The organism is Streptomyces vulcanius, assembly GCF_042653945.1.
Classification (GTDB): domain Bacteria; phylum Actinomycetota; class Actinomycetes; order Streptomycetales; family Streptomycetaceae; genus Streptomyces; species Streptomyces mangrovi.
The window spans coordinates 1-56,228 of sequence record NZ_JBHSFK010000036.1 but is presented as its reverse complement, the minus strand read 5'-3'; the positions used below and the strand labels follow the sequence as shown (position 1 = coordinate 56,228).

Annotated in this window: 50 protein-coding genes, 4 tRNA genes, 1 other RNA gene and 3 pseudogenes (1 of these 58 running past the window's edge); 34 read left to right on the top strand and 24 right to left on the bottom strand. The window is 71.2% G+C overall.

Translation table 11 applies throughout. The features are described from left to right. From ACFPIH_RS40585 to ffs, 4 genes are all read right to left on the bottom strand, one after another. Positions 1-413, bottom strand: the start of a protein-coding gene (locus tag ACFPIH_RS40585; protein ID WP_381171376.1) for a hypothetical protein. 2,017 nt of this gene lie to the left of the window's left edge; only the first 413 of its 2,430 coding nucleotides appear in the window; the start codon lies at positions 411-413; the stop codon falls past the left edge of the window. A 310-nt stretch (positions 414-723) separates the two neighbouring features. Continuing rightward, complete coding sequence (purD, locus tag ACFPIH_RS40580) at positions 724-1,977, bottom strand: phosphoribosylamine--glycine ligase (protein ID WP_381171374.1); 1,254 nt, start codon at positions 1,975-1,977, stop codon at positions 724-726. Positions 1,978-2,088: 111 nt separating this feature from the next. Continuing rightward, positions 2,089-4,401, bottom strand: a complete 2,313-nt coding sequence (locus ACFPIH_RS40575) for a DNA polymerase III subunit gamma and tau (protein ID WP_381171372.1) — start codon at positions 4,399-4,401, stop codon at positions 2,089-2,091. A gap of 53 nt (positions 4,402-4,454) precedes the next feature. Further along, positions 4,455-4,553: signal recognition particle sRNA small type (gene ffs / locus ACFPIH_RS40570), an RNA gene on the bottom strand. Positions 4,554-4,625: 72 nt separating this feature from the next. Between ffs and ACFPIH_RS40565 the strand changes: the two genes are divergently transcribed. Further along, positions 4,626-4,713 (top strand) — tRNA-Ser (locus ACFPIH_RS40565). A gap of 262 nt (positions 4,714-4,975) precedes the next feature. Beyond that, positions 4,976-5,497 carry a hypothetical protein gene (locus tag ACFPIH_RS40560; protein WP_381171370.1) on the top strand — a complete coding sequence of 174 codons (522 nt, stop codon included), beginning with the start codon at positions 4,976-4,978 and terminating at the stop codon, positions 5,495-5,497. A 122-nt stretch (positions 5,498-5,619) separates the two neighbouring features. Here the strand turns inward: ACFPIH_RS40560 and ACFPIH_RS40555 are convergent, their stop codons facing one another. Then, positions 5,620-6,402, bottom strand: a complete 783-nt coding sequence (locus ACFPIH_RS40555) for a class I SAM-dependent methyltransferase (RefSeq protein WP_381171368.1) — start codon at positions 6,400-6,402, stop codon at positions 5,620-5,622. Between the two features lie 238 nt (positions 6,403-6,640). On the opposite strand from ACFPIH_RS40555, the gene ACFPIH_RS40550 reads away from it, so the two are divergent. Beyond that, on the top strand, positions 6,641-7,915 hold the full coding sequence (locus tag ACFPIH_RS40550; RefSeq protein ID WP_381171366.1) for a sensor histidine kinase: 1,275 nt from the start codon (positions 6,641-6,643) through the stop codon (positions 7,913-7,915). Beyond that, positions 7,912-8,580, top strand: a complete 669-nt coding sequence (locus ACFPIH_RS40545) for a response regulator (RefSeq protein WP_381171364.1) — start codon at positions 7,912-7,914, stop codon at positions 8,578-8,580. Before ACFPIH_RS40550 ends, ACFPIH_RS40545 begins: the two co-directional genes overlap by 4 nt. A gap of 266 nt (positions 8,581-8,846) precedes the next feature. Here ACFPIH_RS40545 and ACFPIH_RS40540 read toward each other — a convergent pair whose 3' ends face one another. After that, a complete protein-coding gene (locus ACFPIH_RS40540) occupies positions 8,847-9,770 on the bottom strand; it encodes an SDR family oxidoreductase (protein WP_381171362.1) in 924 nt (307 codons plus the stop codon). A gap of 90 nt (positions 9,771-9,860) precedes the next feature. Between ACFPIH_RS40540 and ACFPIH_RS40535 the strand changes: the two genes are divergently transcribed. Next, positions 9,861-10,427, top strand: a complete 567-nt coding sequence (locus ACFPIH_RS40535; RefSeq protein ID WP_381171360.1) for a TetR/AcrR family transcriptional regulator — start codon at positions 9,861-9,863, stop codon at positions 10,425-10,427. 34 nt (positions 10,428-10,461) lie between these two features. Further along, positions 10,462-11,370 carry a phosphorothioated DNA-binding restriction endonuclease gene (locus tag ACFPIH_RS40530; protein WP_381171486.1) on the top strand — a complete coding sequence of 303 codons (909 nt, stop codon included), beginning with the start codon at positions 10,462-10,464 and terminating at the stop codon, positions 11,368-11,370. A gap of 63 nt (positions 11,371-11,433) precedes the next feature. Here the strand turns inward: ACFPIH_RS40530 and ACFPIH_RS40525 are convergent, their stop codons facing one another. From ACFPIH_RS40525 to ACFPIH_RS40515, 3 genes and pseudogenes are all read right to left on the bottom strand, one after another. Beyond that, positions 11,434-13,350, bottom strand: a complete 1,917-nt coding sequence (locus ACFPIH_RS40525) for a copper resistance CopC/CopD family protein (protein ID WP_381171484.1) — start codon at positions 13,348-13,350, stop codon at positions 11,434-11,436. Positions 13,351-13,629: 279 nt separating this feature from the next. Next, positions 13,630-14,034: pseudogene (locus tag ACFPIH_RS40520) on the bottom strand (GNAT family N-acetyltransferase); the annotation flags it as partial. Continuing rightward, positions 14,021-15,170: pseudogene (locus ACFPIH_RS40515) on the bottom strand (penicillin acylase family protein); the annotation flags it as partial. The pseudogenes ACFPIH_RS40520 and ACFPIH_RS40515, both read right to left, overlap by 14 nt. A 108-nt stretch (positions 15,171-15,278) precedes the next feature. Between ACFPIH_RS40515 and ACFPIH_RS40510 the strand changes: the two are divergent. The 3 genes from ACFPIH_RS40510 to ACFPIH_RS40500 all read left to right on the top strand — a co-directional run bounded on the left by ACFPIH_RS40510 (position 15,279) and on the right by ACFPIH_RS40500 (position 16,434). Beyond that, entirely contained in the window at positions 15,279-15,875 is a 597-nt protein-coding gene (locus tag ACFPIH_RS40510; RefSeq protein WP_381171358.1) for an HhH-GPD-type base excision DNA repair protein, read from the top strand. 78 nt (positions 15,876-15,953) lie between these two features. Continuing rightward, a complete protein-coding gene (locus ACFPIH_RS40505; protein ID WP_381171356.1) occupies positions 15,954-16,265 on the top strand; it encodes a hypothetical protein in 312 nt (103 codons plus the stop codon). 46 nt (positions 16,266-16,311) lie between these two features. Next, complete coding sequence (locus ACFPIH_RS40500) at positions 16,312-16,434, top strand: hypothetical protein (RefSeq protein WP_381171354.1); 123 nt, start codon at positions 16,312-16,314, stop codon at positions 16,432-16,434. Positions 16,435-16,504: 70 nt separating this feature from the next. On the opposite strand, the gene ACFPIH_RS40495 is transcribed toward ACFPIH_RS40500, so the two are convergent. After that, complete coding sequence (locus tag ACFPIH_RS40495; protein WP_381171352.1) at positions 16,505-18,094, bottom strand: helicase HerA-like domain-containing protein; 1,590 nt, start codon at positions 18,092-18,094, stop codon at positions 16,505-16,507. A 106-nt stretch (positions 18,095-18,200) separates the two neighbouring features. On the opposite strand from ACFPIH_RS40495, the gene ACFPIH_RS40490 reads away from it, so the two are divergent. After that, positions 18,201-18,497, top strand: a complete 297-nt coding sequence (locus ACFPIH_RS40490; protein WP_004943146.1) for a type II toxin-antitoxin system VapB family antitoxin — start codon at positions 18,201-18,203, stop codon at positions 18,495-18,497. A gap of 86 nt (positions 18,498-18,583) precedes the next feature. Beyond that, positions 18,584-19,228: a LytR C-terminal domain-containing protein gene (locus tag ACFPIH_RS40485; RefSeq protein WP_381171349.1), complete on the top strand. Its 645-nt coding sequence runs from the start codon at positions 18,584-18,586 to the stop codon at positions 19,226-19,228. Positions 19,229-19,931: 703 nt separating this feature from the next. Here ACFPIH_RS40485 and upp read toward each other — a convergent pair. Continuing rightward, on the bottom strand, positions 19,932-20,567 hold the full coding sequence (upp, locus tag ACFPIH_RS40480) for a uracil phosphoribosyltransferase (RefSeq protein WP_381171347.1): 636 nt from the start codon (positions 20,565-20,567) through the stop codon (positions 19,932-19,934). Between the two features lie 140 nt (positions 20,568-20,707). On the opposite strand from upp, the gene ACFPIH_RS40475 reads away from it, so the two are divergent. From ACFPIH_RS40475 to ACFPIH_RS40460, 4 genes are all read left to right on the top strand, one after another. After that, the gene (locus ACFPIH_RS40475; RefSeq protein ID WP_381171345.1) at positions 20,708-20,902 is read left to right on the top strand and encodes a hypothetical protein; all 195 of its coding nucleotides are present in this window, start codon (positions 20,708-20,710) and stop codon (positions 20,900-20,902) included. 332 nt (positions 20,903-21,234) lie between these two features. Continuing rightward, complete coding sequence (locus ACFPIH_RS40470) at positions 21,235-21,774, top strand: tRNA adenosine deaminase-associated protein (protein ID WP_381171343.1); 540 nt, start codon at positions 21,235-21,237, stop codon at positions 21,772-21,774. Positions 21,775-21,860: 86 nt separating this feature from the next. Beyond that, entirely contained in the window at positions 21,861-22,292 is a 432-nt protein-coding gene (tadA, locus tag ACFPIH_RS40465; RefSeq protein WP_381171341.1) for a tRNA adenosine(34) deaminase TadA, read from the top strand. Positions 22,293-22,367: 75 nt separating this feature from the next. Next, positions 22,368-22,452: transfer RNA gene (locus ACFPIH_RS40460), tRNA-Ser, on the top strand. Positions 22,453-22,455: 3 nt separating this feature from the next. Here the strand turns inward: ACFPIH_RS40460 and ACFPIH_RS40455 are convergent. Further along, on the bottom strand, positions 22,456-22,728 hold the full coding sequence (locus ACFPIH_RS40455) for a hypothetical protein (protein ID WP_381171339.1): 273 nt from the start codon (positions 22,726-22,728) through the stop codon (positions 22,456-22,458). Positions 22,729-22,920: 192 nt separating this feature from the next. On the opposite strand from ACFPIH_RS40455, the gene ACFPIH_RS40450 reads away from it, so the two are divergent. From ACFPIH_RS40450 to ACFPIH_RS40435, 4 genes are all read left to right on the top strand, one after another. Further along, the gene (locus ACFPIH_RS40450; protein ID WP_381171337.1) at positions 22,921-23,097 is read left to right on the top strand and encodes a hypothetical protein; all 177 of its coding nucleotides are present in this window, start codon (positions 22,921-22,923) and stop codon (positions 23,095-23,097) included. A gap of 18 nt (positions 23,098-23,115) precedes the next feature. Next, the gene (locus tag ACFPIH_RS40445) at positions 23,116-23,409 is read left to right on the top strand and encodes a Dabb family protein (RefSeq protein WP_381171335.1); all 294 of its coding nucleotides are present in this window, start codon (positions 23,116-23,118) and stop codon (positions 23,407-23,409) included. Between the two features lie 243 nt (positions 23,410-23,652). Further along, the gene (locus ACFPIH_RS40440) at positions 23,653-24,534 is read left to right on the top strand and encodes an RNA polymerase sigma factor SigF (protein ID WP_381171334.1); all 882 of its coding nucleotides are present in this window, start codon (positions 23,653-23,655) and stop codon (positions 24,532-24,534) included. Positions 24,535-24,938: 404 nt separating this feature from the next. Then, the gene (locus ACFPIH_RS40435; protein WP_381171333.1) at positions 24,939-25,829 is read left to right on the top strand and encodes an RNA polymerase sigma factor SigF; all 891 of its coding nucleotides are present in this window, start codon (positions 24,939-24,941) and stop codon (positions 25,827-25,829) included. Between the two features lie 775 nt (positions 25,830-26,604). Here ACFPIH_RS40435 and ACFPIH_RS40430 read toward each other — a convergent pair. Continuing rightward, positions 26,605-26,805 carry a hypothetical protein gene (locus tag ACFPIH_RS40430; protein WP_381171331.1) on the bottom strand — a complete coding sequence of 67 codons (201 nt, stop codon included), beginning with the start codon at positions 26,803-26,805 and terminating at the stop codon, positions 26,605-26,607. Positions 26,806-27,040: 235 nt separating this feature from the next. On the opposite strand from ACFPIH_RS40430, the gene ACFPIH_RS40425 reads away from it, so the two are divergent. From ACFPIH_RS40425 to ACFPIH_RS40410, 4 genes are all read left to right on the top strand, one after another. Continuing rightward, positions 27,041-27,541 (top strand): MarR family winged helix-turn-helix transcriptional regulator, encoded by a 501-nt coding sequence (locus ACFPIH_RS40425; protein ID WP_381171329.1) that lies wholly within the window; start codon positions 27,041-27,043, stop codon positions 27,539-27,541. A gap of 99 nt (positions 27,542-27,640) precedes the next feature. After that, positions 27,641-30,082 (top strand): MFS transporter, encoded by a 2,442-nt coding sequence (locus ACFPIH_RS40420; RefSeq protein ID WP_465270390.1) that lies wholly within the window; start codon positions 27,641-27,643, stop codon positions 30,080-30,082. A gap of 78 nt (positions 30,083-30,160) precedes the next feature. Further along, the gene (locus ACFPIH_RS40415) at positions 30,161-30,982 is read left to right on the top strand and encodes a YceI family protein (RefSeq protein WP_381171325.1); all 822 of its coding nucleotides are present in this window, start codon (positions 30,161-30,163) and stop codon (positions 30,980-30,982) included. A 114-nt stretch (positions 30,983-31,096) separates the two neighbouring features. Next, on the top strand, positions 31,097-31,567 hold the full coding sequence (locus tag ACFPIH_RS40410) for a PPOX class F420-dependent oxidoreductase (protein ID WP_381171323.1): 471 nt from the start codon (positions 31,097-31,099) through the stop codon (positions 31,565-31,567). Here the strand turns inward: ACFPIH_RS40410 and ACFPIH_RS40405 are convergent. The 8 genes and pseudogenes from ACFPIH_RS40405 to ACFPIH_RS40370 all read right to left on the bottom strand — a co-directional run bounded on the left by ACFPIH_RS40405 (position 31,564) and on the right by ACFPIH_RS40370 (position 41,560). Beyond that, the gene (locus ACFPIH_RS40405; protein ID WP_381171321.1) at positions 31,564-32,325 is read right to left on the bottom strand and encodes a TetR/AcrR family transcriptional regulator; all 762 of its coding nucleotides are present in this window, start codon (positions 32,323-32,325) and stop codon (positions 31,564-31,566) included. The genes ACFPIH_RS40410 and ACFPIH_RS40405 overlap by 4 nt on opposite strands. Before the next feature lie 41 nt (positions 32,326-32,366). Further along, a pseudogene (locus tag ACFPIH_RS40400) lies at positions 32,367-33,794 on the bottom strand (MFS transporter). A 111-nt stretch (positions 33,795-33,905) separates the two neighbouring features. Then, positions 33,906-36,134, bottom strand: coding sequence for a glycosyltransferase family 39 protein (locus ACFPIH_RS40395; RefSeq protein ID WP_381171319.1), 2,229 nt, complete (start codon positions 36,132-36,134; stop codon positions 33,906-33,908). After that, positions 36,131-37,756 carry a bifunctional glycosyltransferase family 2/GtrA family protein gene (locus ACFPIH_RS40390; protein ID WP_381171317.1) on the bottom strand — a complete coding sequence of 542 codons (1,626 nt, stop codon included), beginning with the start codon at positions 37,754-37,756 and terminating at the stop codon, positions 36,131-36,133. Before ACFPIH_RS40390 ends, ACFPIH_RS40395 begins: the two co-directional genes overlap by 4 nt. 14 nt (positions 37,757-37,770) lie before the next feature. Further along, on the bottom strand, positions 37,771-39,414 hold the full coding sequence (locus tag ACFPIH_RS40385) for an ATP-binding protein (RefSeq protein WP_381171315.1): 1,644 nt from the start codon (positions 39,412-39,414) through the stop codon (positions 37,771-37,773). Next, positions 39,411-40,151, bottom strand: a complete 741-nt coding sequence (locus ACFPIH_RS40380) for a response regulator transcription factor (protein ID WP_363167348.1) — start codon at positions 40,149-40,151, stop codon at positions 39,411-39,413. The genes ACFPIH_RS40385 and ACFPIH_RS40380 overlap by 4 nt, the downstream gene beginning before the upstream one ends. A gap of 139 nt (positions 40,152-40,290) precedes the next feature. Continuing rightward, on the bottom strand, positions 40,291-41,214 hold the full coding sequence (locus tag ACFPIH_RS40375; RefSeq protein ID WP_381171313.1) for a DUF2797 domain-containing protein: 924 nt from the start codon (positions 41,212-41,214) through the stop codon (positions 40,291-40,293). Continuing rightward, entirely contained in the window at positions 41,135-41,560 is a 426-nt protein-coding gene (locus tag ACFPIH_RS40370) for an HGxxPAAW family protein (RefSeq protein WP_381171311.1), read from the bottom strand. The genes ACFPIH_RS40375 and ACFPIH_RS40370 overlap by 80 nt, the downstream gene beginning before the upstream one ends. 121 nt (positions 41,561-41,681) lie before the next feature. On the opposite strand from ACFPIH_RS40370, the gene ACFPIH_RS40365 reads away from it, so the two are divergent. The 8 genes from ACFPIH_RS40365 to ACFPIH_RS40330 all read left to right on the top strand — a co-directional run bounded on the left by ACFPIH_RS40365 (position 41,682) and on the right by ACFPIH_RS40330 (position 49,405). Next, the gene (locus ACFPIH_RS40365) at positions 41,682-42,194 is read left to right on the top strand and encodes a MarR family winged helix-turn-helix transcriptional regulator (protein WP_381171309.1); all 513 of its coding nucleotides are present in this window, start codon (positions 41,682-41,684) and stop codon (positions 42,192-42,194) included. A gap of 148 nt (positions 42,195-42,342) precedes the next feature. Further along, a complete protein-coding gene (locus ACFPIH_RS40360; protein WP_381171307.1) occupies positions 42,343-43,050 on the top strand; it encodes a Crp/Fnr family transcriptional regulator in 708 nt (235 codons plus the stop codon). A 280-nt stretch (positions 43,051-43,330) separates the two neighbouring features. After that, positions 43,331-43,891 (top strand): hypothetical protein, encoded by a 561-nt coding sequence (locus ACFPIH_RS40355; RefSeq protein ID WP_381171306.1) that lies wholly within the window; start codon positions 43,331-43,333, stop codon positions 43,889-43,891. Further along, a complete protein-coding gene (locus ACFPIH_RS40350) occupies positions 43,884-45,539 on the top strand; it encodes a hypothetical protein (protein ID WP_381171304.1) in 1,656 nt (551 codons plus the stop codon). The genes ACFPIH_RS40355 and ACFPIH_RS40350 overlap by 8 nt, the downstream gene beginning before the upstream one ends. Next, positions 45,530-46,135 (top strand): hypothetical protein, encoded by a 606-nt coding sequence (locus ACFPIH_RS40345; protein ID WP_381171302.1) that lies wholly within the window; start codon positions 45,530-45,532, stop codon positions 46,133-46,135. The genes ACFPIH_RS40350 and ACFPIH_RS40345 overlap by 10 nt, the downstream gene beginning before the upstream one ends. A 44-nt stretch (positions 46,136-46,179) precedes the next feature. Then, positions 46,180-47,229: an SPFH domain-containing protein gene (locus ACFPIH_RS40340; protein ID WP_381171300.1), complete on the top strand. Its 1,050-nt coding sequence runs from the start codon at positions 46,180-46,182 to the stop codon at positions 47,227-47,229. Beyond that, a complete protein-coding gene (locus ACFPIH_RS40335) occupies positions 47,226-48,755 on the top strand; it encodes a DUF4407 domain-containing protein (RefSeq protein WP_381171298.1) in 1,530 nt (509 codons plus the stop codon). The genes ACFPIH_RS40340 and ACFPIH_RS40335 overlap by 4 nt, the downstream gene beginning before the upstream one ends. Before the next feature lie 125 nt (positions 48,756-48,880). Continuing rightward, positions 48,881-49,405: a Pycsar system effector family protein gene (locus tag ACFPIH_RS40330; RefSeq protein WP_381171296.1), complete on the top strand. Its 525-nt coding sequence runs from the start codon at positions 48,881-48,883 to the stop codon at positions 49,403-49,405. 7 nt (positions 49,406-49,412) lie between these two features. Here the strand turns inward: ACFPIH_RS40330 and ACFPIH_RS40325 are convergent, their stop codons facing one another. Next, a complete protein-coding gene (locus ACFPIH_RS40325) occupies positions 49,413-50,033 on the bottom strand; it encodes a GOLPH3/VPS74 family protein (protein WP_381171294.1) in 621 nt (206 codons plus the stop codon). Between the two features lie 890 nt (positions 50,034-50,923). On the opposite strand from ACFPIH_RS40325, the gene ACFPIH_RS40320 reads away from it, so the two are divergent. Continuing rightward, entirely contained in the window at positions 50,924-51,475 is a 552-nt protein-coding gene (locus ACFPIH_RS40320) for a GNAT family N-acetyltransferase (protein WP_381171292.1), read from the top strand. Between the two features lie 183 nt (positions 51,476-51,658). Here the strand turns inward: ACFPIH_RS40320 and ACFPIH_RS40315 are convergent. Next, a tRNA-Arg gene (locus ACFPIH_RS40315) sits at positions 51,659-51,731 on the bottom strand. A 182-nt stretch (positions 51,732-51,913) separates the two neighbouring features. Continuing rightward, positions 51,914-52,004: transfer RNA gene (locus tag ACFPIH_RS40310), tRNA-Ser, on the bottom strand. Between the two features lie 215 nt (positions 52,005-52,219). On the opposite strand from ACFPIH_RS40310, the gene ACFPIH_RS40305 reads away from it, so the two are divergent. Further along, positions 52,220-52,729, top strand: coding sequence for an SSI family serine proteinase inhibitor (locus ACFPIH_RS40305; RefSeq protein ID WP_381171290.1), 510 nt, complete (start codon positions 52,220-52,222; stop codon positions 52,727-52,729). 293 nt (positions 52,730-53,022) lie between these two features. After that, a partial coding sequence (locus tag ACFPIH_RS40300) for a PAS domain-containing protein (RefSeq protein WP_385878612.1) occupies positions 53,023-56,228 on the top strand: 3,206 nt, incomplete at its 3' end.

Genomic DNA, 56,228 nt, shown 5'->3' with positions numbered 1-56,228 from the left:
TGGGCCGGGTGGGTACGGTCCTCCAGCCAGCTGTCGCAGTCCGGGGTGAGCGCTATCGCGGAGGGCGCGGGGACGTCGAGCCGGTCGGCGAGGTCACGCACCAGCCGGTACAGGTCGGGGGCCGCCTCCTCGGCGACGGCGACCGTGGGACTGAGGGCGGGCCGGGCGCGCGCGACGACGAGCGCCACGATCCCGGCGGCGAGCAGGACGACGACCGCGACCGCGGAGACCGCCCAGCGGGCGGTGTCCCAGCCCGGGCCCACGAGATGCCCGGTGGAACCGCCGGCGAGCAGGATCACGGCGGCAGCCGCGGGCAGCAACGCGACGGCCAGCGCCCGGCTGCGCAGGCGCAGTACCGCCAGCGCCCGGGCTCGCGCGGCCTGCGCGCCCGCCTCCACTCCGATACCGGTCACGACTCGGCTCACCCCCTCCCCGTGCTCGTAGCCCTGCCTCGCCTGTTCTTGCTCACTCCCCCACTGTGGCACCCGCCACTGACATCGCAATGCCGGTGGGCCAAGTGCCCGAATGCTTGCGCCGCACCCTAGTTGGCGCTCCGGCCCCCGTCAGCCGGATGGGCCACCGCTCACTCGATGGAATGGCTTTGGGGAAAGGTGGATGACAGTGGGCAAGCATCAGGCCCCGGATTCCACCGGAATTCCGTGAGGGAGTCCGGGTGGGCCGGGGCCTGGAAGGTGTCGGGGCGGGATGGCTGCTCGGGCTCGGCTATGCGCCGCGCGCCGCCTTCTCCGCGATGTCCGTACGGTGCTGGGAGCCGTCGAGGCCGATGCGCGTGACGGCCCGGTACGCCCGTTCACGGGCCTCGACGAGGTCGGCGCCGGTCGCGGTGACGGACAGGACGCGACCGCCGGCGCTGACGACGGCGTCGCCGTCCTGCCTGGTCCCGGCGTGCAGGACGTAGGCGTGCGGGGCGTCCTCGGCGACGACCGCGCCGAGGCCGGTGATGGGATCGCCGGTGCGCGGGGTGTCCGGGTAGTTGTGCGAGGCGATGACGACGGTGACGGCCGCGTCGTCCTTCCAGCGCAGGGGCGGCAGGTCGGCGAGTTCGCCCTCGGCCGCCGCCAGCAGGACGCCTGCCAGCGGGGTCTTGAGGCGGGCCAGGACGACCTGGGTCTCCGGGTCGCCGAAGCGGGCGTTGAACTCGATGACGCGGACGCCGCGGGAGGTGATCGCGAGACCGGCGTAGAGCAGCCCGGAGAACGGGGTGCCGCGGCGGCGCAGCTCGTCGACGGTCGGCTGCAGAACCGTCTCCAGGACCTCCTCCACCAGCTTCGGGTCGGCCCACGGCAGCGGCGAGTACGCGCCCATGCCGCCGGTGTTCGGCCCCTCGTCGCCGTCGAGCGCGCGCTTGAAGTCCTGGGCGGGCTGGAGCGGGACGACCGTGTCGCCGTCGGTGATCGCGAAGAGGGAGACCTCGGGACCGTCGAGGAACTCCTCGATGACGACCCGGTCGCAGGCGGCGGCGTGCGCCTTCGCCGCGTCGAGGTCGTCGGTCACGACGACGCCCTTGCCGGCCGCGAGACCGTCGTCCTTGACGACGTACGGCGCACCGAAGGCGTCGAGCGCCTCGGCGGCCTCCTCCGCGTTCGTGCAGACATACGAACGGGCGGTCGGGACGCCGGCCCCGGCCATGATCTCCTTGGCGAAGGCCTTCGACCCCTCCAGCCGCGCGGCCTCCTTCGACGGACCGAAGGCCGGAATCCCCGCTTCCCGTACGGCGTCGGCGACCCCGGCGACAAGCGGCGCCTCCGGGCCTACGACGACCAGCCCGGCGCCGAGTTCCACGGCCAGCGCGGCCACGGCCCCGCCGTCCAGGGCGTCGACCTGGTGCAGCTCGGCGACCTCGGCGATGCCGGCGTTGCCGGGCGCGCAGTGCAGCGCGGTGACGGCGGGGTCGAGGGACAGGGAGCGGCACAGGGCGTGTTCGCGGGCGCCGCTGCCGATGACGAGGACGTTCACGGGGGTCAGCCTAACGGGAGGCGGCGAGGTTGTTTTGTGCGGGCTTCTGAAGGGGTGGGGGTCGGTGGTTCGTAGGTTCCTATGAGTAGGTGAGTTTGGTGCTGGTTCGGCTCACTCGTTGGTGAACTCCTCGACCACGGTCGCGCCCAGCTCGCGCACGATCAGTTCATGGCCGGAGAGGGCGGACTCGTTGAGGTCGGGGTCGTCGTCCTCCGGGGTGTCGTCCTCGGGGGCGACCGGGTCGGGGGCGGGGGCGGCGGGAGGCCGAGCCGGCGCGGAGGTGGGGACGGGGCTGGACGCGGCTGTCGGCGACGGGGCGGGCGCCGATGCCTGGGGTGGTGCGGCGGGGCCGCCGCCGTATCCACCAGTGGTGCCGCCGCCACCGGCCGGGCTGCCTCCGGGGGCGCCGCCGTAGGCCGAGGGCGCGCCACCGCCGAAGCCACCGCCGCCGCCGAAACCGCCGGTCGGCGGGGGCGTCGAACCACCGGACGGGTCGACGACGGCATCGATCTTCCACTGCACGTTGAACTGCTCGGCCAGTGCTTGCCGAAGGACTTCCTCGCTGCCGCTGCTGGCGAAGTTGTCGCGGGCACCGGCGTTGACGAAGCCGAGTTGGAGGGTGGTGCCGTCGAAGCCGACGACCTGGGCGTTCTGGCTGAGGAGGATCCAGGTGAAGCGGCGACGGTTCTTGACCGACTCCAGGATGTTGTCCCAGAGCATCCGGGGGTCGAGGCTGCCGGGGGGAGGGGCTTGTCCGGCGGGAGGCGCCTGTCCGGCGGGGCCGGAGGCGGCTGCGGGCACCGCGGTGGGAGCGGCGGCGGACGGGCCGGGGGTCGGGCCGGGGGGCGATTGGGGCGGTCGTTGCGCACCGCCGCCACCGGCGGGTGTGGCCGTGGGCCAGCCACCGGGCCGTCGTCCACTGCCTGCGGCGGTGGCGCTGGGCCAGGCACCGGGGGCGGCAGCGGCCGGAGCGGGTGCAGGGGTGGTGGGAGCAGGGGCCGGAGCGGGTGTCGGTGTGGGGGGCGGAGCAGGCGCGGGAGCGGGAGGTGCGGGAGGTGCCGACGGTTGGGGGGCGGCGGGGGCAGGCCCCGGCCCCCGCACCGCCGCACGCGCCGCGGCTGCCCCTCCCCCGGGCGGCATCGACGCACCGCCGCCGCCCATGTCGGCGCTGCCACCATGCGCCTCGGGCCCGGGCACGTACCCGATGGCGGGCATGGCAGGCGCAGCACCGGCACCGGCACCGGCACCGGCACCGGTGGAGAAGTTCACCCCCCGCTCGATCCGGTCGAGGCGGGCCATGACGGAACGCTCGTCGCCATAGGCGGCGGGGAGGAGGACGCGCGCGCAGATCAGCTCGAGCTGGAGGCGGGGCGAGGTGGCACCGCGCATCTCGGTGAGCCCCTCGTTGACGAGGTCGGCGGCGCGGCTGAGCTCGGCGGCGCCGAAGACGCCGGCCTGGGCCTGCATCCGTTCGATGACGTCGGCGGGAGCGTCGATGAGCCCCTTCTCCGCGGCATCGGGAACGGCGGCGAGGATGACGAGGTCCCGCAGCCGCTCCAGGAGGTCGGCGACGAACCGCCGCGGGTCGTTCCCTCCCTCGATGATCCGGTCCACGACCTCGAAGGCGGCGGCGCCGTCCCCCGTGGCGAAGGACTCGACGACGGAGTCGAGCAGCGAGCCGTCGGTGTAGCCGAGGAGGGAGGTGGCCATGGCGTAGGTCACACCGGCGTCGCCGGCGCCGGCGAGCAACTGGTCCATGACGGACATGGAGTCACGTACGGACCCGGCCCCCGACCGCACGACGAGCGGAAGCACCCCGTCCGCGACCGGGATCTTCTCCTTCTGGCACACCTCACCGAGGTACTCCCGCAGGGTGCCCGGCGGGACGAGCCGGAAGGGATAGTGATGGGTCCGTGAGCGGATCGTCCCGATGACCTTCTCGGGTTCGGTGGTGGCGAAGATGAACTTGAGATGCTCCGGCGGCTCCTCGACGACCTTGAGGAGCGCGTTGAAGCCTGCCGACGTGACCATGTGGGCCTCGTCGATGATGTAGATCTTGTAGCGGCTGCCGGCCGGCCCGAAGAACGCCTTCTCTCGCAGGTCACGGGCGTCGTCGACACCACCGTGGGAAGCGGCGTCGATCTCGATGACGTCGATGGACCCCGGCCCGTTCCTGGCCAGATCCTGGCAGGACTGGCACTCCCCGCAGGGTGTCGGCGTGGGCCCCTGTTCGCAGTTCAGGCAGCGGGCCAGGATGCGCGCGCTCGTCGTCTTGCCACACCCGCGCGGCCCGCTGAACAGGTACGCGTGATTGACCCGGTTGTTACGCAGCGCCTGCTGCAGCGGGTCGGTGACATGCTCCTGCCCGATGACCTCGGCGAACGACTCCGGGCGATAGCGGCGGTACAGCGCGAGAGACGACACGCCTACGAGGTTATAGGCGCCCACTGACAACCGAAGCCCGCGCGGAGACCGTGAACGCAAGCGCCCCCCACGCACCCGCCAGAGCCGACCTACCCTTGCTGCCTTCCGGCCCTGGGGGAGTTCAGTCAGATAGCGCCGCGTGAGGGGCTGCCCAAACAGTACCCGATCCCGACCGGCGAGAACGAGTTCGCGACCACTCCTCCGGTTCATGTAATGTTCCTGGCGGAGGATTCGCCTAGAGGCCTAGGGCGCACGCTTGGAAAGCGTGTTGGGGGCAACCCCTCACGAGTTCGAATCTCGTATCCTCCGCCAGTGCCTCACCGGGCACGATGTCGAAGGGCCCCGCTGTTCGCAGTGGGGCCCTTCGTCGTTGTCCGTCTCACTTTCCCGGGCAGGCCGATGGTTTTGACGTATCCGGCGGCGAGGTCGGCCTCTGGCGCCAGGGCGACCCAGCGGGCGCTGTTGCGAAGTTCGGCAGAGGTCGAACGGAGCACCCTCCGACTCGGCACCGGGCCAGGCGGCGGTGACCAGTTCTCCCGACGCGTCGCAGTGTGCGCCCCATACAGTCCCTCGCATGGATTGGACTGCGCCCCTGAGCGCCATAGCCGGCGCCCTCGCCGGCATCGTCGCGACGTTCGTTGTGGACCGAGACCGCTGGAAGCGCGCGCAGCAGGCGGACGCGCAGACCGTTCTGCGCGAGACCTTCGTGGCCTACCTCTCCCATCTGGCCCGCACGACGGAGGGCATGCGCTTCGCCGCAGAGGCCGCCTATGACACACCGGAGGAGCGCAGGCGTGCGGTCCGCGCCTCGTTCTCGGAATCCGGACTCTTCGAGCAGCGCTTCAGCCTGACCATGCTCGCTCCGCCCCGTGTGGTCGAGCTGGGCGTCGAAGCGTTCCGCACTGTCCGCACGATGCGCGACCTGCTCGCGGACGGCGCACACGTCACGGACGGCACGTTCCAGACCGCACAGCACACCTATTTCAAGGCCGTCCAGGCCGCCGCAGCCGCCATGCGCCAGGAACTCGGCATTGCCGAACTGCCCTTCGTCCCCTTGGCCCCCAGCCACGACACCCACAACCAGCTGCGCCCCTGAACGCCCTATGCGAAGGAAGCCCGGCGTCGAGGGCTCGGCGACCGTGCGCCACAGCGGTGCCGGGTGGGGGTGGCCTGTGATCCGGACGCCGGTACGCGCTCCCCGGCGTCTCGCCGCATCCTTCAGGAAGCCGGGCCGTGGGTGATGCGGATCTTGGACTGGCCGTGGGGGAGTTCCTCCCAGTCGGTCATGAAGCGGGCCGCCAGGCCGTGTTTCTCCGCCAGGGCGACGAGGGTCTCGGTGCGGTAGTAGAAGTCCTCCCGCAGCACCTGGTGTTCCTCGCCCTCGGTCCGGTCGAACGTGAAGTCGAACCAGCCGCCCGGTGCCAGCACCCGGCCGACGTTGGCCAGGCACTCCTCGATGACCGGGAGCGGGGAGTGCGAGAAGACGCTGTGCGCGTGGACGACGTCGAAGTGGGCGTCGGGCAGGAAACGCAGCGTCAGGTTGCGGACCGGCGTCAGGGTGGGCAGGCGCTTCTGCAACCCCATGGTCACCACCGTGTCCTGCGCGGCGGCGAGGATGTCGGGGGAGATGTCGATGCCGTAGTAGTGCCCGGGATCGAGGTGGCGGATGAAGCGCCAGCCCGCCCGCAGGTTGCCGCAGCCGATCTCCAGCATCCGGTGTTCGGGGCGCAGGCCGTGGCCGACCAGGTAGTCGAACTGCATCGCCCCCAGCGCCAGCCACCGTTCGTGGCTGCGGCTGCCGACCGCCGCGTCGGGGTCGGCGCGGGTGTCGGACCGCATCACCGCGCGGTAGTAGGAGATGTGGTCCGGCCAGCGGTGGCGCAGCCAGGCGTCCCGTGCGGCGCGCGCCACGTGGCGCGGCACGCGCTCGGGGTGGCGCAGTGCGTAGGCGATGCGGTGCCCGAGGGCGGCGCGGTTGACGGTGACGTTCCTGGCCGGCACGCGGATGGTTCCTCTCGTCGCGGGGGTGCGGACGTGACGGCCGTGCCGCCCCGCCTCGCGGTTCCTGGTACCAGCCTGGGTGCAACGGGCGGGTGCCGCACGCTGCTGAGCGGCTCCGATGCGGGGACGGTTCGGGGGATGCCGCTGTCGGCCGATTGGAGGTTGCGGTACCGCGTCGGGCACGGTAGGCACTCGGAGGTCGGAGGGGAGAGGCGGCCTCCTTCGGGAGGGTGGGGCGATGAAGGAGCACGGAGACGCGTACGGGGAAGGGGCGCGGGCCGATCCTGACGGGCGGTGGCTGACCGCGGTCATGCATGCCGCGTTCTTCCTGCTGCTGGGCTCGTCGCTCGTCCGTTTCCTGACCCGCGACCAGGGCGGTACCCGTACCGCGTGGGTCGTCGCGCTGTTCGCCGTCTTCTGGCTGGTCCACGTCCTCGGGCAGGTTCTGGCACCCGCCCCGCGTCCCGGTGCCCGGCCCACGGTCCGGCATCTGGCCTGGCTGGCTGCGGTGTCGGCCGTCTGGGTCGTTCTGCTCGCGCTCGCGCCGAGCGCCACCTGGTGCGTCATGCCGCTGCTGTTCGCCGGTCTGCACACGTTGCCCGCGCGGATCGCGGTGCCGGTGGTGGCCGGGCTCACCGCGCTGGTCGTGGCCTCGCAGATACGGGTGGCGGAGGGCCCGCTCAATCCCAACATGGTGGTCGCCCCGCCGGCCGTCGCCGCGGTGGCCACCGCCGTCCTGGTCCATCTGCAACGCCAGGCGGCCCGGCAGCGCGTCCTGATCGACGACCTGGTCCGCACCCGCCGTGACCTGGCGGCCACCGAGCGGCGGGCCGGCATCCTGGCGGAGCGGCAACGGCTGTCCACCGAGATCCACGACACCCTCGCGCAGGGCCTGTCCAGCCAGCAGATGCTGTTGCAGGCCGCCGAGCGGGTCTGGCGGGCGGATCCGGACGCGGCCCGCGCGCACATCCGGGGCGCGGCGGAGATCACGTCCCGCAGCCTCGTCGAGGCCCGCCGGTTCGTCCATGACCTGGCCCCGGCCGACCTCGCCGAGCACACCCTCACCGAGGCGCTCGGTGCGCTCGCCGATCGTGAGAGTGGTCCTGGGCTGATCGTGGAGTTCCGGCTCGACGGCACCCCGGGCCCGCTGCCGGAGCGGGTCGAGGCGGCGCTTCTGCGTATCGCGCAGGGCGCGCTGGCCAATGTGCGCGAGCACGCCGCGGCGACGCGGGCCGCGCTGACCCTGACCTGTCTGGACGACCAGGTCTCGTTGGACGTCGCCGACAACGGCCGCGGCTTCGATCCGGACGGCGGCCCTCGCCGAGCGTCCAACTCGTCCGCAGCGGACCAGGGGCGCGGGCACGGGCTGCCCGCCATGCGTATCCGGGCCCGGCAGTCGGGCGGCACGCTCACCGTGGAATCCACGCCGGGCGAGGGAACCGTCGTCTCGGTGGCCGTGCCCCTCACCCACGTTCCTGTTGTTCCCGACGCCCCGAGGGAGACCGCCCCATGAGCAGCACCACGGAGCCCTCAGCACCGGTCATCCGGCTGCTGCTGTGCGACGACCACGCGGTGGTGCGCGCCGGCTTGCGTGCGCTGCTGTCCAGTACCGACGGCATGGAGGTGGTCGGTGAGGCGGGCAACGGCGAGGAGGCCCTGGCCGTTGCCGCCCGCGTCCGCCCCGACGTGGTGTTGATGGACCTTCAGCTCGGCGGCGGCATGGACGGCGTGACAGCCACCCGGCATCTCTCCTCGGCCGACGGGGAGGATCCCGGCGCACCGCGACCCCGCGTGCTGGTGCTCACCATGTTCGACACCGACGCCGACATCACCCGCGCCATCGAAGCGGGCGCCACCGGCTACCTGCTCAAGGCCGAACAGCCGGAGGAACTCTTCGCGGCGATCCGCAACGCGGCGTCCGGCCGCACCGCGCTGTCGGCCCCGGTCGCCGACCGGGTGCTGGCCCAGCTGCGCAGCCCGCGCCCCGCCCTGTCCGAGCGTGAGCGGGACATCCTCCAGCAGCTGGCGAGCGGACTGGGCAACCGGGAGATCGCCCGAGCCCTGTTCATCAGCGAGGCCACGGTCAAGACCCACCTGGGCCGGATCTACGGCAAGCTAGGGGTGGAGACCCGCGCGGGGGCGGTCTCGGTCGCGAAAGAACAGCGACTGCTGCCTTAAGAGGTACGCACGCACGAGGTAGGCACGTACGAGGTGCGTATGAGGTGCACATGACTCGTTCGTTGCCCCACCACGGGACGGCTCTTCGCTGCCGCCCGCGCTCGACACGTCCGTACCGGACGAGGAGCCGACCGCCGTGGACCGGGTGACCGTGGTCGGCGCGCCTTCGGGCGACGGCCCCGATCCCACCACCTCCGTGCTCACCCAGGACCAGGTACGACCCGACCCCACCCCCTGCTGCGCCGACCACCCCTGACGCCCGCCGGTCAGTGAGCCACGGCAGGCGTGCGGAAGTAGTGCCCCTGGTCGAGGTCTTCGAGGAGGCCGGGGCGCGTGGGGCGCCAGCCCAGCAGTTCGCGGGTCAGGTCGCTCGACACGGGGACGTCGGCTGCGAGGAGCCCGCCCAGCCAGCCGAAGTGCTCGGCGGCCTCCCCGGGCGCCACGGAGGTCACCTGCACATCGAGGTGACGGCCGATCACCTCGGCGACGTCGCGGAGCGCGACGCCCTCCTCCGCGGCGCCGTGCAGCACCGCTCCGGCCGGTGCCTTCTCGGCCGCCAGCCGGAACAGCCGCGCCGTGTCGAGGCGGTGGACGGCCGGCCAGCGGTTGGCGCCGTCACCGACGTATCCGGAGACCCCCTTGGCGCGGGCCGTGGCGACCAGGGTGGTCATGAACCCCTGGTCCCCCTCGCCGTGGCAGGTGGGCGACAGCCGCACCACGGACGAGCGCACGCCGCGCGAGGCGAGACCGGTCACCGCCAGCGCGGTGGCCGCCCGGACGGACGTAGGTGAGCCGTCGAGCGTGGGCAGGTCCCGCTCGGTCGCCGTCCGCCCCGGTGTGAGGCCGACGACCCCGGAGGCGAGGACGAAGGGGCGGTCGCTGCCGGCCAGCGCGTCGGTGAGGGTGTCGACGGCGCGCCGGTCGGACTCCGCGGCGCCCTGGAAGTCGCCGGTGAAGGCGATGTCGTGCTTGAAGGCGAGGTGGATCACGCCGTCCGACGCGGCGGCGGTGGTGCCCAGGACGTCGAGGTCGTCGAGGGTGCCGCGGACCGCCTCCGCCCCGGCCGCGGTGAGGGCGGCGGCGGAGGCGTCGGAGCGGGCGAGCCCCACGACCCGGTGCCCCGCGTCGAGGAGTTCGGGAACGAGGGCGGAACCGAGCCAGCCGGACGCGCCGGTCACGAAAATACGCATGGGAGAGCCTCAAACCGTCTGTGATGTCAGTGACTGTCGTCATCGACGCTAGCACTGATGTCAGGGACTGTCATCGCGTAGGATCCGGTCATGGGCAGATGGGAGCCGAACGCGCGCGAGCGCCTGGCGCAGGCGGCGTTGGAGCTCTACGGCGAGCGCGGCTACGAACAGACCACGGTGGCGGAGATCGCCAGACGGGCCGGTCTCACCGAGCGGACCTACTTCCGGCACTACGCCGACAAGCGCGAGGTGCTGTTCGGCGGTTCGGAGGCGCTGCGGGAGCTGCTCGTGAACGCGGTGGCCGAGGCGCCGGAGCCGGCGGCGCCGATGGACCTGGTCGTGGCGGGGCTCGACGCGGTCTGCGCGGTGTTCACCGACCGCGAGTGGTGCCGGCGGCGGCAGGCCGTCGTCATGGCGAACGCCGAACTCCGGGAGCGCGAGCTGATCAAGCTCGCCTCCCTGGCGGCCACGCTCGCGGAGGCCCTGCGTGGACGCGGCGTCCCGGAACCGGCCGCGAGCCTGGCCAGCGAGGCGGGGATCGCCGTCTTCAAGGTCGGCTTCGAGCGCTGGGTCGCCCCGGCCGAGGAACGCACGCTGGCCCAGCTGGTGCGGGAGTCGCTGGAGGAGCTGCGGGCGGTGACCGCGGGCGGCGACTGACCGGCGGGCGCCGCTACGCTCACCGGTCATGGTCATGGTGACGGACTGGCTCGAGCGGACCGCGGCGCTGCGGCAGTGGGCCAGGGGCGGGGCACGCGCCCCGCACAAGCCGCTGCTGTTGCTGTACGCCCTGGGCCGGTTCCAGCGGGACGACCAGGAGGAACTGCGGTACAGCGCGGTCGAGGAGGACCTGAAGGGGCTCCTGGCCGAGTACGGGCCGCCCCACCGGACGACCCCCGCCTATCCGTTCCACCACCTGGTCGGCGACGGGGTGTGGGAAGTGCGCACCGACCGCGGTCCGGGCAGCCCGGGCACCGGGGTGCGGGAGCTGCGCGCGACGGGCGCCGCCGGACGGCTGGTGCCGGAGCTGCGGGCCGCGCTGCGACGGGAGCCGTCACTGCTCGGCCGGATCACCCGGCTGCTGCTCGACCAGCACTTCCCGCCCTCGCTCCATGCCGAACTGTGCGAAGCGGTCGGCCTGGAGCCGCAGCCCGAGTCGGAGCCGACGGAGACCGAGCGGTACTCGCCGGCCCGCGGACAGCGGCGCGACCGGCGGATGCGGGAGCTGGTACTGACGGCGTACGAGTACCAGTGCGCCTTCTGCGGCTACGACGGCCGGATCGGCGCAGTACCGGTCGGACTGGAGGCCGCACACGTGCGGTGGTGGGCGTACGACGGCCCCGACGACGTCGACAACGGGCTGTGCCTGTGCTCGCTGCACCACAAGCTCTTCGACAAGGGCGTCCTCGGGGTGGGCGAAGGACACCGCGTCCTGGTCTCCCAGCGCTTCGTCGGCCACAGCCCGGCGGCCCGCGCACAGGTCACGGCACTCGCCGGGCGCCCGCTGACCGGACCCCAGCCGGGCATCCGCCCAATCGCCGCGCCCCACCGCGCCTGGCACCTCACCCAGGTCTTCCACGGCACCCCACGCCCGCACGGCTGATCCACACTCTGCGACCACGGCAGCGACGGTGATCGACGGCTCCACCATCAAGGCCGTTCCTTCTCAGCGGACGATCTGCACGTCCCTCGTCACGCTCACCTGGTCGATGTCCGTCGCCCGTACCGTCGCCTTCATCTCCCAGGTGCCCTCGATCGGCAGGTTGACGTCGGTCGCGGCCCAGTAGCCGCCCTTGTCGACCAGCTTGGCGTTCAGGGGGCCGATGTCCTGGCTGGGGAGCGTGAAGGAGATCCGCAGCTCGGGGATGGTGACGAAGCCTCCGTCCGGGCCGAAGACCACGGCCTGGAGGGAGTTCTCGCCGACCTGGCCGGGGTCGAGGGTGACCTGCACCTTGCCGCGCAGTCCGGGCTTGCCGAGGTCGAAGGGGATCGTCGTCACGGAGGCGACCGGCAGCCCGGCGGACTGCTCCGTCGTCGCCGCCTCGGCCTCCGCCCGGCCCGGCAGGGTGCCGGTCAGGATGGTCGTCAGCACGAGTACGACGACCGAGACGGCGACCTCGGCGAGCACCGAGCGGCGCAGGGCCTGCTTGCGGGCGTCCTCGGCGGGGGCGAGGGGCCGCTCGGGCTTGCCCCCGACGGGCTCCGAGACCGAGCCGTCCTTCACCGAGCCGTCCTTCACCGAACCGTCCGTCGCCAAGTCGTCCGTCGCCGAGTCTTCCGCCATCGAGTCGCCCGTCACCAAGTCTTCCGTCACCGAGTCGTCCGTGGTCTTCGCCGCCAGGGTTCGGGGCGGGCCGCCCACCGGTTCGGGCACCCGGGTCTCCTTCGCTGCCGGAGTCACCGCCACCGTCCTCTCCTTCCGTACCTTCGTCGCCCTGCCCTGCTGCGTCACCGTCCGCCGTGACCACGAGCCCGCCATCAGCAGCAGCACCACCGCGACGAGCTTCGCGAGCAGGACGCGGCCGTATGTCGTGTCCGTCAGCGCGGCGGTGGAGCCGAGGCCGCGCCAGGACTGGTAGACACCGGTGACCACCAGGACGGTCACGGAGACACCGGCCGTCCGGGAGAAGCGGATGACCACCCGGGAGGGCACGGAGGCGCGGGGCAGCAGGGTGAGCAGGGCCACCAGGCCGCCCAGCCACACCGCCATCGCCAGCAGGTGCAGCACCGCGGAGGTCATCGCCACCGGGACCTGGATACCGGCCGACGCGTGTTCGGCGCCCGCCCAGGTCAGGGCGAGGCCCACGGCGAGTACGGCGCCCACCACGAGCGCGGCGCGGGAGGGCTCCGCGCGCCTGCGCTGTCGTACGAGGACGAAGACCGCCGCCGCGAGCAGCACCAGCCGTGCCACCAGGGCCAGGCCCGGACGGCCCGTCAGGGTGCGGGTCAGGCCGGACGGGTCGAGGGCGTCGGCCGGGCCGGTGCCCGCCTCGTAGGGGGCGCGCAGGAAGAACAGGAACACCGACGAGCCCGCCAGGGTCCAAGCGCCGGCCAGCAGCGGGCGGCGCAGCGGACGGGTGTCCGGCGGCCGGCAGACGGCCACGAAGGCCGCCGTGCCGACGAGCAGGGCCGCGGCGATGTACGCGAGGTAACGGCCGATGTTGTAGAGGCCGTCGGTGACGGGGTCCTCGGTGGCGTCGGAGGGCAGGACCGCCACGGTCGGGGAGGCCTTGCCCACCGAGAAGGTGAAGGCGCCGGAGACGGGGTGGCTGTCGGCCGACACCACGCGCCAGGCCACCGTGAAGGTGCCGTTCGCGAGCTTCTCGGGGACGGCGACCCGTACCGTGTCCGAACGGCCTTCCACGTGCCCCGACTTGCCCAGTTCGACGCGCTTGTTGTCCGGGTCGAGGACCCGGAAGGAGTCGTCGAGGAGACCTACCGACTCGGTGAAGGTGAGGGTGATGCTGCGGGGTGAGGTCTTGACGACGCTTCCGTCGGCGGGATCGGTGCTGCGGAGGGCCGCGTGCGCCGAGGCCGGTCCGCTGCCGAGGAGGAGCAGGACCAGCACGGTGCCCAGCAGCACCAGCCCCTGAAGTCCCCTTCGCCCGCCGCCGGATCCACCGCCGCTGTCACTGCCGTGTCGTCCGTCATCGCGCCCTTCGCTCACGTCACCGCTCCGTCTTGCTCGAGACTCGAGACTCGTTTGCTCGGAGATGTATACGGATGCACACAGCAGCGGGTTCACTCGAAGGGACGAGGGAAGGCCGCCTCTCTGCGCAGGAACGCCAGCTGGGCCTTCTTGGCGCAGGAAGCGGGCGATGGCCTTCTCGTTGCGCAGGTCCGGGTCCACGACGACCCGTCGCCGGTCCAGGCCCAGCAGGACGTACGTCGCGAGGGTGCCCATCAGCGCCGACGACCAGCCCGGGCGCGGGCCTTCGGGGCCGGCGGGGGCGAGGAGCAGGTGGATGCCGATGTCGCCGGGCTCGACCTCGTAGCACTCGCCGACCCGGTCCGCGGCGGGGTCGTAGGTCTGCAGAAGCGCGACCGGGGTGCCGTCCAGCTCCGCGAGGTGGGCGTGGTGGGTGTCGAGGCCGACCAGGTGGGCGTAGATCTCGGCGACCTGGTCGCGGGTCAGGCCGTTCATGCCCCAGAACACGGCCCGTTCGCCGCTCACCCAGCCGTGGACGGTGTCCGCGTCACGCTCGGCGTCCAGGGGGCGGACGCGGACGGTGCCGAAGCCCGTCACGGCCTGTTCATGGACGTACATCTCGCTCCTTCGCATCGCGCTCCTTCGCATCTCGCTCCTTGACCTCGCTCTCCTTGGTGAGTCGTGTCCAGTCGGTGACGACCGGGGCCAGTTCGCCCCTGAGCCAGAGGGGCAGCTGGTCGTGGTGGTGGGGGCTGTCGGGGTGGCCGGACGCGCCGAGCGGGACCATCCACAGGCTGTCCTCGCGGCGGGCCAGGTCCCACACGTAACGGGCCGCCGGACCGCGCGCGGCGAGGTCGCTCCAGCCGGGCACGGAGGAGGTGCACAGCACGCAGTCATGGTCGCCGGAGAGGGCGGGGCCCCGGTAGGAGGGGTCGGGGAGGGCCCGCCAGGGGGCGTCCGGGCTGTCCCGGCTGCCCCTGCGGTCCTGGCCGTCCCGGCTGTCCGGCGGCCTCCTCGACCGCCTCGCGGACGAGCAGCGGCCGGTCCACGCCGTACGCCTCCTTTGCGCGCAGGAGGTGTTCGAGGGCGTAGGCGATACGGGGGACGAGGGCCAGCCAGGGGAGGAGGACCTCGGGGTAGGCGGGCGGGGCGGCCAGGGCGGCGAAGGAGGGGTGGGCGGCGAGGCGGCGGACGAGTGCGGCGCGGACGGCCGCGAAGCCCGCCGCGTCCGCGCTGTCGGCGTCCATGTGCCGGTCCCAGGCCAGCAGCCGGTCGCGGAGTGCGGCGGCCGGGGCGGTGAGGTCGTCGAGGGCGGCGAGGTGGTCGAGGAGCGCCCCGGCGGAGCCCAGGTGAGTGTCCGTGTAGAGGGCCGGCATGTCGGTCGCGGACCAGGTGGGCTTCGCGTCGAGCAGGTGCCGGATGCGGTCGGCGCGGTGCGGTGCCGCGAACTCGACGCCGAGGCTTGTGGCCAGGCCCCGCTGGTTGGCCATCACGGCGATGCCGTCGCCGTCGGTGAGGTCCGCGTGGGGCATGTCGTGCCAGCCGGTCCACTCGTGGCCGGGCTCCCAGGCGGGGACCAGCCGGGTGCCGTTGACCTCGGCACGTACCGGCACCCCGCCCGCGACCCGGTGCAGCAGCCCGCCCTCGGTGTCGGCGGCCTGGACGACATTGACCGGCTCGGCCCAGCGGTCGAAGGCGGCGTCGACATCGGGGACCCGCCGGGCCCGCAGAAGGGGCAGCAGAGGCCTGCACCCGGCCGACACCCAGGCCGACACCCGGCCGGCACGTAGCCCACCCGGCCGACACCCGCCCGGCGCCCGGTGGAATCGCGGGGACGGCGGGGATCGCGGGACCATGGACGCATGGACGTCAACGCCACCCTGCACCTCTCCCAGGACCCCGAGGCCGACGAACTCCTCGGCCGCTCCCCGCTCGCCGCGCTGGTCGGGATGCTGCTCGACCAGCAGGTCCCGATGGAGTGGGCGTTCAAGGGCCCCCGCACGATCGCCGACCGCCTCGGCGCCGACGACCTCGACGCGCACGACATCGCCGCCAAGGACCCGGAGGCCTTCGCCGCGCTGCTCTCCGACAAGCCGGCCGTGCACCGCTACCCCGGCTCCATGGCCAAGCGCATCCAGCAGCTGTGCCAGTACCTCGTCGAGCACTACGACGGCGACGCCGGCGCGGTCTGGAAGGACGCCGGTACGGGCGCGGAGCTGCTGAAGCGACTGGAGGACCTGCCCGGGTTCGGCAGGCAGAAGGCCCAGATCTTCCTGGCGCTGCTCGGCAAGCAGCTGGGCGTACGACCCACGGGGTGGCGGGAGGCGGCGGGCGCGTACGGCGAGGCGAAGTCCTTCCGGTCCGTCGCCGACATCACCGGACCGGAGTCGCTGGCGAAGGTACGGGCGCACAAGCAGGAGATGAAGGCGGCGGCGAAGGCCAAGAAGGCGGCCGGCTGAGGTTTCCACTGCTCCGAACGGGCGGTTCTCGCCGCCGGCATGCTGAACGCCTGGCGTGTCGCGGGCACATGACCTGCCATGAGCAGCACTGGAGGAATCGCCCGCGGCCGCACCTGGCCCCGGGTGCTCGTGCTGCTGCTCGCCCTGCTGATACCGGGCGCGCCCGCCGAGGCGTCCGCGCCCCCGGTCGTCATGGCCGAGATCTCCGAGTACGACGTCCCCGACACGGCGCTGCGGCCCACGTCCTGCGCCGCCCGCGCCGTCGCACCCCTGCGCCCCGCGCCCGGCCGCGCCCCGGCGCCGCGGGTCCCGGCGGACCGGCACCGGCCGACGCCGTCCGGGCCGCCGTACGCCCTCCTCGCCCGGCGCACCGTGGTCCTGCGCTGCTGACAGAACCCGCCACCAGGTCAGTCGGCACGACGCGAGGAGCACAGCCATGCCCATCGACCCCTACGCGGTCCTGCGCGCCCTGTTGCGCGCGGAGGCCGTGCGCAGCGCACCGAAACCGCAGGTGAAGGAAGGGACAGTGCAGCAGCCCGCCGTGAAGCGGGACCGCTGACCGGAGCGACCGCTGTCCGCAGCGACCGCTGTCCGGACGGCGGAGGCGGGGCCGACGGGAAACCGCCGGTCTACCGCCTCCGCCGGGCCGTACCGAAGAGGGAGCGGGTGATCTCCCGGCCGACCTGCGTACCGATGGACCGCGCGAGGGACTTGAACATGCCACTGCCGACGACCTGCTCGACGACGGAAGGCTCTTCGTCCCGCTTCTCACGCTTCTGCCGGGGGGCGGGCTCGCTCGGCCGCCGGGCCGCCAGCTTCTCGTACGCCGATTCTCTGTCCACAGCCTGTGCATAGCGCTCGTGGAGCGGGGACGCCTGTACCGCCTGGTCGAGGGCCGTCCCGTCGACCGGGCCCATCAGGGACTCGGGGGCGCGCAGCCGAGTCGCGGCGACCGGGGTGGGGGCGCCCTTCTCGCTGAGGACGGTGACCACCGCCTCGCCGGTGCCCAGTCCGGTGAGCAGCTCCTCGAGGTCGTAGGCGGAGTTCGGGAAGGTCTTCACGGTGGCCTTGAGTGCCTTCTGGTCGTCGGGCGTGAAGGCCCGCAGCGCGTGCTGGATCCGGTTGCCGAGCTGGGCGAGGACCTCGCCGGGTACGTCCTTCGGGGTCTGCGTGACGAAGAACACGCCGACCCCTTTCGAGCGAATCAGCCGGACGGTCTGGGTGATCGAGTCGAGGAACGCCTTGGACGCGTCGTCGAACAGCAGGTGCGCCTCGTCGAAGAAGAAGACCAGCTTGGGCCGGTCGGCGTCGCCGACCTCGGGGAGGTCGTGGAAGAGGTCGGCCAGCAGCCACATCAGGAAGGTGGAGAAGAGCTGCGGCTTGTCCTGGACGGCGGGCAGTTCCAGCACGGAGACGATCCCGCGGCCGTCGGCCGCCGTACGCAGGAACTCGCCGGTGTCGAACTCCGGCTCGCCGAAGAAGTCGGCCATGCCCTGGGCCTCGAAGGCGCTGAGCGAGCGCAGGATCACCCCGGCGGTGGCGGTGGACAGACCGCCGAGGTTCCTCAGCTCCGCCTTGCCCTCGTCCGAGGTCAGAAAGGCGACGACCGACCGCAGGTCCTTGAGGTCGAACAGCTCCAGGCCCTTCTGGTCGGCGTAGTGGAAGATCAGGCCGAGCGACTGCTCCTGGGTCTGGTTGAGCTGGAGGACCTTGGCGAGCAGGACGGGTCCGAAGCTGGTGACGGTGGCGCGTACCGGGATGCCGTGGCCGAGGCCGCCGAGGGCGTAGAACTCCGCGGGAAATCCGGCGGGCGACCATTTCTGGCCGACTTCGCCGGCCCGCCCGAGGACCCGGTCGTTCGACGCGCCCGGCACCGAGATACCTGACAGGTCGCCCTTCACATCGGCGAGGAAGACGGGCACGCCCTGTGCCGAGAGCTGCTCGGCGATCAGCTGGAGCGTCTTGGTCTTGCCGGTGCCGGTGGCGCCCGCGACCAGGCCGTGCCGGTTGAGCATGGGGAGGGGGATGCGGACCGGGGTGCCGGGCAGGCATGTGCCGTCCCACAGCAGGGCGCCCAGCTCGAGGGCGGGGCCGGTGAAGGCGTATCCGGCGGCGATCGCGGCGGCCTCGGCGACGTCCTGGGGCTCGGCGATCCCGTCGGCCGGACGCTCGGCAGCACGCTCGGACGAATGCTCGGACGGAGTCGGCTGCGAGCCCATCACAGATCCCTCACTCCCGTTTTGCCCGCGTTCATCACGGCTTTTCCAGCCTCGCACTCGGCCGCCATGGCTGCGCCCGGAAGGTGTGGGCCGGTAGGCTTTCCGTGTGATCTTCAAGCGCATCGGAAACGGCCGACCGTACCCCGACCACGGCCGGGAAAGCACCCGCCAGTGGGCGGACGTCGCACCGCGCCCGGTTCGCCTCGACCAACTGGTGACCACCAAGCAGCAGCTCGACCTGGAAACCCTGCTCGCCGAGGACTCGACCTTCTACGGCGACCTCTTCGCGCACGTCGTGAAGTGGCAGGGCGACCTGTACCTGGAGGACGGGCTGCACCGCGCGGTACGGGCGGCGCTCCAGCAGCGACAGGTGCTGCACGCGCGCGTACTCGAGCTGGACTGACCCTTTCGGGTTCTTTCCGGACTCCCGGCGTGGTGTCGGATGATCTGTTATTAGTCACGGCCGCCCGGGGCCACTACGCTGCGCCCATGAGCATGCTGACGCCCCCTGGCATGGGCGGCAAGTACCGGATCACGGGGGACAAGTACCCCCGCATGCGCCGGCGTCGGCGACGCGGCCGGCTGGTCGTCGCGGTCGTCGGCTGCGGTGCCGCGCTCGGTGTGGCCGGGTGGGGCACCCTGCAGCTCATCGACGTCTTCACTGGCGGCGGAGGGACGGCCTCCGCGGCCGATTCCGCCGCCTGCAAGGCGAAGTCCGCGACAGCGAGCCCCGCGCCCATCGCCGCACTCCCGAAGCCCGCGCAGATCACCGTGAACGTCTTCAACGCCACGACCCGCAGCGGCCTGGCCAAGACGACCGCCGACGAACTCGCGAAGCGCGGCTTCAAGATCGGCGACGTCGGCAACGCGACCAAGCAGTACGACAAGAAGGTCGGCGGCACCGGGATGCTCCTCGGCCCCGCCTCCTCCCTCAACACCTCGCTGCCGGTCCTCGCCACCCAGCTCTCCACGGCCGAACGGCGCACCGACGCCGCCCGCAAGGGCACGGAGGTCGACCTGATCCTCGGCAACGGCTTCAAGACCCTCACCAGCAAGGCGGACGCGACCAAGGCCCTCACAGCCCTGACCGCCCCGAAGCCGGCATCGAGCACAGCCCCGAAGAAGGGCTGCTGACCCCTCCGGCCCCGCCCCGCACACGAGCGGCGCCCCCGAGGGGGCAGAACCGCAGACGCCGCACACCGACGCCGCCCACCGAAACACCGACCTACGGCACCAACCCGCGGTACCGACCCGCGGGAGCCGCTCACGGAGACCAAGTCACGCGTCCGGCCTGCGGAGGCCGGGGCACGCGTCTGACCTGCGGAGGCCGGGGCACGGGGCTGATCTGCGGAGGCTGGGTCTCGGGCTATTTGCTGAGGCCTAGTCGCGGGCTGTTCGCGGACGTTGACCGGCGGCAGCCGCATCGCGGCGTTGACCTACGGGAGCCGCGTGGCCGGGGCTGACCTACGGGAGCTGGCCGGCGGGAGCCGCATGGCGGGACTGACCTGCGGGACTGACCTGCGGGCCGGGCCTGCGAGGGCCGAGCCGCAGGTCCCGGGCTACGGGAGCTGGCTTACAAGAGCCCGCGTAGCGGGTCCGAACTGCGGACGCTGATCGGCGGGAGCCGAGTTGCGGGGCTGCCCTGTGGACCGGACCTGCGAGGGCCGAGTCGTGGGTCCCGGCCTGCGGGAGATGACCGGTGGGAGATGACCCGGCGGCTGCCGGCCCCCGGGTGCCGGCCCGCGGGTGCCGGCCTGTGGGTGCCGGCCTGCGGGTGCCGGGTGTCCCCGCAGGTGTTGGTCCGGTGCGGGTGTGCACTCGGGGGGCCTGGGCTCTGTTACTCCGCCGCGCCGTAGAGGCGGTCGCCGGCGTCGCCGAGGCCCGGGACGATGTAGCCGTGGGTGTTGAGGTGGTCGTCGATGGCCGCCGTGACCACGGTGACCGGGCTGCCCGCCAGCTCGCGCTCCATGAGTTCCACACCCTCGGGAGCGGCCAGCAGAACCACCGCGGTGACGTCGTCGGCGCCCCGCTTGATCAGTTCGCGGATCGCCGCGATCAGGGTGCCACCGGTAGCCAGCATGGGGTCGAGGACGTACACCTGACGGCCGGAGAGGTCCTCCGGCATGCGCGTGGCGTACGTGGACGCCTCCAGCGTCTCCTCGTTGCGGATCATGCCGAGGAAGCCCACCTCGGCCGTCGGCAGCAGGCGGACCATGCCGTCGAGCATGCCCAGGCCGGCCCGCAGGATCGGGACCACCAGCGGACGCGGGTAGGACAGCTTCACGCCGGTGGTCGCGGCGACCGGCGTGACGATGTCGACCTGCTCGGTGCGCACGTCACGCGTGGCCTCGTAGGCGAGCAGGGTGACCAGTTCGTCGGCCAGCCGGCGGAAGGTCGCGGAGTCCGTGCGCTGGTCGCGCAGCGTGGTGAGCTTGTGAGCGACCAGAGGGTGGTCGACGACGTGGAGACGCATGTCCACAACATTAACCGGGCCGCACCCACCCGGCGCCTCCCCCACGCTCGACGACCGCGCGCCCCGCCCTTGAGCCGTTCGCCCGCATCAAACCCCCCGTCGGAGGGAAGGTGGAGAAAACGGACCTGGGTGGTGAGCCGATGCCTGACCTGCCGGAGCGCGACGCGCCGAAGCCGGAAGCGCCGCGGGAGACCGAAGCCGAGCGCCGCAGGCGCCGCGACCGCTTCCTGCGCGACCTCGCCGAGGCCCGCGAACTGCGCGACCGGGTACAGCCCCGACGCGCCCGAACTGCCCGGCTGCGCCACGCGATGCGAATGCGTACATTCCGCTGGTAGCCGAACCATCGGCTCGTGGCCGTACGGCACTTGGGACGTTCGGGGAAGATCGCCACGATCCCGGGTGACGCCGGGGGTATGCGTGCGTGGGCGCACGGGAAAGCCGCGTACGATCCGCAGGTGGCCGCAACGAGTGCGCTGGTGAGTTGCTGCGGACGGACTCAGGACGTGCGATCAAAACCACCGGACACAGGGAGCCGAAGACGTCCCCTGAACGCCTTGTTTCTGCCACGATTCCGAGTGGGTGGGGCTCGGAGCACAGCTCTCTCCGCCCGTAACCTCCGCCGGGGGGACCCCCAACCGGCACGCCTAAGACCAGTGGGAGAGTCACGGTGTACTTCGCCGCACTGCTCGCGCGCACCGAAGACGGGTGGGAAGCGAGCGACACAGAGCTCGACGATGTGGAAACCCTGTCGGATCTGGCCGACCTGGCCCGGGAGGCCTCTCCCGACGAGGACACGGTGCTCGTGCTCATCGAGCAGGAGGAATCGTGGTTCGGGGTCGTCCGCATCGATGGTGAGGAAGACCCTCGCATCTACGTCTCCGACGCCGCTGCCGCCGCCCGCAGCTCGTACGGCGAGCTCCTGCTCACCGACGAACTGCTCGGAAGGGATCCGGGTGACGAAGACGACCTGGACGCCCTCGACCTCGACGGAACCGAGGACGGTGAGGAGGAGGAGGACGAGGATGACGAGAAGGCCGTGGACGGCACGGGTACCGCCGAGGCGGTACCGCACGGCCCGGTCGGCGACCCCCGCATCCTCGACGACCTCGGAGTCGGCGAGAAGGAGCTGAAGTCGCTGTCCGACGACGCGCTCAACGAGATCGCCGACGCCCTGGGCGCCTCGGAGGTCCTGGAGACCGTCCGCTGACCGCACCCCAGTCACCAGAGCCCGAACAGCCACAACAACAGCCACAGTCACCGTCGGATCCCGTTCGCGACCCGTGGCGGGCCGCGATGCGGCTCGCCCTGGACGAGGCCGCCCTGGCCGTCCGGGGCGGGGACGTGCCCGTCGGCGCCGTCCTGCTGGCCGCGGACGGCACGACGGTCCTCGCGACCGGTCACAACGAGCGTGAGGCCGGCGGGGATCCGACGGCCCACGCCGAGGTGCTCGCGATCCGGCGGGCGGCGGCGCGGCTCGGCGAGTGGCGGCTCACCGGCTGCACGCTCGTCGTGACCCTCGAACCGTGCACGATGTGCGCGGGCGCGATCGTGCAGTCCCGGCTGGACCGGGTCGTCTACGGCGCCCGCGACGACAAGGCGGGTGCGGCCGGCTCCCTCTGGGACGTCGTCCGCGACCGTCGGCTCAACCACCGCCCCGAGGTGATCGAGGGCGTCCTCGCGGACGACTGCGCGCGGCTGCTCACCGAGTTCTTCCGCGCGCGCTGACCACCTCCCCGCCCACCCCGATCGCCCCGAATACCGATTTCAAACCACGCCCCGGCGTGCTGTAAGGTCTCCCTCGGTAGCGTGTCCGAGCGGCCGAAGGAGCTCGCCTCGAAAGCGAGTGTGGCGCAAGTCACCGAGGGTTCAAATCCCTCCGCTACCGCTCTCAGACAAGGGGCTCGGTCCGGTGGACCGGGCCCTTCGTCATGCCCGGTATCGCCTCGCGCGGGTCGGCGGGCTCGGGGCTCTTGCCGAAGTACGTCCAGACCAGGGAGCCGAAGAGCGGGGCCTGGACCATGAAGTACAGCCACAGCAGCTTCGGGACGAATCGGATGCGCTCCGAGGGCGTACGAACGCAGTCGATGAACGAGAACGCGACGATCAGCATGGCCAGGCCGATCACGACGATCAGCAGAGCGTTTGTGGCGCCTGAGTACATATGACTTCTCCCCTGTGGCAGGAACGACGGCAGGATCCCTTGCCCCTTCATCGGACGAGGGCCCGCGATCGGTTCACGCATCGGAAAAAAATCTGGCAGCCGTTGCGCCATAGGTCATACAAAACGATCTAAGGGTTACACTCGCGCCCGGCAACAGGCGCCCTCAGGGCAGGGCACAGACAGGGAGGCCAGGTGGCGGTGAACGCCAAGAAGATCGCCGTCTACGTACTCGTGGTCTTCGCGCTCTATGTGATCATCACGGACCCGCCCAAGGCGGCCGACTACGTCCAGATAGCCTTCCAGGGCATATCGGACGCCGCCAACGCCGTCGGAGACTTCTTCACCTGGCTCGCCGACGGGGCGAAGTAGCACGCACTGGGAGTGCCCATGATCCGCCACCTGGTCCTGTTCAAGCTCAACGAGGGCGTCGAGCGCGACGATCCCAGGGTCAAGGAGGGCGAGGCCGCCTTCCGGGCCCTCGGCGGCCGGATCGAGGAGCTGGCGTTCTGGGAGCTCGGCTGGAACATCAGCGAGCGGCCCGTGGCCTACGACTTCGCGATCAACTCGGCGGTCGAGGACGCGGACGCCCTCAAGCGGTACCTCGAACACCCCGCCCACCAGGCGGGCGTCACCCTGTGGCGGGAGTTCGCCACCTGGGTGGTCGCGGACTACGAGTTCTAGCGTCCCCGCGGGCCCCCACGGCCCACCGAGCCCTGCGAGCCCTCCGTCACGACGGCGGGGGGCTCTGGCATGTCCTGCGGATGTCTCGTAAAGGTCCTGCAGACCCGCCTTACAGGTCAACTTATACCTCAACACGGTGTTATGGGGTGCTTGCACACAGTGCACATGTCTTGTGATGCTATGACCGCTTTTGACGGATGAGTTGACCGATGTTGTTGACCTGACGAAGAGGTGGCGTTGACCGTGTCGGCCAGTACTGCGCCACCTCAGGAAGAAGCACCCACCCAGGCGTCCGTCCAGGCACCCGCACCGGCACCCGTCCAGGCACCCGCACCGGCACCCCCCGTCACCCCCGAGCGGCGGCGCGGGGCCGACACCCGGGCGCTCACCCAGGTGCTCTTCGGCGAGCTCAAGGAGCTCCAGCCGGGCACCCCGGAGCACAACCGGGTGCGCGGGGCTCTGATCGAGGCCAACCTCCCTCTCGTGCGCTACGCCGCCGCCCGCTTCCGGTCCCGCAACGAGCCCATGGAGGACGTCGTCCAGGTCGGCACCATCGGGCTGATCAACGCCATCGACCGGTTCGACCCCGACCGGGGTGTGCAGTTCCCGACGTTCGCGATGCCGACGGTGGTCGGCGAGATCAAGCGGTACTTCCGGGACAACGTCCGCACGGTCCACGTACCGCGCCGGCTGCACGAGCTGTGGGTGCAGGTGAACAGCGCGACGGAGGACCTCACCACCGCCTTCGGCCGCACCCCCACCACCGCCGAGATCGCCGAGCGGCTGCGCATCGGCGAGGACGAGGTGCTGTCCTGCATCGAGGCCGGGCGGTCGTACCACGCGACGTCCCTGGAGGCCGCCCAGGAGGGCGACGGGCTGCCCGGGCTGCTGGACCGGCTCGGCTACGAGGACCCGGCCCTGGACGGCGTCGAGCACCGCGATCTCGTCCGCCACCTTCTGGTCCAACTCCCGGAGCGCGAACAGCGGATCCTTCTGCTGCGCTACTACAGCAATCTCACGCAGTCTCAGATCAGCGCGGAACTCGGCGTGTCCCAGATGCACGTTTCCCGGCTTCTCGCGCGCAGCTTTCAACGGCTCCGCTCGGCGAACCGCATCGAGGCGTAGAGCCGACGAGCCGTGACGGCGGAGAAGTTCGGGCCGAACGGCGAAGCACGGCCGGTGCATAGCCGTATGCATGGGCGCACAAAGAGGGCGCACGCATAGGGCGCACGGCTCTGGTCACGTCATCCGATAGGGGATCGCACGCAGGAGCGAGCGGTCACCGTCACGAGCGAATCGCTCACCTGGGAACTTCCCGACAGATCTGCGGTGAAAAACCGTCACACCCCCTCTTTCCAGGGCCTATTCGTTACCGCCGTGTCGACATGTCACTACAGCGTGTTGCCGACATGTGACATTCTTCCGGAAGCGCGTTTGCCAGGGCTCCGGCTCCGGTATTCAGGTGAAGGCTGACGTTCCCCCGACGGGTTCGTCCCGCCGCGACCGTCCCGCGACCCAAAGGGGGTGGCATGTCCGCAGATCAGGGCAGCTCGAAGGTGCTCACGCTTGTGAAGAGCGAGCCTGTCGAGCCCGACGTGCTCGATGACGTCACGTCCCTCGAGGCCGCGCCGGCCCCGGCTCTCCCGACGACCGCGGGGGCCATCGACACCCGCACCCTGTCCCGCTCCCTGTTCCTGCGGCTCGCCGCGCTCGACCAGGACAGCCCCGAGCGTGTCTATGTCCGCGACACCCTCATCGAGTTGAACCTCCCGCTCGTGCGCTACGCCGCCGCCCGCTTCCGGTCGCGCAACGAGCCGATGGAGGACATCGTCCAGGTCGGCACCATCGGCCTCATCAAGGCGATCGACCGCTTCGACTGCGAACGGGGCGTGGAGTTCCCGACGTTCGCGATGCCGACGGTCGTGGGTGAGATCAAGCGCTTCTTCCGCGACACGTCGTGGTCGGTGCGCGTCCCGCGCCGGCTCCAGGAGCTGCGGCTGGCTCTCACCAAGGCCAGCGACGAGCTCTCCCAGAAGCTGGACCGCTCACCGACGGTCGCCGAACTCGCCGCGGTCCTGGGCGTGTCGGAGGAGGACGTGGTCGACGGCCTGGCCGTGGGCAACGCCTACACGGCCTCGTCCCTCGACTCCCCCGCGCCGGAGGACGACGGCGGCGAGGGCTCCCTGGCCGACCGCCTCGGCTACGAGGACACGGCCCTGGAGGGCGTCGAGTACCGCGAGTCCCTGAAGCCGCTGCTGGCGAAGCTCCCGCCCCGGGAGCGCCGCATCATCATGCTGCGGTTCTTCGCCAACATGACCCAGTCGCAGATCGGCGAGGAGGTCGGCATCTCCCAGATGCACGTCTCCCGCCTCCTGACGCGCACCCTGGCGCAGCTGCGAGAAGGCCTGATCTCGGACTAGGCCGCCGGCCGGGCGGACCGGTGCCGGTGCCGCTCAGGGCGGCGGGACCTTCGGTACGGCAGGGCGGGAGCGGTGGGGAAGTCGACCGCCGCCACCCGCGCCGCCGAGGTCATCCCTCGGCCTGAGCCCCGCACCGGAGCCCGGAGCCCGAGCCCTCGGCCCGACTCCGCCGGACAGTGCCGCCCGCTCACGGGCACACCACCGGCCCCCGCCGACCGCCACGGGCAAGTGGCGTCGTGGGGGGCACGGTAGGAGCAGCGAACCGGAACGGAACGCGGGCTTCTTCGGCACCCACTCCAGCGATCACTCGGCGCTCGCCAAGACGCTCGCGCAAGCCGCCGCTTCCGCAGACCGCGGGATCCTTCGGCACCGACTCCAGCGACTGCCCCGGCGACGCCCAGACGCGCGCTCCGGCCATCGCCCAGGCGATCACCCAAGCACTTGCACCAGCAGCCGCTCGACGCTCGCGCAGCCCCTCGCCCCAGCGGTTGCTCGGCGCTCGCTCAAAACCTCAACTCAGCCGCCGCTTCCGCAGACCGCGGGATCCTTCGGCGCCGACTCCAGCGACTGCCCCGGCGATGCCCAGGCACGCGGCACGCGCTTCGGGCGCAGCCAGGGTCGCCCAAGCACTCACGCCGGCAGCCGCTCGGTGCTCGTCGGCTCGCGCCGGCCGCCGCTTCCGCGGTCGCCCAAGCCCTCGCCCAAGCCGTCGCTCCCGCAGCCGTCGCCTCAGCCCTCGCTCCCGCGACGCCCGCGCCCTCGGCCCCGTGGTTGGTTACTTCAGCGCCAGCCAGGCCACCACCGCCACGATCGCCACCGCGGCGACGATGCCGACGATCAGGCCGATGCGGGGGCCGGCCGGTGCGGGCGCCTGGCGGGAGGTGGCCTGGGGGCCGCCCTCGTCGACGAACGCACGGAACATCTGGGTGCTGCCGGCGGGGTCGTGGTTGCCCTGCGGGCCCGGGTTGTTAGCCATGTGCCGAGACACTAGCGAAAACGGCGGCACCGGCCCAAGTGGGGTTCCACAGGGATGCGCGTCTCCACCCTGCCCAGGAGAGCGCCGCCCCCCTCGGACCACCAGCCCCACCTGCACATTTACCGTCACGATACTTGCCTTTGCCAACTTTTTGCGGCCGTCACCCGCCATTTTATTTGCCTGTAGCAACCAACCGCTCTTATGGTTGCCCCAAGCAACAAGTTAGGGAGGTGTGATGGCAGCGCAGACGCAGTACGAGGAACTCGCGCGTCAGCTCAGTGCCGTCGGAGCCGTGAAGCGGGAGGTCGCGCGGATCATGCCGACCGAGTGTTCCGCCGGATCGGCCGCCGTCCTGGCCCTGCTCGAACGGCACGGCGACATGCGGATGAGCAATCTGTCCGAGCTGCTGGCCGTGGACATGTCGGTCACCAGCCGGTACGCCGCCCATCTCGCCGAGCGCGGCTGGATCGACCGCTCCCCCGACCCCGCGGACAAACGCTCCCGCATCCTGCACCTCACCGCCGAGGGCCGCGCCATGATCGCCGAACTCTCCCGGCGCAGCGCCGAACTGCTGGCCGAGCGGCTGAGCGACTGGACCGACGACGAGGTGAGCCAACTCATCCGGCTGATGACCCGTTTGCGCGCCAGCTTCGGCGACACCCGGACGACGACACACCAGCACGCCCCTCAGGCCGCCCCGAGCCGAACCACCCGTACACCCGCACAAGCAACATAAGAACGACACAAGAAAAGGAAGGCCATGGCAACGACCACACCAGCCGGTGTGCGGGCTCACGCCAAGCACGGAGCAGGCCCCGCCGGCCACGACGCTCCGATGACACACCGGCAGATCATGGAGGCGCTCTCCGGCCTGCTGCTCGGCATGTTCGTGGCGATCCTGTCGTCCACGATCGTCTCGAACGCCCTCCCGGAGATCATCGGCGACCTCGGCGGCGGCCAGTCCGCCTACACCTGGGTCGTGACCGCCACCCTGCTGGCGATGACCGCGACCACCCCCCTGTGGGGCAAGCTCGCCGACCTCTACGACAAGAAGGCGCTCGTCCAGATAGCGCTCGTCATCTATGTGCTGGGTTCGGCGGCGGCCGGTCTGTCGCAGAACGCCGGCATGCTGATCGCCTGCCGGGTCGTCCAGGGCGTCGGCGTCGGCGGTCTGTCCGCGCTCGCCCAGATCGTCATGGCCGCGATGATCTCGCCGCGTGAGCGCGGCCGTTACTCCGGCTACCTCGGCGCGACCTTCGCCGTCGCCACCGTCGGCGGCCCGCTGCTCGGCGGTGTCATCACGGACACCAGCTGGCTGGGCTGGCGCTGGTGCTTCTACGTCGGCGTCCCCTTCGCCGTCATCGCCCTCATCGTGCTGCAGAAGACCCTGCACCTGCCCGTCGTGAAGCGGGACGTGAAGGTCGACTGGGCCGGCGCGTTCTTCATCTCCGCCGCCGTCTCGCTGCTGCTGGTGTGGGTCACCTTCGCGGGTGACAAGTACGACTGGCTGTCCTGGCAGACGTACACGATGATCGCCGGTTCGGTCCTTCTCGCGCTGGTCTTCATGTTCGTCGAGTCCCGGGCGAGCGAGCCGATCATCCCGCTGCGCCTCTTCCGCAACCGGACCATCACCCTCTCCTCCCTCGCCTCGATGTTCGTCGGCGTGGCGATGTTCTCCGGCACGGTGTTCTTCGCGCAGTACTTCCAGCTGGCGCGCGACAAGTCCCCGACCATGTCCGGCGTCATGACCATCCCGATGATCGGCGGACTGTTCGTCTCGTCCACCGTCTCCGGGCAGTTCATCACCCGCACCGGAAAGTGGAAGGCCTGGCTGGTCGGCGGCGGTGTGCTCATCACGGCGGGCCTCGGTCTGCTGGGTACCGTCCGGTACGACACCGCCTACTGGAAGACCGCGGTCTTCATGGCCCTGCTGGGTCTCGGCGTCGGCATGATGATGCAGAACCTGGTCCTCTCCACGCAGAACCAGGTGGATCCGAAGGACCTCGGGTCGGCCAGCTCGACCGTCACCTTCTTCCGCTCCCTCGGCGGTGCGATGGGTGTCTCCGCGCTGGGCGCGGTCATGGCCAACCGCATCGGCGACTACGCCAAGGAGGGCATCGCCGGCCTCGACCCGAAGTACGCGGCCCTCGCGTCCGGCTCCTCCGGCGAGATCCCGGACATGGACAAGCTGCCCGCGCCGCTGCGCACCGTCATGGAGAGCGCCTACGGCCACGGCATCGCGGACGTCTTCCTCATCGCGGCCGCCCTGGCGCTGCTCGCCTTCCTGATCACCCTCTTCATCAAGGAGGTCCCGCTGCGGACCAAGGGGGCGCTGGCCCAGACGGCGACGGACGAAACCCCCGCTCCGGCGGCGGCCCCGGCCTCTGCGGCCGCGGTCGAGGAGAAGGTCCCGAGCTGGGCGGCCACGAGCAGCGAAGCCATCCCCGAGACCGGCCCCGCAGGCGCCCAGCGGCTCTCCGCCGTGGCCACGCTCCCCGCACCCTCCCGGGAAAGCGGCGGTGTCCCGGTCCACGGGCACGTCCGCGGCGCCGAGAGCGCTCCGCTCCCGCAGGCCGCCGTCACCCTGATCTCCCTCTCGGGACGGCAGCTCGGCCGCTCGGTCGCGCGGGCCGACGGTGCCTACGCGCTGGACGCACCCGGTACGGGGTCGTACGTCCTGATCGCCTCCGCGGACGGGTTCCAGCCGCAGGCGTCCACGATCGTCGTGAACGGCGAGCCGCTCGCGTACGACATCCTGCTCAGCGGGACCAGTGGGCTCAGCGGGTTCGTGCGGGCCGCCGAGTCGGGCGAGGGCGTCAAGGACGCGATGGTCGTCGTCACCGATGCGCGCGGCGATCTGCTGGCCACCGGCACCACCGGTGAGCAGGGCGAGTTCTCGTTCGCGGAGCTGGTGCCGGGTGCCGTCACGGTCGCGGTGAACGCCACCGGGTTCCGGCCGCACGCGCTGCCCGTGGAGGTCGGCGGGACGGGTGTGACCCGGGTGGAGGTCGTCCTCGACGCGGGAGCGCAGCTCCAGGGCGTCGTACGGGCGCCGCACGGTCCGCTGGCCGACGCGCGGGTGACGCTCGTGGACGCGGCCGGCAACGTCGTCGGCACGGCGACCACCGGCACGGACGGGGCGTACGCCTTCGCGGACCTCGACGGTGGCGACTACACCGTCATCGCGACCGGCTACCCGCCGGTGGCCACCGCGCTGACGGTGACCGGGTCCGGGATCGAGGGCCACGACATCGAGCTCGCCCACCCCGGCGAGTAGGACGACGGACGGCCCCGGTGGGCGGCGGGGTGCGCGGCACCTCGCCGCCCACCGGGCTCTAGGAGGAGAAGACCTGAGATGGCACTGACCGCGAGGATCCGCACCAGGGACGGCTGGGCCGTGAACCACGCCGTCGTCACGGTGACCGATATGACGGGCACCCAGGTGCTGCGCGCGGAGGCGGACGACGAGGGCGTGGTACGGGACACGACCGAGCTGGCGCCCGGCCCGTACACCGTGATCGTCACGGCCGTCGGATACGGTCCCGCCGCGTCCACCGCGATCGTGACCGCGAGTGGTCGCACGGAGGTCGGGACCGTGACGCTGGCCCGGCAGGGCGGGACCGAGCTGCCGCCGCCCGGGCCGTGGACCGTCGATCCGGCGCACACCACGGTGGGCGCCGCCGCGCAGCACCTGGGGATCTCCAGTGTGCGGGGCCGGTTCACCGACTTCTCGGCGGCGATCGAGGTCGCCCCGGACGACGTGACCAAGTCCCGGGTGGAGGCGGTGATCCGGGCCGCGTCCATCGACACCGGCAACGGTATGCGCGACACCCATCTGCGCTCGGCGGACTTCCTGGACGTGGAGACGTACCCGGAGATCACCTACCGCTCGAGCGGTCTGACAGTGGCGGGCCAGGACCGCTGGACCGTCCACGGCGAACTCACCATGCGCGGTGTCGTACGGCCCGTCGACCTCGACCTCGCCTATCTCGGCACCGGCGACGACCCGTGGGGCGGCACCCGTGCCGCGTTCCGCGCGACGACGGAGCTGCACCGCGAGGACTTCGCCATGAACTACAACCAGGTCGTCCAGGCCGGCATCGCGGCCATCGGTACGACCCTCAGGGTGGAGCTGGACGTCCAGGCGGTGCAGGGGGACGCCCTGCCGCACGCGTAGGACGCACGCGTAGGACGCACGCGTAGGACACACGCGTAGGGCACACGCGTAGGACGCAGACGTAGGACCGGCAGGGTCACGTGCGGGCGGCGTTCCGGCGCCTAGGCTGGCGGCATGGCACCGAACATCGCGACCAACACCGCCGTATCGCTCGACGATCTGCTGGACTTCGTACGACCCCGTCACCGCGCGATCCTGCTGACCCGGCGGGCCGACGGCGGGCCCCAGGGCTCGCCGCTGACCTGCGGGGTCGACGACTCGGGCCGGATCGTCGTCTCCACGTACCCGGAGCGGGCCAAGACCCGCAACGCCAAGCGGGACGAGCGGGTCAGCCTGCTCGTCCTGAGCGACGACTGGAACGGGCCCTGGGTCCAGATCGACGGCACCGCCGAGGTCGTCGACACACCGGACTCCGTCGAGCCCCTCGTCGAGTACTACCGCAACATCGCCGGAGAACATCCCGACTGGGACGAGTACCGGGCCGCCATGGTCAAGCAGGGCAAGTCGATCATCCGGATCACTCCGCGGCGGTGGGGGCCGGTGGCGACGGGCGGCTTCCCGGCCCGGCTGGTGGAGCAGGACTAGTCCTGGCGGGCGGCCATCGCCTCGATGCCCGCGATCAGCAGGTCCAGGGCGTAGTCGAAGTCCCGTTCCCACATCTCCTCGACCGTGTCGCCGCCCCGGGCCGCCATGATGTCCTCGGACTCCTTGACGACGTCGGCGGCCTCCGGGGCCCGGGTGACCGTGTTCATGGCGTACCGGAAGTACTCGTCGGGGGTCAGACCGACGGACGAGGAGCGGGCGAGGAAGTGCCCCTCGATCGTGCCGAAGCCGTACACGAACTGGAAGACGGAGGAGATCGCCGCCGCCAGCCCGTGCGTCGGCAGCCCGGTGCGGCGCACGACACGCTGCACGGCGCGGGAGAACGCGAGGTTGTTCGGGCCGATGTTGAGGAACGTGCCGGCCAGCGGCGACAGCCAGGGGTGACGGACCAGCAGCGTGCGGTACGACCGGGCCAGCGCGCGCAGTTGGTCGCGCCAGTCCTGGTCGCTGTCCGGGTCGGGCAGGCGCAGTCCGTCGAAGGCCGCGTCGAGGGCCAGTTCGAGGAGGTCGTCCTTGGTGTCGACGTACCAGTACACGGACATCGCCGTCACGTTCAGCTCGGCCGCCAGCCGCCGCATGGAGAACTTCGCCAGTCCCTCCGCGTCCAGCAGCCGTACGGTCACCTCGGTGATCCGCTCCCGGTCGAGGCCGGACGGCTGCCCGCCGCCCCGGCCCCGCCGCGCCTTGCCGTCCTCCAGCCAGACACTGCGCGGCGCGGCTTCCTTGCCGGTCTCGGCCATGGCCAGGCACCTTCCTCACACTCCGGTCACTAGGACAGATGCTAGGCGGGAGTGGAGTCGACGGGGTGCTGGGCCGCGTCGGTCCGGGGCTCCCGTCGGTCCGCCCGGCGCAGCAGCCCCGCCGCCACCACACCCCCCAGCAACACCGCCACCGCCCCCACCGACTGCCCGGCCCCGAGCCCGGCCGACAGCGACTTCCCCGAGGCGACGGAGGAGCTGAACACCGCTCCGAGCACAGCGACGCCGAGCCCGTTGCCGAACTCCGCCAGGGTGCCGTTGATCCCGGCGCCCACGCCCGCCTTCGCCGGCGGTATCGCACTCATGATCGCGTGGGCCATCGCCGGGTTCGCGACCGCGCAGCCGACGCCTATCAGCACCAGCCCCGCGGCCGTCCCGGCGTACCCCTCACCGGTGAGCGCGATCGAGACGAGCCCGCCGGCCATCACCACCATGCTTTACAGGACCGACAGCGGAACGCCCAGCCTGGCGGTCGCCTTCGCCGCGACCCCGGTGAAGTTGAGCAGGACGACGGTCAGCGCCAGCGGCGCGGTCCGCAGACCCGCCTCCAGGGGGCCGTATCCGAGGACGAACTGGAGGTGCTGGGTGAGCAGGAAGAGCGAGCCGCCCATCCCGAAGGTGATCAGGACCGCGCCGCCGACCGCGCCGGTGAACCGTCGGTCGCGGAAGAACGCGAGGTCGAGCATGGGGTACGGGATCCTGCTCTCCCAGTAGGCGAACAGCGCGAGGACGACGACGGCGACCGTCCCGCTCACCGACACCCGCGCCGACGTCCAGCCGTGGGCCGGACCGGAGATGATCGCGAAGACCAGCGAGGCCATGCCGATGGTGGAGAGGACCGCGCCGAGCAGGTCGGGGCGGTCGCCCTGGGGGCTCTTGGACTCGGGGACCAGGGCGATCACCGCCACCAGGCCCAGCGCCGCGACCGGCAGGTTGATCAGGAAGACCGCGCCCCACCAGAAGTGGTCGAGCATGAAGCCGCCGATGAGCGGGCCGGTGGCGAAGCCCAGCGCGCTCACCGCGGCCCAGACGCCGATCGCCTTCGGCTGTTCCTCGGAGGTGAAGATCTGCATCACCACGGCAAGGGTGGTGGTGAGCAGCAGCGCACCGCCCACCCCCATGCCCGCCCGAGCCGCGACGAGTTGGGCGGTGGTGTCGGCGAGCGCGGCCACCAGGGAGCCGATGCCGAACAGCGCCAGCCCTGTGACCAGCATCTTCTTACGGCCATAGCGGTCGGCGGCGCTGCCCGCGGTGAGCAGCAGGCCGGACTGGACGAGCGAGTACGCGTTGATCATCCACTGGATGTCGGAGGTGCCCGCGCCCAGCTCACGGGTGAGGGAGGGGATCGCGACGTTCAGGATCGTGTTGTCGAGCAGCACGGTGAGCTGGGCCAGGCAGATGACGGCGAGGATCAGCCAGCGTCGGGGGTGGCCCTGAGGAGATGCAGACATGTTCTACACCGTAGAAGAGTTCCCATACGCCGTACAACAGGGATATGAGTAAGGGGCGGTGACCCATGGCCACCGCCCCTTACTCAGAGCACTACGGTCAGAGCACTACGGTCAGCTGCTCGCCTTCTGCGTCAGGTCGTAGAAGGTGGACGAACCCACCGTCACCTTCTTGTAGTTGGCCTCGACCCAGGTCGTGATCTGCGAGGACGTGCCGCTGCTGCTGCCGCCCATACCGCCGCCGCTGCCGCTGGAGATGAAGTAGTGGATCTTTCCGTCCGCCACGTACTCCTTGAACTGGGCCAGCGTCGGGGACGGGTCGGTGCCGTTGAAGCCGCCGATCGCCATCACGGGCTCGCCGGTCGCCAGCTGGTAGCTCGCGGCGTTCTGGGCGCCGATCGCGGCCGCCGCCCAGGTGTAGTCACCGGCGTTGGCCTCCAGGAGCTTCTTGGCCTCGTCGGAGACGGTCGCGCCGTTCAGCAGACCGCCGACGCCACCGCCGCCGCCCATGCCGCCACCGTCGCCGGTCTGGCCGCCGGGGCCGCCCTGCTGGTTCTGGCCCTGGCCCTGGCCCTGGGTGCTGCCGTTGCCGTTCTGCTGGTTCTGGCCCTGCTGGCCCGGCATACCGCCACCGGGGAAGCCGTTGCCGTTCTGCTGGCCCTGCTGGCCCTGCTGGCCCTGCTGGCCCTGCTGGCCCTGCTGGCCCTGCTGGTTCTGGCCGCCGCCCGTGCCGCCGCCGAAGCCGCCCCGGCCACCGCCGCCGCCACCGGGACCGCCGCCGCCCATCATGGACGCGCCCGCCGGGCCCGCCGTCACGATGGAGCCGGTGTGGCCCTCCTGGAGGGTGCTGATGGTGTACGCGGTCGGGCCGGCCAGGGAGGCGACCAGGCCGACGGAGGCCGCCGCGAGGGCGAGCTGACGGTTGATCCGGCCCGCGAAGGTCAGGCCGAGCGCGGCGGCCAGGCCACCGATCAGGACCAGCCACTTCAGCCAGGGCAGGTAGTCGGAGGTGCGGTTGAGCAGGACGTACGACCAGGCCGCTGCCGCGACGACCGAGGCCGCGAGGGTGATCGAGGCCCACAGCTCGGACCGCTTCTCCCACAGCACAGCCGCGCCCATGCCGATCACGGCCGCCATGTAGGGGGCGAGGGCCACCGTGTAGTACTGGTGGAAGATGCCCGCCATGTAGCTGAAGACGACCATGGTGATCAGCAGCGAGCCGCCCCAGACGAGGAACAGACCGCGGGTGACCGACGTGCGCCGCAGCTTCCGGGTCGCCACCAGACCAGCGACCAGCAGGACCAGCGCGGCGGGCAGCAGCCAGGAGATCTGGCCGCCGATCTCGGAGTTGAACATCCGGTCCCAGCCGGTCTCGCCCCACTGGCCGGTGTTGCCGCCGCCACCGCCGCCGCCGACGCTGCCGGTCTCCTCGCCGTTGAGGCGGCCGAGACCGTTGTAGCCGAAGGTCAGCTCGAGGAAGCTGTTGTTCTGGGAGCCGCCGATGTAGGGGCGGGAGGACGCGGGCCACAGTTCGACGATCGCGACCCACCAGCCGCCGGAGACGACCAGCGCGGCGGTGGCCGCGGCCAGCTGTCCGAAGCGCTTCTTCACGCTCACCGGCGCGCAGGCCGCGTAGACGATCGCGAGCGGCGGGAGGATGAGGAAGGCCTGGAGCGTCTTGGCGAGGAAGGCGAAGCCGATCGCGACTCCGGCCCACAGCAGCCACTTCGTCCGGCCGTCCTCCAGGGCGCGGGCCACGAAGTAGCAGGCCACCGCCATCAACAGGGCCAGCATGGCGTCCGGGTTGTTGAACCGGAACATCAGCGCGGCGACGGGGGTGAGCGCGAGCACGGCGCCCGCGATCAGGCCGGCTGCGGCGCTGAACCGGCGGCGCACGGAGGCGTAGACGACGGCGACCGTGCCGACGCCCATCAGCACCTCGGGGGCCAGGATCGCCCACGAGTTCAGGCCGAAGATCCGGACCGACAGTTCCATCGGCCACAGCGAGGCCGGGGGCTTGTCGACGGTGATCGCGTTGCCCGCGTCCAGCGAGCCGAAGAAGAACGCCTTCCAGGAGTCGCTGCCGGCCTGGACGGCCGCCGAGTAGAAGGAGTTGGCGTAGCCGGAGGCGCTCAGGTTGTACAGGTAGAGGAGGAGGGTCGCGGCCAGCAGGCCGAGGAAGGCCGGGCGGACCCAGCGCGGGTCCTCGGGTCGGCCGCGCCACAGTCTGCGGTGCAGGGGCTGCTTCGGCTCACCCGACTCGGGGGCCGGGGGGACGGCGGCCGGTTCCGCGGGCGCGCTCGTCGGTGGCCAGGTCGTCGTCTGGTCGAGGTGGGTGGTCATCGGGCGTCCCCCGGGTCGGTGTCGTGGGGGCGGCGCATCGGCTGCAGTCGCATGGTGGCCTCCCTCCAGGTGCCGTCCGCGGCTTCGCCGGCGCGGAACTGAGTCGTGCTGTCGAAAGTGGTGGTGCTGCTGGAGCTGGTGTTGCTGGTGCTGGTGCGCTGCGGCATCGGCCCGTGGGCCGGCGCGGCGGGGATGTGGGAGGCGACCACTCCGGTCGGCTGCGTCGGCTGCGTCGGCTGCGTCGACTGCGGCTGCGTCGGCTGCGTCGACTGCGGCTGCGTCGGCTGCGTCGGCTGCGTCGGCTGCGACCGCGTCGGCTGCGTCGGCTGCGACCGCGTCGGCTGCGTCGGCTGCGACCGCGTCGGCGCGACCGCGTCGGCCTCCCGCCGGTCGGCGAACACCCACACCCGGAAGAGCAGGAAGCGCATGACGGTCGCCGCGAGGTTGGCGGCGATCAGGACCGCGAGTTCGGTGGAGTGCGCGGGGCTCGAGGTCGCCGCGTTCAGGGCGACGAGGGAGCCGCTGGTCAGCGCGAGGCCGATACCGAAGACGACCAGGCCCTGGGCCTGGTGCTTGACGGCCCCGCCCCGGCCGCGCACCCCGAAGGTCAGCCGCCGGTTGGCCGCGGTGTTGGCGACCGCCGAGACGAGCAGGGCGAGCGCGTTGGCCACCTGGGAGCCGCTGAACTGGCGGAAGCCGCTGTAGAGGAGCAGGTAGAAGAGGGTGGACAGGCCGCCCACGACGCAGAAGCCGACGAGTTGGCGGGCCAGGCCCTTGGGCACGTCCTGTATCTCCCGGTCGCGGGGGTCGTCGCCGAAGGGGCGGGTGAGCCGGTCCAGCGACAGCGAACCGGTGGCCAGGGCCTTGCCCACACGCCATACCCCCTTCAGGTCGTCGGTCGCCGTCTTCACGATGTGCACCGTGGAGTCCGGGTCGTCGACCCAGTCGACCGGCACCTCGTGGATACGGAGCCCGGCGCGCTCGGCGAGCACCAGCATCTCAGTGTCGAAGAACCAGCCGGTGTCTTCCACCAAGGGGAGCAGAACTTGCGCCACATCGCGGCGGATCGCCTTGAATCCGCACTGCGCGTCGGAGAAGCGGGCCTGGAGCGAGCCGCGCAGGATCAGGTTGTAGGCGCGGCTGATGAACTCCCGCTTCGGCCCGCGCACCACGCGGGAGGAACGGGCCAGCCGGGAGCCGATCGCCAGATCGGAGTGGCCGGAGATCAGCGGTGCCACCAGCGGCAGCAGCGCGTTGAGGTCGGTGGACAGGTCCACGTCCATGTACGCGAGGATCGGAGCGTCCGAGGCGGACCAGACGGTCCGCAGCGCCCGGCCGCGGCCCTTCTGCTCCAGCCGGAAGTTCCTGACCTCCGGGATCCGCGCCGCCAGCCGCCGCGCCACCTCGGGGGTGGTGTCCGTCGACGCGTTGTCCGCGACGGTGATGCGGAACGAGTACGGGAACGTACGCGTCAGATGGTCGTGCAGTCTCTGGACGCACGGCTGGAGGTCCTTCTCCTCGTTGTAGACGGGGATCACTACGTCCAGGACAGGCGTACCGGCGGTGGCGGCCGGGAGGTGCTCCCGCGCCGGCAGGGTGCCGGGAGAAGAGTCGGTTCGCATGCCAACTACTTTCCTCAAACGCCCTGTTGCACCCATGTGGTGGCACTGTGCTCGACCTGTGAGTCCAGTTGCCAGTTCGTTTCGGGCGACGGTTGGGGCACGGCAGGGGCAAGAGCGGGCAGATGCACCGTAAAGATGGTCTGTCCGGGCACGCTGTCCACGGTCACGGCACCGCCGTGCGCGGTCGCCACGGCCTGCACGATGGCGAGGCCGAGGCCGGTGGAGCCGGTGGTGCGGGAGCGCGCGGAGTCGCCGCGCGCGAACCGCTCGAAGACGTGCGGCAGCAGATCCGGCGGAATGCCCTGCCCGTTGTCCTGGACGTCCACGCACAGCCACGGTCCGCGTCGCTGCACACGTGCGGTGACGGTCGTTCCGGGCGGGGTGTGGGTCCGGGCGTTGGCGAGGAGGTTGACGAGCACCTGCTGGAGCCGCGCCGAGTCGGCGGACACGAGCGCGGGCTCGTCGGGAAGTTCGAGGCGCCAGACGTGTTCGCGTCCGGCGGCGCGGGCGTCGCTGATGGTGTCGATGACCAGCGGTACGAGGTCGGTCTGCTCGAACTGCAGCGGGCGGCCCGCGTCGAGGCGGGCGAGCAGGAGGAGGTCCTCGACGAGGAAGGTCATCCGGCCGGCCTCGGACTCGATACGGCCCAGCGCGTGCTTGGTGTCGGGCCCGACGTCCTCGCGTCCGCGCCGGGTCAGCTCGGCGTAGCCCCTGATGGAGGCCAGGGGGGTGCGCAACTCGTGGCTGGCGTCCGCGACGAACTGGCGGACTCGCATCTCGCTCTCCTGGCGGGCGTGCAGGGCGCCGTGGACGTGGTTCAGCATGCGGTTCAGCGCGGCGCCGACCTGGCCGACCTCGGTGTGCGGGTCGCACTCCGCCTCGGGCACCCGCTCGCTGAGGTTGACCTCACCGGTGTGCAGGGGCAGTTCGGAGACGCGGGTGGCGGTGGCGGCGACCCGTCGGAGGGGACGGGTGGCGACGCTGACCATCACGGTGCCGGCGAGCCCGGCGGCGATGAGACCGGCGAGGGTGAGGCTGATCTCGACGATGATCAGCGTGCTGATGGTGCCGTCGACGTCGGAGGTGGGGATGCCGACGTAGTAGTCGCCGTTGTTGCCGTGGATGTAGGTGACCCGGTACGTGCCGAGGCCAGGGATGTCGACGGTGTGCTGCTTCTCGTCCTGCGCGACCGAGCCGAGCGCCCTTTTCTGGGTCTCGCTGAGGTCCTTGGGGTCCATCTGCGTGACGTTGTTGTCGTCGGTCTTCTTGTCGCCGACCTTGCCACTGGTGATCGAGCCGTTCTCGACCTTGGCCGCGAGGGCCCTCTGCGGCCCCGGGCCACCGGCGACGAACTTGTCGAGGGTCATCGTCTGCTGCTGGGGCGCGCCGGTGTCGCCGGTGCTGTTGCCGTTCCTGGCAGCGTCCTTGTTCCCGGGGCCCGCTCCGGCGGGTCCGCCGGCGACGCGCGCCGCGGACTCCTTCAGCGAACCGTCCAGCTGCCCGTACAGATGGTCCCGCAGCACCAGCGTGGTCACCGTGCCGATCACCGCGCAGACCACGGCGATCAGGGTCACCGATACGACGACGAGTCGCGTCCGCAGGGTACGCGGCTGTCCCGCTCGTCTCTTCTGCGGACGCGGCCGTCGTCGCCCGCTCATGACGCCGCGGGCTTGATCAGGTAACCGGCCCCGCGCCGGGTGTGGATCATCGGCTCCCGGCCGGCGTCTATCTTGCGCCGCAGGTAGGAGATGTACAGCTCGACCACGTTGGCCTGGCCGCCGAAGTCGTAGGACCACACGCGGTCCAGGATCTGCGCCTTGCTGAGCACGCGCCGCGGGTTGCGCATCAGGAAGCGCAGCAGCTCGAACTCGGTGGCCGTGAGGTGGATGTTGTCCCCGGCCCGCGAGACCTCGTGGCTGTCCTCGTCGAGGGTGAGGTCACCGACGACGAGTACGGAGTCCGAGCGCCGGTCGGCCGCACCGGACCGCCGGATGAGCCCCCGCAGCCGCGCCACGACCTCTTCCAGGCTGAACGGCTTGGTGACGTAGTCGTCGCCACCGGCGGTGAGACCGGCGATCCGGTCCTCGACGGCGTCCTTGGCGGTCAGGAAGAGCACCGGGACCTCCGGCAGCTCCCGCCGCAGCCGCCCCAGGACGGTCAGCCCGTCCATGTCCGGCAGCATCATGTCGAGGACGACGGCGTCGGGCCGGAACTCCCGCGCTGTCTGGATGGCACCCGTGCCATCCCCCGCGCTCCGGATCTGCCATCCCTCATAGCGCAGGGCCATGGACAGCAGTTCGGTGATCGACATCTCGTCGTCCACCACAAGCACTCGGACGGGGCTCCCGTCCGGCCTCAGCAGTTCGGTGCGCCCCTGGGGCGAGGTCGTGGTCATGGAGACACCATGGCGACGTCCTCTGAGAGCACTCTTTCGACAACCTGTGATTTCCCTGAGAAACTCACAGGATCCTCTCAGGGGAACCCTGGGAACATTTTGCCCGGCGCTGACATCGCCCTTCCCCTGGTCGGCGGCCTCAAAACAGTCCGTCCTGAAGGTGCGCGGCCTCTCCCGCGCTCCCCTTGAACTCCCGCACGGGAAGCCGAAGCACCCCGCTCTCCCCGTCCTCCGCCCCGTCCTTCGCCCCTTCCTCCGCCGCGACGGTAACCAGCTCCCATCCCCTCATCAGCCGTGTGTCGAGGACGACGATCCCCGCGCCGGTCGCCAGATGCAGATCCGGACCGGCGGCGGCCACCAGCTCTCCGCCGACCGCGCCTCCGGCGACGAGTTCACTCACCTCCCCGAGAGCGGCGGGCACCCCGTCGAGCCCGAACACCCTCATGTGATCGACGGCTTGGAACGGTTCCCGGTCCAACGACTCCGGCCACCCGCCCAGTTCCACGGCACGCGCGTGCAACTCCCGTATCTCTCCGGCCCGCTCCTCCGCCTCGCCCGGCAGGGAGCTCCGTACCGCCCGCTTCCGGGCGTACGGAATCCGGTCCGGCACCCGCAGCGCCGCGCGCAGCAGTTCCTCGGTCCGCCGGGCGGCCATCAGCGGCCCGCTGCCGAGCCAGCTGAAACAGACCGCCCCCTGCTCCAGCAGCCGCGCCGACCCCCGCTCGACGGCCGTGATCCCCACCTTGACCAGCCCGGGTCCGAACCAGGCCAGATAGACCCGGTACGGCCTCGGATCGTCGGCGACGCCGTCCGCCGCGACGGAGTGCGCCCGGTCCAGCCGCGCACACTCCTCGCACCGGCCGCCCGCGCTCCGCGCCGACACCACCGCCAGTACCGGACACGCGTTCCCCCGCGCCCCCGCACACCGCCGTACGCCTCCTTCCGCGACGCCGAAGGCCACCCGCTTCCCCCGGGAGAGCGGGCTACGACGCCCCCCGTCCCACATCAGCACCGGGCCCTGAGCCGACCACCGCAGCCCCGTGCACTTCCATGCCTGTGCCATCACGCTCCACGGTAGAGGCAGCCACTGACAACGCGGTCCCGCTCCTCGGCGCACGGCCGGCGAGCCGGCACCCGACACACCCCGGGTGACCGCCCCCGGCCGCCGTGTCGCGCACCCGCATGCCCCACTCCGCCCGTGGCCGCACCCCCGGCGGCTTGCCCCACCCGGCCAGATGCAGCGCCCAGGTGACCAGCAGGCTCGCTCCCACGATCCCCAGCCCGCCGACGAGCAGCACGGGCGAGACGGCACACACCCCGACACCCGTCACCGCCGTCCCGACGACCGCGACGCCGAAGCCGGTCCAGCCGGCGACCGTGTGCCCCTCGTCGTACAGATGACCCGCCACAGCTTTCCCTTCCCTCACACTCTAAGAGATTGATGCCATGAACCTCTTACAAGGTAAGAGAAACTGAAAGCGGATAACAAGGACCCAGCACAAACCCACCGGAGAGGACCCAGCCCCCGCGATGTCAGCCCAGCCACCCCCGCCACCCCGGCCGTCCGCACGCCCCGCCGCGACCGCCGCCCAGGCGCTCTCGGCGATGGACGACCTCATCGCGACGAGCATGGTCGGCCAGCAGGAGATGGCCCAGCGCCTGGGCCTGAACGTCACCGACCTGACCTGCTTCGCCTACGTGCTCCAGGCGGGCGAGGACCTCCTCACCGCCGGCGACCTGGCGACCCGCGTCCACGTCACCACCGGCGCGGTCACCGGCATCCTCAACCGCCTGGAACGCGCCGGTTACGTCACCCGCCGCGCCGACCCGCAGGACCGCCGCCGGGTCCGGGTGGCGGCGGTCCCCGCCGCGGTGGCCCGCGTCCACGCCCTCTACGAGCCCTACTACGCCCGGCTGCACGCCCTTTTCGCGGACTACTCCCCGGAGGAGACCGCCGTTCTGACCGACTGGTTCGCCCGCGCCACCACCCTGGCCAACGCCTATCGCGAGGAACTCCGCAACCGGGACGGCGAAGCCGGGTAACGAACCCTTTTGAGCTGCCGTGCGCGCAAACAGGCCATGTTGTGGAGGGACGTCGTATCAGTGGGGTGCGTGACGGCAGCATGGTCGCGTCATCGCGTCACGTGAACGACGTCATTTCACTGCGGAGCAAGATCTTCGGGGGTCCTGGATGGGTGACGAGTGGCCTGCGTTCACTTTTCTCGGCAAGCTGCGCAAAGAGACTCGGGACGAGTTTCTCCGGCAGGGAATCAGGAAGAACTATTCACCGCATCAGCCGCTTCTGCAGCAGGGTGACTCGAGCCGGCACGTCTTACTGATCACCAGCGGTGTGGTCAAGGTGGCCGCCACCTCCGAGAGCGGATACGACGTACTGCTTGCCGTACGGATAGCGGGTGATCTCGTGGGGGAGATGGCGGCCTTCGAGGAGCTGCCCCGGTCCGGCACGGTGATGGCGTGCAGCGAGGTGAGCGCGCGGATCATTCAACTCCAGGTGCTCGAAAGCCTTCTCGGCCGTCACCCGGACGCGATGAGGGCCATCCTGCGCATGCTGTCGGCGCGACTCCGCTGGGCCAACCGCCGCCGGATCGACTACAAGGCGTACGACGCGCCCACTCGGTTCGCCCGTGTGCTGGCCGAGTTGAGCCAGGCGTACGCGCAGCCCGCGCCGGACGGTGACACGGACCGCTGCGTCCTGGGCGTCACGCTGACCCAGAGGGAACTCGCGTCACTGGCCGGCCTCGCCCTGCCCACGGCCGAAAAGTGCCTGGCCACCCTGACAGCGCAGGGACTGGTGCAATGCAGTTACCGCAACATCACCATCTGTGACGTTCCGAAGTTGCTCGAATTCGCCAAACTCGACAGTGAGATCCCGTACTGATACGGAATCGGATCCAGCCGACTCTCCTAGCCTCTGGGCAGCGCATTGCGAACAATGCCTGCGCAGAGAGGAAGATCCAGTGGTCGAGTGGTCTGGGTACCACCCCTGTACGTGTATAGCCGTGGACGCACAGTCCTACGGGAACAAGAACGATCGAAAGCAGTCAGAAACGCAACACGATTTGCCCAGGCTTCTTGACAGAGCGGCCAGGAGCGCCGGACTTGACCGCTCGGAATGGCAGATTCAGCCGAAGGGCGACGAACAACTCGCCGTCCTGCCCATGAGCGGTAACGAACCCAGGCTGGTCGACGACTACTTCCGGCACCTTGCGTCCGAACTGGGGCACTACAACGAACAGCGGACGCAGGCGGCCCGTATGCGACTGCGCGCCGCCGTGCACCACGGTCTCGTGGAACTGGCGGACAACGGATTCGCCGGAACCGCAGTCGTGGTCACCGCACGCCTGCTCAACTCCCGTCCGCTCTACGACGCGTTGGACGCGCACCCCCACGCCGACCTGGCGTTGATCCTGTCCGACGACGTCTTCCGCTCCGCCGTGGCCGGCGGCCACACCGCCCTGCGGCCGTCCGACTTCACCCAGGTCGCCGTCAAGGAGAAGGAGTACGAGTCCACCGCCTGGCTCACGGTGCCCACGCTCGGCCGCCCGCGCCCCGCGGCGGACGAACACCCGACGTCCGCCGACCGGCCGCACCACGCCCCCGCGGACACGAACGGAGGCATGCGGAACGACTACCGCGCGGACCGGATCAACGTCACCAACATGACCGGCCCGGTGGACGCGCGGAACGCCGTGTTCGGCTTCGGGAACACCGATGCCTGACCAGCCCGGCGACGGCGATCCGGGCCGGCCGAGCCCGGAAGACGGCCCCGGCATACCGCCGGTCCCACCGGTTCCGCCCGTCGGCCAGGACGGAGTTCCCGCTCCGGACGACACCGACGACGGCGCGGCGCAGGATCCCGAGCACGCCTCCCCCGACCAGGACGGCCACTCCCCGCCCGGTGAGAAGAACAGCGCGGAAGAGGCGGAAGAGAAGGAGAAGGAGGAGTACGGGAAGGGCTACGACGACCTTCGGCTGGTCCAACAGCGCGTCTACAACAACTTCTACGCCTCCGTGGACGCCTCCGGGGCGGCCTTCGGGTTCGGTGGGACGTCGTCGTCGAGGACCGGCCTCGCACCGGGAGTCGTCGAGCCCGAGACGGTGGACGAGGCGCTGCGCTGCTACGTCCGCCCGCAGCCCTGCTTCGACGAGGCGCTCGGCAAGCTCGCCGTCGGCTCCCTGGTCGTCCTGACCGGCCAGGACAACTGCGGTCGCGGCGCGGGCGCACTCGCGCTGCTCAGGGAGGTCGCCGGCGAGGGCGCCCCGCTGCGCAGCCTGTCTCCCGCGAACGCGCTGGCCGAACTGGCCACGACGACGGCCATCACGGCGGGCCAGGGGTACGTCATCCGTGACTACGTCGGCGAGACGAACGTCGCGGCGGTACAGGCGTACGAGATCGGGCGGCTGAGCGAGGAACTGCGCCGCAAGAACGCGTTCCTGGTCATCACCGCGGACCACACGACGTTGCGGCGGCTGGCGCTGAGCGATCACTGCGTCCAGTGGCACAGTCCGGACCCGTCGGAACTGTTCCACCGCTGCCGGGAGCAGCTGCCCCACGTCGACATCGATCCGGAGTCGGAGAAGGAACTGCTGGAGAGCGTCGCCGAACAGCGGCGCCCGGCCGATGTCGTGGCCGCGGCGGCGGCCCTCCTCCACAGCCCCCGGAAGGCCATCGAGACCCTCCGGGACGGCGACAGCAAGATCGTCCAGGACTGGTTCGCGGCCAAGCCGTCCGCGGAAGACCTGCTGCCGATGGCCGCCCTCGCCTTCCTGGAGGGCGTCCCGGAGCGGAACTTCGAGGATGCCTGCGCCAAGTTCTTCGCGCGCATGCGGACATGGGAACTGAACGGCGAGACAGCCGTCGCCGAGTCGGAGCCCGTCGCCACACTGCCGGAACCCGGTGCCGGCCTGGAACAGTCCCGCGCCCGCTGGAAGGAACGGGCGGTCGGACTCGTCCACGTGGAACGCCGCCCCGGTCCCGGCCAGGACGCCGCCCGCAGCGAACGCCGCCTCGTCTTCACCTCCCCGCGGATCCGCGACCTCGTCATCGGCGAACTGCACGGCCTGTACGGGTACAAGCTGTGGTATCCGCTGCGGCAGTGGCTGGGCGACCTCTCCCGCACCCCCGACCTGGACACCCGTACGGAGGTCGCGCGCGGCACGGCCGTACTCGCCCGGTACGCGCTGAACGAGGTCGAGGAGCACCTCCTGGGGGCCTGGGCCGAGGGGCTCATGAGCCAACGGGTCACCGCCGCGCTCACCCTGCAGTTCATGTGCGAGACCGATCACCTCGCCCCGCAGGCGCTGGGCATCGTCCTGGACTGGACAACAGGGGCCCCGGCCGTGCCGTCACCGCCGCCATGGCGCTGACCGGGAGACTCGGCTCGCTCTACCGGCTGGAGGCGCTCAACTGGTGCTGGTTCCTGACCGGACGCGGTGAGCGCATAGCGTTCGCCGCACGTCGCTCCCTGGTCCTGCTGCTGCAGACCGCCGAGCAGGAACCGGACCGCGCCCTGCTCACCCTGCGGTACGTGCGCACCCGCCTCGCCTCGACGACCACTCGCTCCAGGGAACGTGCCGACGCGCTGCGGACCGTCGTACAACTCCTCGAAGCCGAACGGCTGGAGCAGCCGGGGCTGAAGCAGCCCGGGCCCGTCGCCGCCGCGCTGCTGTGCCAGAACGCCGACAACGCCCGGCACCTGGGAGCCCTGTGGGCCGCCGTGCTGCTCAGCGGCTTCCGCCGCCGTGCGGTCCGCGCCCTGTGCCGCACCCTGGTGCATCTGCGTGAGGACCCCGACGCCACCGACGCCGTACGCCGGCTCGGCGAGGCGATGCGGGCCGAGACCGGCGCCCGGCAGTGGAACGCCCTGGCCCACGCGCTCTCCACCGCCCTGCAGGACCCCGACTTCGCGATCCCGGGCACCCGCCGGCTGGCCGTCGTACTGGTCGGAACACCGCGTTCTTGATTCTTTCGTCTGTTCTCGTTCTCTGTTCAAGGAGCCCGAAGCAAGTGAACTATCCAGTCATCGCCGAGCAGGTCCTGGACACCGTCCAGGGCAGTTGGTGGTCCCGGCGCCGGCGCCGCGACGACGTGCCGTCGCTGCCGCCCGGCGCGGTGTACGTCTTCAGGATCGGCGGCACCTACCGGGCCTTCCCCGAAGGCATGGTGTTCGACCCGTCCCACCCGGACGTGCTCGACGCCTCGTCCGTCAGCCTGGTGGACACCCGGGCCCGTCTGGTCGAGGTCGAGCGCACGCTTCCCTCGGTCAGCGAGGCGGACAACTTCACCGTCCGGGCCTCCTTCACCTGCCAGGTGACCGACCCGACGGTCATCGCCCGGCAGGGCACCGTCGATGTCGCCAGCCCCCTGCGCGCCTACCTGCTCGGGGACGCCGACCTGCCGATGGTGAGCGCCGGGCACCGGGTCGAGGAGATCAACGCGGTCCGGGCCGAGGTGTCCCGCCGTATGACCGCCTACAGCGCGGTCGTGCCGCCGCGGGTGGCCGGCATGAGCGTGGAGTTCGTGAGTGCCGAGGTGAGCACGGTCGAGAGCCTGCGCGCCTGGGAGGAGAAGGTGCGCGATGTACACCGCGACGGCCGGCTCAGCCAGTTCAAGATCGACCTGGAGACCCAGAACGCCGCCCGGATCGCCGAACTGCTGACCCAGGGGCCCACCCACGCCGACGCCCTCAGCATTGCGAGGGAGGAGATCGGCGTCACCGAGGCCGCGGCCCGCATCCACCGGACGTCCGAGGAGCAGGACGCCCGTCGGTACGCCGCCGCCTCCGCCGCCCAGACCCACGCGCAGGCGCAGGAGACGGCCGAGGCGCAGATGCGGCGGGACATGGCGCTCACCCTGCTGCGGGAGGTGAGCACCGGCGGCTTCGTCGACTACCAGCTCCTCGAACAGGTCCTGCTGGACACCGGCGCGCGCCGCAGTATCGGCCCCGGTACGGCGGCGGACACCCCGGCGGCGAAGTCGACGCCGCCCACGCCCCAGGCGTCGGCACCCCAGGACCGCCGCGAGGGCTTCGTCCAGAGCGAGGACGACCTGCTTTGACCGACCACCATGCCCGCCCCGCCGATTCACCCGACCACGGCGACCGCCCCGCCGACTCGCCCAACTACCGCGACCGCTCCACCGATACGCCCGACCACGGCGACCGCGCCGCCGATACGCCCGACTACCGCGACCGCTCCACCGATACGCCCGACCACAGCGACCGCCCCACCGACACCCGCCCGTGGGTACGACGGGCCGCCGACACCCGCCCTTCGGTGCGGTGGCCCGCCGGGACCCGCCCGCCGATGCGGCGGCCCGTCGAAATCGCCGCCCGGTTGCGCGCCCTGAGCGGGGTCAGCGAGGCGCTCCTGGACCGGACCCCGCACGAGCGCGGCAAGTACACCGCGCTCGGGGGAGTGGTCTTCGGCACCTCCGTCATCGCCGCGTTCTCCATGTGGAACTTCGCCACGGAGGCGCTCGGCAGGGCATCCTTCCTGGCGGTGATCCCCACGGTCATCTGGATGCTGTTCATCCTCAACCTCGACCGTCTGCTGGTCACCCCGCAGCCGAACGCACGGCGCCAGACCGGGCCCCTGGTCATGCGTCTGCTGATCGCCCTGATGCTCGGCGTCGTGATCGCCGAACCCCTGGTTCTGCGGATCTTCGCGACGGCCGTGGAGGAGCACGTCGCCGAAGAACGCATCGGTGACATCGACCGGCTCAGGTCGAACCTGGTCCGCTGCAACCCCGTTCCGGACACCACCACGACCACCTCGCCCAAGGGCTGCGCCACCGACTACGTACTGTCCCTCAGCGCGACGTCGGGCCAACAGGCCGATGCGCTGGCCACGTTGCGATCGGACGCGGCGGAACTCCAGAAGCGGGTGGACCGGGACACGACGCGACTGGAGGCGCTCGACGCGGAGGTGCGCGACGAGTGCCGGCAGCTGATCCGCGACGCCGGCACCGGCCTGTACCAGCGGACGTCCGAGTGCCTGCGGCTGCGTACGAAGGCGAAGGAGTACCGCGCCACCCACGACACCGAACAGAACGAGACCCGGCTGGACGGCATGAACAGCCGCATCCAGAGCATCGGCGGCCGGCTGACCTCGGCGCGCACCGACTTCTCCAAGGCCCGTGAGGCCGCCGTCGAGCGGCGGATCGCCGACGAACGCGCCAAGCAGAAGGAGATCGGCGTCCTGGAGCGCATCCGGGCACTGGACGAGCTCGCCGGCGGCAACACGGTGGTCCTCGTGGGCATCTGGATGATCCGGCTGCTCTTCGTCCTGCTCGACATGCTTCCCGTGATGGTGAAGTTCCTCGGCCGCGAGAACTCCTACGAGCAGATGCTCACCATCCACAGCAACAGCGCGGTCCGGATCTACGGCGAGCAGGTCCGCCTCGACGAACGGCGGGCCCTGGCCGAGTTCGAGATCGCCCAGGACTCCATCGAGCAGGAGATCCGCCGAAACCGCGCGGAGTCGGAGGCGGCCCTGCGTGAGCACACGGCCGCGATGAACATCCGTGTCCGGCAGGCGGTGAACGCGCTGGAGGAGGAACTCCGCCACGGTTCCAGCGTCTGACAAGCGCCTGACGGTCGCCTCGGTCGCCCTGCTGTGGGACCGGGGCGACCGCCCCTGCAAAAGGTCGAAGCTCGAAGCTCGAAGGTCGAAGGTCGAAGGTCGAAGGTCGAGGGGGAGAAGGAAGCATGGCTGCTACCGGCGAGGGTGGGACCGGTCCCGGACCCGTTCGTGACACGCAGATCGCCCGCACCCTGTTGGCCGAGGCACGTGAGGAGCTGCTGAAGGCCGACAACAAGGCCGGCTTTCTCCTGGCGACCCTGGGTGCGATGCTCACCGCGCTGCTCGGCGCGATGTGCGGTGGCGTCGTCGAGCCTCGTCGTTACACCGCGGTCTCCCAGATCCTCCTCTGGGCCGGCTGCGTCACCTGCCTGGTGGCCCTCGTCCTGCTCGGGCTGGCCATGACGCCCCGCCTCGGCCGGCCGCACAGCTCCCGCGCGCACTACTTCGGCGACGTGAGCGCCATGGCCTGCGTCCCCTGTCTGGAGGAGGCCGTACGCCGTACCGACCCCCTGGGCCGCGACCTCGACCAGCTGACGTTCCTGTCCCACACGGCCTGGATCAAGTACCGCTGTATCCGCCACGCGCTGGCCTGGAGCGGGGCCTTCGCCCTGCTGACCGCACTGGGCATCCTGACGGGCTCCTGGACTTAGCCCTCTCTCACAGGCCCCGCCAGACATTGTCGAAGGCCGCGTCTTCGATGCCGCGCCGCTGACGTACGGCGGCCAGTTCCGTCACCGCGTCGCCGACGACGGCCAGTACGGTGCCCACCGCGTCGTCGGTGAAGCCCTCGGGGCTCTCGGCCTGCTTGCCGTCGATCCCGACGGCGGCTGCCAGGCCGACGAGGACGGGCTCTCGCGATGTCCAACGCTCGACCGCGTGCTGCCGGTCCGGTGAGTCGGCCATCTCCGTCCGGCCGGAGCTGAGGAAATTCCAGCGGTGACGTCGGTGGGCGAGCTTTCCCTCCTCCTCCAGGACGGTGAGATACCTCGCGAGCAGGCCGCGGCCCCGGCGCCAGAGCCAGTCCTCGACGGACTCGTGCGGCGCCACCCGGATGAGGGACGACACCGCCTCGTCCAGCAGTCGGTCATCCATGGTGCGCGGCATTCCCGGGACGATCCGGTCGCCGTCCAGGTCGACGGCCTCGGCATCGACGAGATCGAGCAGTTCGGCTCCCGCGAGCGCCAACGAGAGGTCGCCCTGCCCGACGGTGCCGCCGGAGGTGAGGTCGATGGCGAGGTCGATCGCGACGATCAACAGGTCCCGTGGTGTGGTGGTCATAGCGGACTCCACGTCAGACGGATCGGTGGTGAGTGCGGCATACGGCTCGTCGTACCGGTCATACCTGCCGTATAGGTCGTATCGGTCGGACCGACGACGACCCCCGGGCGAGACCGAGACTACTGCCGCCGCCCCTCCCCGACCGCGATGACCACCCCTCATTACATCTTGCCGTGAGCGATATGGGCCGATCACAGCGGCGACTTGGCCACGGCCGACGACATCGACACCGACCGGGCGGCGGTCACGACACAACCCCGTTCGACCGCGAGGCGGCCAGAGCCACGAATCCTGCCCGCGTGGGGCGGCCCATGAGCCCTGCGGGTCCGCCCGGTCAGACGTGCCTGCTCAGCCCTTCGCTGCTGCACGCCCTGAAACACCGAAGGCCCGGAGCGCTCCGGGCCTTCGGCCTGACTGTGCTCGGGCCATCCGGGCCGGATGAACTGATCCGCCGCGCTACGGGAGGCAGAGGCCTGCGTACCCCGGGGCTGTCGCCTACTCCGGAGTCCGGGGAGATCTCACCGACGTGCTGCGCCGAATCCGCGCGGCCGACATCGCAGCCTGGGGCCCGCACGATGGCGAGGGGTGGGACATGCCTCATGCGGCAGGCACCGCTCGAAGCCCCGGGACTCCGGATCAACAGGGATCGGCCGGACCCGCCGCTCACGAATCGAATCGAATCGAATCGAATCGAATCGAATCGGATCGGATCGAGGAGCCTGCCCTGTGTCCCACGGCTGGATCCAGGATCTATCAGCGCTGCTCGACCGCCCCGGAGAACCCGATGAGCGTGGCAACCGCGCGGGCCCGCTACGGCACCGTCCTCGCCCTCAGCCTCGGTGGGCGGAAACCCAGGTGGCCGCGGCGTACCACCTGAGTAAGGTTGAACAATGCCCGAGCTGAAGCGGCTGCATGTCGGCCATGCCCCGGCGGTCTTGGCCTTCGAGTTGGCGAATCGCGGCTACTTCGCCGCCTCGATCTCCGACCGCGGCGACGACTACTTCACCCAGTTCACCGACAGGTACAACGCCTTGCTGGCTGAGCAGGAGGCGGGCATCTGCGCCTTCTACGTGCTCGTAGCCGAGGACAACTCGGTACTCGGCAGGTTCAACCTGGTCGACATCGAGGACCACACCGCGGAACTCGGCTACCGGGTCGCGCAGCACGTGGCCGGCCGAGGCGTGGCGACCGCGACCGTCCGGGAAGTGTGCCAACTGGCGGCGGCCCAGCACAGGCTGCGCACATTGCGAGCGGCGACGTCCCGCCAGAATGTCGCGTCCACAAGGGTGCTGACCAAAGCGGGGTTCGTCCCCGTCGGCCCCGCCGATCCTGCCCACATCGGCGGTAAGACAGGCACCTGGTACCAGCGCGACCTGGTGCTCCAGCCACACAGCGCGATGTTGCCTGGGGACCGGCTGCGGGAAGACCGCGGCGACCACTGATCATCGGTGCGCGAAGACCAACCATGGGCCGGATAGCGGGCCGGTCCGCGCTCACCCACGCTTGAGTACTGCGGCGCGCTGGGCGACGACTGTTGGAGCGACGACACCCCGTCGCTGCACTTCGCTGCTGTACGCCCCCGGAACGCCAGAAGCCCCGGATCTCTCCGGGGCCTTTGACCTGTGTGCACTCGGCAGGATTCGAACCTGCAACCTTCTGATCCGTAGTCAGATGCTCTATCCGTTAAGCTACGAGTGCTTGTTATTTGGTTTTTGTTGCCTTCGGTTCTGGCCCTACGGGGCCGGTCCCGGCGACAGGAAGAACATTACATGACTGCCGTCGACATGTGAAATCCGTTTGCCGTAGCCCTTGTGACCTGCGGAAACGTATGGAAACGGCGAAGCCCCGGGCCTTGACGGACCGGGGCTTCGGTGATCGCGCGGAGGCGGAGGGATTTGAACCCTCGATGGGCTTTAAAACCCAAACCGCATTAGCAGTGCGGCGCCATAGACCGGACTAGGCGACGCCTCCAGCACAACCCCTCGCGTGTGCGAGTGGCGCGTGCAGATGATGACACAGTCGAGCGTCGTGTCACCAATCGGTTCCCACCGTACTAGGCAGTCGGGGCGCAGGGCAAAGCCCTTCTCCGGGGGCTTCTCCGGGGGCTTGTCCTGGGGCTTGTCCTGGGGCTTGTCCTGGGGTGGCGCGGGGCGGAACGTCGATCGTGGTCGCGCGTTAGTCCGGGCATGTCGCAGGTCATCCCGTCCCGAGTCCGGCGGGGGCTCGGTGCCGCCGCAGTCGCCGTCTCCGTCTCCGTCTCCGTCGTCGGCCTCTGGGCCGCGCTTCCCGCCCACGCCCTCGCCGGGGTGGCGCTCGCTCCGCCGCCCGTCCGGGAGGAGGACCGGGTCGAGGGTGGTGATCACCTCACGGCCACGGATCACCTCACCGTCACCCTCCTGGACGCCGGCGATCGGCGGGACGGGACGTTCGAGGTGTACTGCCATCCGGAGGGCGGGAGTCATCCGGATGTGGCCGGGGCCTGTCTGGCCCTGGACCGGAGGACCCGGTGGGGGACCGATGTCTTCGCGCCGGCGGCGAGTGGGGGCATGTGCACCATGCAGTACGGCGGTCCGGCCACCGCGCATGTCACCGGGCGCTGGGCCGGGCGGCCCGTCGACACGACGTACGACCGTCGGGACGGATGTGCGATCGAGCGCTGGGACGCGCTCGTGCCCCTGCTGCCGAAGCTCGGCTGAAGGGTCGGTGAAGGGTCTGGGGCGGGTGACCCGGTTCCGGTCGGGAACGGGAGGCCCGGGTGCCGTCCCTGGAGCACAGGCTTCTCATGGTCCAAACATCCGTGACGTAAAACTCCCGCGAAGGTCATGCGTACGGTCACACGTTCTGTGTCACTTCGTCGTGCGAGCTCCCTCTCATCCGTCGCCTCCGACGGGACCCCAGCCCTTAGACTCCCTCGCGTGACACGCTGCGGACCGGTTGGCAATATGGCCCGAGCGGTCGGCAAGGTGCGGTAACAGGGAGGAAGCGACTCGTGAGCAGCAGGCCATCCCGAGGCGCTGCTCGCCTCGCAGCCATACTCGACGCGCTCCCCGATGCGTTGGTGCTGGTCAACGCCAACGGGACCGTCGTCAACGCGAACACGATCGCGCTCGAGGCGTTCGAGACTCCGGGTACGGCTCTGGTGGGGCGGGGGCTTCTCGATCTACTGCCGCAGTTCGACTCCAAGCTGATCCCGGGGTCCATGCGGCGGCCCGATCACATGGATCCGCGCGGACGGACCAAGCCGACGCGGATGGTCGCGCGGCGAACGGACGGTTCGGAATTCCCCGTCGAGGTGACCAGCGCGAATCTCGAGAACGGGCAGCAGGCCTACGACGGGTACGGCTACGCCGCCGACGAGCTGCTGATGCTCGTCGTACGCGATCTGTCCGGGACGGTGGACACCGAGGCCGAGCTGGCGCGCTCGCAGCGGCAGACCGAGATGATTCTGCGGGCCGCGTCCGAGGGGGTCGTCGGGACCGACACCGACGGGCGGATCGTGCTCGTCAACCCGGCCGCCGCCCAGATTCTGGGGTACCGGGCGAGTGATCTCGGGGGCAAGGAGCTGCACACCCTCGTCGTCCACTCGCGCGCCGACGGCTCGCCCTTCCCGTACGACGAGTCGCCGCTCGCCGACACCCTGCGCTCCGGGCGCAAGCACCGGGTGCGGGGGCAGGTGTTGTGGTCGAAGGGTGGAGAGAAGGTCTCCGTCGATCTGACCACCGCTCCGGTGCGCGACGGCGACCAGCTCGTCGGTGCCGTGATGACCTTCACGGACCGGCGGCCGTACGACGACCTGGCCGAGGAGAAGGAAGCCCTCGAGAAGCGGCAGGCGGACGAGTTGGAGCGGCTCTCCGAGGAGCACGCCTCCGACCTCACCGCGCTGCGCCAGAAGCACGTCGCCGAACTGGAGGAAGTGCGCGAGGAGCAGGAGGAGGAGGTCGCGGCCGCGGAGGAGCGCTACGCGGCGCTCGGGGAGCGGGAGAAGGACCGCTACGACGCCCTCGCCGGGCGGTACGACCAGCTGCTCACCCTTCTCGCGACCTCCCTGCGCGGGCCCCTCGACGAGCTGCGCCGCGAGCTGGCCGCCCTCGCCGCCGACGACGCCGGGCAGCTGTGGCCCGAGGCCAACCAGGTTCTTCATCATCTTTCGGCCGGTTATTCGCGGATCACGACTCTGATCGACAACGTCCTCGGGTACCAGCGGCTCGACGCCGGCGGGGGCGGCGGCGAGGGCATCGTCCGGACGAAGGTGATGCTGGACGCCGTCGTCGCGGCCGGTGTCGACGGGGCCGTCGAACTCATCGGGCCCGGACGGGTGCAGTTCGCCGTGCACGCGCCGCCCATCGAGGCCGAGGTCGACGCCCGGCTCCTCGCGACCGCGCTCGCCCATCTCGTCGCCGACGTCGCGGGCGTCGACGCCACCGGCAACGCGCCCGTCTCGGCGGGCGGTTACATGGACAACACCGTGGTCGTCGCGGCTGCCCAGCGGGGGGAAGTCGTACGGATCGAGGTGCGGGGGCCGTACGCCGGGGGAGACCCGGTGCACGAGCCGATCGTGCGGGGGATCGTGCGGGCGCACGGAGGCGTGCTGCAGACGCACGAAGTGCCGGGCATGAGTGGGAGTGCGTACGTCCTCGAAGTGCCCCTGGGGGGTGGGGCGGGGGCGGTCGCACCGCCGGGACCTGCCGCGCTGCCCGCGGTTGTGGACACCGGCATGAACGCCGGCATGAACACCGGCATGGACTCCGGCCCGGGCGGTGCCGAGTCCGGCGACCAGGGGTCCGGGCGGCGACGGGCGCGACGGGTCTCCGTGGACGCCTTCCTGGAGGAGGTTCCCGGAATCGCCGCCGAGGGCGGGGAGGCGGAGGGCGCCGTTCCCACGGGGCGGCGGCGCCGACGCGGTCCGGCCGCCGACGAGGCGCTTGGTGAGGTGCCCGAGGACGGCGGCGGAGAGGTTGCCGCCGGTTCGGGTTCGGTTCCGGGTTCGGCTTCCGGTTCCGGTTCCGGTTCGGGTGGTACCGGGCGGCGGCGTGGGCGTCCCGCCGAGATCGCCGGTGCCGACGGGGGTGTCTCCGAGGGGGCCGTCGTGACCGCCGCCGAACACGCGGCGGGAACCGCTGCCGTGGGGACGGGGCTGGGTGGCACCGTTCCGCCGCAGGGCGTACCCGCGCCCGCCGCAGGACGACGGGCCCGGCGCGGCGACGACACCCCGCCGAACGCCCTGCCGCCGGCGCTGCCCGCGGTCGCCGCGGCGCCTGCCGACGCAGAGAACACCGAGGATGCCGACGAGCCGAGCGGACGCCGTCGGCGTGCCCTCGCCGCCGCGACGGAACGCGCCGCCGCGCAGGAGTCCGCCCCGCGCGCGGTGTTCGCCCTTCCGCCGGCCGAGGCGGACCGGACGACCGCCGAGGTGGCTGATGTAGCCAACGTGGCGGGCGTGGCGGGCGTGGCCGATGTTCCCAACGGTGCGGGTGCGGGTGCGTCGGGCGAGGGGGGACCGGGTGCGCCCGGTACCCCCGGGATGCCGGGCGGTCCCGGGATGCCCGGTATCCCCGGTGCCCCCGCTATGCCCGGTGTTCCCAACGCCCCCGGCGTGCCCGGTGCCCCCGGGCAGGCGGCGCGAGGCGTGGCTCCGGCCGCTCCGGTTCCGCCGAGCGGGCTGGTTCCGCCAGCCGTTCCGGGGGCGATTCCGGGTGCCATTCCGGTTCCGGTTCCGGTTCCGGTTCCGGGGCAGTCTCCCGTTCCGGGGCAGATTCCCGCGCAGGCCCAGACGCCCGCTCAGGCGCCCGCCCAGTTGCCCGCGCAGACCCCTGCCCAGACCCCTGCCCAGGGCCCCTCCGACGAGGCCCGGGTCGACCACGGTCGGCCCGACGCCGTCGCGCCCGACCAGGCCGACGACCACACCCCGCCCCAGCCGCACCCCACCAACGCGCCCACCGGACGCCGCCGACGCGCCATGGGCCAGCCCTCGGAGACCCCCGCACAGGCGCAGGCACAGGGCGCCATCGCACACCCGATGCCCGCCCCCGCCCCCGGACAGCCCCTCCCGCCCCAGCAGCACCAGGCACAGCCCCACCAGGGCCAGCCCCTCCCCGCCGAAGCCGTACCGAGCGCGCCAAGCGCGCCGACTGCCCCCGCCGCCTCCGCCCCCGGCACCGGCACCCCCCCTCCCCCCGAAGCCGCCGCCCCCCAACC

Coding starts and splice junctions, on each gene's coding strand:
- ACFPIH_RS40560 (WP_381171370.1), top strand. CDS start 4,976: ATGGATTGGACTGCGCCCCTGAGCGCCATAGCCGGCGCCCTCGCCGGC.
- ACFPIH_RS40550 (WP_381171366.1), top strand. CDS start 6,641: ATGAAGGAGCACGGAGACGCGTACGGGGAAGGGGCGCGGGCCGATCCT.
- ACFPIH_RS40545 (WP_381171364.1), top strand. CDS start 7,912: ATGAGCAGCACCACGGAGCCCTCAGCACCGGTCATCCGGCTGCTGCTG.
- ACFPIH_RS40540 (WP_381171362.1), bottom strand. CDS start 9,770: ATGCGTATTTTCGTGACCGGCGCGTCCGGCTGGCTCGGTTCCGCCCTC.
- ACFPIH_RS40535 (WP_381171360.1), top strand. CDS start 9,861: ATGGGCAGATGGGAGCCGAACGCGCGCGAGCGCCTGGCGCAGGCGGCG.
- ACFPIH_RS40530 (WP_381171486.1), top strand. CDS start 10,462: ATGGTGACGGACTGGCTCGAGCGGACCGCGGCGCTGCGGCAGTGGGCC.
- ACFPIH_RS40510 (WP_381171358.1), top strand. CDS start 15,279: ATGGACGTCAACGCCACCCTGCACCTCTCCCAGGACCCCGAGGCCGAC.
- ACFPIH_RS40505 (WP_381171356.1), top strand. CDS start 15,954: ATGAGCAGCACTGGAGGAATCGCCCGCGGCCGCACCTGGCCCCGGGTG.
- ACFPIH_RS40500 (WP_381171354.1), top strand. CDS start 16,312: ATGCCCATCGACCCCTACGCGGTCCTGCGCGCCCTGTTGCGCGCGGAG.
- ACFPIH_RS40495 (WP_381171352.1), bottom strand. CDS start 18,094: ATGGGCTCGCAGCCGACTCCGTCCGAGCATTCGTCCGAGCGTGCTGCC.
- ACFPIH_RS40485 (WP_381171349.1), top strand. CDS start 18,584: ATGAGCATGCTGACGCCCCCTGGCATGGGCGGCAAGTACCGGATCACG.
- upp (WP_381171347.1), bottom strand. CDS start 20,567: ATGCGTCTCCACGTCGTCGACCACCCTCTGGTCGCTCACAAGCTCACC.
- ACFPIH_RS40475 (WP_381171345.1), top strand. CDS start 20,708: ATGCCTGACCTGCCGGAGCGCGACGCGCCGAAGCCGGAAGCGCCGCGG.
- tadA (WP_381171341.1), top strand. CDS start 21,861: ATGCGGCTCGCCCTGGACGAGGCCGCCCTGGCCGTCCGGGGCGGGGAC.
- ACFPIH_RS40455 (WP_381171339.1), bottom strand. CDS start 22,728: ATGTACTCAGGCGCCACAAACGCTCTGCTGATCGTCGTGATCGGCCTG.
- ACFPIH_RS40445 (WP_381171335.1), top strand. CDS start 23,116: ATGATCCGCCACCTGGTCCTGTTCAAGCTCAACGAGGGCGTCGAGCGC.
- ACFPIH_RS40435 (WP_381171333.1), top strand. CDS start 24,939: ATGTCCGCAGATCAGGGCAGCTCGAAGGTGCTCACGCTTGTGAAGAGC.
- ACFPIH_RS40430 (WP_381171331.1), bottom strand. CDS start 26,805: ATGGCTAACAACCCGGGCCCGCAGGGCAACCACGACCCCGCCGGCAGC.
- ACFPIH_RS40425 (WP_381171329.1), top strand. CDS start 27,041: ATGGCAGCGCAGACGCAGTACGAGGAACTCGCGCGTCAGCTCAGTGCC.
- ACFPIH_RS40420 (WP_465270390.1), top strand. CDS start 27,641: ATGACACACCGGCAGATCATGGAGGCGCTCTCCGGCCTGCTGCTCGGC.
- ACFPIH_RS40415 (WP_381171325.1), top strand. CDS start 30,161: ATGGCACTGACCGCGAGGATCCGCACCAGGGACGGCTGGGCCGTGAAC.
- ACFPIH_RS40410 (WP_381171323.1), top strand. CDS start 31,097: ATGGCACCGAACATCGCGACCAACACCGCCGTATCGCTCGACGATCTG.
- ACFPIH_RS40405 (WP_381171321.1), bottom strand. CDS start 32,325: ATGGCCGAGACCGGCAAGGAAGCCGCGCCGCGCAGTGTCTGGCTGGAG.
- ACFPIH_RS40395 (WP_381171319.1), bottom strand. CDS start 36,134: ATGACCACCCACCTCGACCAGACGACGACCTGGCCACCGACGAGCGCG.
- ACFPIH_RS40390 (WP_381171317.1), bottom strand. CDS start 37,756: ATGCGAACCGACTCTTCTCCCGGCACCCTGCCGGCGCGGGAGCACCTC.
- ACFPIH_RS40385 (WP_381171315.1), bottom strand. CDS start 39,414: ATGAGCGGGCGACGACGGCCGCGTCCGCAGAAGAGACGAGCGGGACAG.
- ACFPIH_RS40380 (WP_363167348.1), bottom strand. CDS start 40,151: ATGACCACGACCTCGCCCCAGGGGCGCACCGAACTGCTGAGGCCGGAC.
- ACFPIH_RS40375 (WP_381171313.1), bottom strand. CDS start 41,214: ATGGCACAGGCATGGAAGTGCACGGGGCTGCGGTGGTCGGCTCAGGGC.
- ACFPIH_RS40365 (WP_381171309.1), top strand. CDS start 41,682: ATGTCAGCCCAGCCACCCCCGCCACCCCGGCCGTCCGCACGCCCCGCC.
- ACFPIH_RS40360 (WP_381171307.1), top strand. CDS start 42,343: ATGGGTGACGAGTGGCCTGCGTTCACTTTTCTCGGCAAGCTGCGCAAA.
- ACFPIH_RS40355 (WP_381171306.1), top strand. CDS start 43,331: ATGAGCGGTAACGAACCCAGGCTGGTCGACGACTACTTCCGGCACCTT.
- ACFPIH_RS40350 (WP_381171304.1), top strand. CDS start 43,884: ATGCCTGACCAGCCCGGCGACGGCGATCCGGGCCGGCCGAGCCCGGAA.
- ACFPIH_RS40345 (WP_381171302.1), top strand. CDS start 45,530: ATGGCGCTGACCGGGAGACTCGGCTCGCTCTACCGGCTGGAGGCGCTC.
- ACFPIH_RS40330 (WP_381171296.1), top strand. CDS start 48,881: ATGGCTGCTACCGGCGAGGGTGGGACCGGTCCCGGACCCGTTCGTGAC.
- ACFPIH_RS40325 (WP_381171294.1), bottom strand. CDS start 50,033: ATGACCACCACACCACGGGACCTGTTGATCGTCGCGATCGACCTCGCC.
- ACFPIH_RS40320 (WP_381171292.1), top strand. CDS start 50,924: ATGCCCGAGCTGAAGCGGCTGCATGTCGGCCATGCCCCGGCGGTCTTG.
- ACFPIH_RS40305 (WP_381171290.1), top strand. CDS start 52,220: ATGTCGCAGGTCATCCCGTCCCGAGTCCGGCGGGGGCTCGGTGCCGCC.